The organism is Erwinia psidii, from assembly GCF_003846135.1.
Lineage (GTDB): Bacteria > Pseudomonadota > Gammaproteobacteria > Enterobacterales > Enterobacteriaceae > Erwinia > Erwinia psidii.
Genome location: NZ_RHHM01000012.1, coordinates 1 through 57,671, shown reverse-complemented (window position 1 = coordinate 57,671; position 57,671 = coordinate 1). Strand labels below are relative to the sequence as shown.

Genomic DNA, 57,671 nt, shown 5'->3' with positions numbered 1-57,671 from the left:
ACACATAAAAAACACCAAATATGTACATTTATTGAGCAATATCGCGTATAAATTCATTCCGTGCTTGACTGTATCATCAAATTAATGTTTTCTGTTGTGAAACGCTGTTCAACATCACAGATTTTAATGAATCTGGTAACATGTGATGTAAGATTTGCTAAGGTGGTGCTTAAGCGTTTTAACCAATACCTTGCCTGTGCCTTTATATTCCTATCAGAATAGCGCAGGTTACTCTTTTCCCTGGTGTTGGCGCAGTATTCGCGCACCCCGACTCCGGTCGGGGTCATTTTTTTTCCAGCGCAGTAACCCACTCCCGAAGTACATCAACATCATTTCGCCACTCCTGTTTCAGCTCATCTATCCATTCCTGTACATTGTCCCACCAGGCTGGTAGTTCAGGACTTTGAATCTGTTTCGCCAGTTGCTGCAAATGCACCAGCCCTACCGAACCAGCCGCGCCTTTAATTTTGTGTCCCTCTTCCACTATGCCTTTCTGATCGCGCGCCATCATGTTGGAATCCAGGACCGCCAGATATCCAGGCATCATCTGTTCAAACATTTCCAAACTCTGGTGGATCAGTTTTGCACCAACCAGCTCAATATAGCCTTGCAGCATATCGGTATCCAGCAGCCCACGTTTTTCTTCGTTCATTCTGTCATGCTGGACGTGATCATCATATTGCTGATGATCCCAGTACTTCTTAATAATCGCGGTGAGTGCCGGTACAGCAAGCGGTTTACTTAATACATCGTCCATTCCTGCATCAAGGTATTCCTGCTTATCCCTGAGCACATTTGCCGTCAGTGCGACCAGCGGCGGTATATGCTTACCGATGTGGCGTTGATGAATTTCTCTCGCCACATCCAGACCGGTCATATCCGGCAACTGAATATCCAGCAATACCAGATCAAATCCATCCGGCTCGAACATGGTCAGCGCGTCCTCTCCGGTCATCGCCACCTCAACACTGTTTCCCAATTTTTCCAGCACTGAACGAGCCACCACTACATTGAGTTCAATATCTTCCACCAGCAATACGTGCAGCGCCGGTAACGGCAGATCGTCCGTTGCTGGTTGTTCATCATCCGGTTGTGAAATCCGTGGAGCCATGACGGTGAGAGTAAAACAGGAGCCTGCGCCTGTCGCACTGCGTACCGTAATATCCCCGCCCATACTTTGTGCCAGACGCCGGGAAACGGCCAGGCCGATCCCCGTTCCCGTTGCAGGTTTACCGCCGTGCTGATCTTTCACCTGGTAATACATGGCAAAAATTTTGTCCTGCTCATCCTGCGGGATACCCATACCGGAATCTTCCACCTCAAACCGCAGGCACTCTTCCGTCTGATAGCTAACCCGAACCACAATGCTACCCTTACCGGTGAATTTCACCGCATTCCCAATGAGGTTCCACAGAATCTGCCGCAGGCGCGTTCCATCGGTAATAATGGTATGAGGCAAAGGCAACTCAGGTTGTAACATAAACTTTAAGCCTTTCGGCTGTACCAACAGGCCGGAGAGATTTTCCAGATCGGCCAGAAAACCGGTAAAGTCAACGGGCTGGTTATCCAGCTGCACTTTACGCCGCTCTATCTTGTCCATCTCAATAACGTCATTGAAGATGTTCCCAAGCGTAATAGCCGACACATGGATGGTTTTGAGGTATTTCAGCTGTTCAGGATCCAGTTCCGTATCCAAGAGGATGCGACTCAGGCCGACAATGCCATTAAGCGGCGTACGAAGCTCGTGGCTGATTGTTGAGATAAATGTGGTCTTTTCCCTGCTTGCATTTTCCAACGCGTCCTGGTAGCGCTTACGCTCCGTAATATCGCGCCCAAAACCCATCAGCCCACTTCGTTTACCTACCCGGTCATAATATGGCACCTTACGGATCTCAAAACAGGCTTTTCTGCCATCCGGGTATTGCAGCCACTGCTCATAGGTCAATGAGACATTATGCCGGAAAACTTTTTCATCCGTTTCAAGCACTTTAGTTGCACCTTCCTTGTCATAAACATCACGCGGTGTCAGACCAATCAGCTGCTTCTCACTTTTACCAGTCAACAATTCCATTGCGCGATTACAGCCGGAGAATTGCTGATCAATGTTGCGATAAAAAACAAGATCGGGGGAAGCATCAAGGAAAGAGCGCAAAAAGATGGACTGCTGTTCCAGCTCAATCTGAGCCTGCTCACGCCGGGCCATCTCTTCGGTGAGTTTATCAACCACCTGCAAACGTGCTTTTTCAGCCCGGATACGATCGGCAATTTCCTGGTTGAGCTGAGTGATGTTTTCTTTCATCTGCTGATTTAACGCCAGATCGCGATGTCGCATCTCCTCAAGTTTGTCTACCAGACGCGAAAGCCGCTGACGGGACTCTTCGAGCTGTTCCACCACAACAGAGAGAAAATAAACTGCCCAGGGGGTGATCAGCAGGCCAAAAAACACCGAACGAACCATATCAATGCTTTCAACATGGCCGTGCAATACCATTGTCACAGCCATCTGCACAACCATTGCCAGCACTACCAATGCAGAAGCCAGCAAAAGAGAAAAACGAACCAGGCCCAGTTTCACCATCAAATCGACATAATACTGAGCTAACAAACGAATTTGTTTCATAAAAAACTCCCTCCGGGGCGGTCTTTTCAATCATACCGTAAAAGCTTAAAAGACCAACGCGGCCAGTATTTACCTTACTTCGCACTCAATTAGTGCAGGCGGACCGACTGATAAATGAATAAATCGCAATTAACGCCACGGCGAACAGTGTGTTGCTACGACAGTGCTCATAAGCGGGCCGACGTATAGCGGCACAATCTGCTTAAATTCCAGAGAGGAAGAGGTTTTTAAAGGTGTGCGCAACCGTGATTGCCAACCATTGTCGTGTGAGCGTTCTTCAGGCGCATTAGCGGTAAAGCAGCAGTATGCTTTGCCTTCAGGCAAGGAAGCGCTATACAGGATGACACTCACAACGCCTTTTTTTCATTACGTAAACCAGTGAAAAATTGCCTTAGACTGTTTTCAGTTATTGCATAATGCATGGTTCTGGCTAGATACAGAAAAATGCTTTTCTGCCAGAGGATTTTCAAAGTAATAAGCGTGTTACCCCCCGACAACATGGCAACTAAAATGAATAAAAAATCATTATTTATGAATAATTAACCACACCAAGGCTAATTAATTTTACTAATGACGTGGACAGGTTTGATTCAAATAAGACAACGGGCGAAAAACAGTTTATTTAAACAAGCAAGGTAATAATAGCAGAATATTATGCCAACAATCACCCTGGCGCCAGCATGGTGCAGAGATTTGTCGCCTGCACTATAGTGTGACAGCTCACACTTTAATGCCATATGACGGTATGCCAACATCAAGAAAAAATGCAAAAAAAACCTTATTAATCATAAAAATAAATCATAAAAAGCGAAAAAAGCCTACAGTGTAAGGGCTATTTGACCTGAGTACGCTTTCCCGATAAGTTGGAAATCCGCTGGAAGCTTTCTGGACGGGTGTTCAACCCGTCATTCTTATGCAGTTATTGAGATTCCCTCTGTAGCAAGTTCATAACACTTGTGACACCGATGCTAAAGGACAGACAAGAGGGGCGACACAAGAGGTGAGCATTAAGCTCAAACCTGTCGCCACACCCTTACTGCGTCTGCCCTTTATCGGCACGGGGACTCACGCAGAGCCTGGGGAGGTTCATTGAGATGTTGTACGATAAATCCCTTGAAAAGGACAACTGTGGTTTCGGCTTAATCGCCCATATAGAAGGCGAACCTAGCCACAAGGTGGTGCGTACTGCTATTCACGCACTGGCCAGAATGCAGCATCGTGGCGCGATCCTTGCCGATGGCAAGACCGGTGACGGCTGTGGACTTTTATTGCAAAAACCCGATCGCTTTTTCCGTGTGGTTGCGCAGGAGCGCGGCTGGCGCCTCGCCAAGAACTACGCGGTGGGGATGTTATTCCTCAATCGGGATGACGAGCTGGCACAGGAAAGTCGTCGTATTGTCGAAGAAGAAGTTTTACGTGAAACCCTCTCCGTGGTTGGCTGGCGCGAAGTGCCAATCAATCAGGATGTGCTGGGCGAAATCGCGCTTTCCTCTATGCCACGTATCGAACAACTGTTTATCAATGCCCCTGCTGGCTGGCGTCCGCGCGATATGGAGCGCCGCCTGTATATGGCGCGTCGCCGCATTGAAAAACGCATCGAAGATAAAGAATTCTATGTGTGCAGTTTCTCCAACCAGGTCAACATCTATAAAGGTCTGTGTATGCCGGCGGATCTGCCGCGCTTCTACCTGGATCTGGCCGACCTGCGTCTCGAATCTGCCATCTGCCTGTTCCACCAGCGCTTTTCCACCAATACCGTGCCACGCTGGCCACTGGCCCAACCGTTCCGCTATATGGCGCACAACGGTGAAATCAACACTATCGCCGGTAACCGCCAGTGGGCAAAAGCGCGTGCCTACAAGTTTCGCACGCCGCTGATCCCCGATTTGCAGGATGCCGCCCCCTTTGTTAATGAAACCGGTTCTGACTCCAGTTCCATGGATAACATGCTGGAACTGTTCCTCAGTGGCGGCATGGATCTGATCCGCGCCATGCGCCTGCTGGTTCCGCCAGCGTGGCAAAATAACCCGGATATGGACCCTGAACTACGTGATTTCTTTGATTTCAACTCCATGCATATGGAACCGTGGGACGGCCCCGCAGGTATTGTCATGTCGGATGGTCGTTATGCCGCCTGTAACCTTGACCGTAATGGTTTGCGCCCTGCCCGTTATGTCATCACTAAAGACAAGTTGATCACCTGTGCCTCTGAAGTCGGTATCTGGGACTATCAGCCGGATGAGGTGATGGAAAAAGGCCGCGTAGGACCTGGCGAGCTGATGGTTATTGATACCCGTGCCGGTCGCATTCTGCACTCTGCCGAAACCGATAACGATCTGAAAAGCCGTCATCCTTATAAAGAGTGGATGGAAAAAAACGTCCGTCGCCTGGTGCCGTTCGAAAATCTGCCCGATGATCAGATGGGCAGCCGCGAAATGGATGATAATTTACTGGCGACCTTCCATAAGCAGTTTGGCTACAGTAGCGAAGAACTGGATTCTATTATTCGTGTACTGGGGGAAAATGGCCAGGAAGCGGTTGGCTCGATGGGTGATGATACGCCTTTTGCCGTGCTTTCCAGCCGACCACGGGTGATTTACGACTATTTCCGTCAGCAATTCGCTCAGGTCACTAACCCACCGATCGATCCGCTGCGTGAAGCACATGTCATGTCGCTGGCGACCAGCATTGGCCGGGAAATGAACGTCTTCTGTGAAGCAGAGGGCCAGGCACACCGTCTGAGCTTTAAATCTCCGATCCTGCTCTATTCCGACTTCAAGCAGCTGACCACTCAGGAAGAAGAGTTTTATCGTGCTGATACGCTTGACTGCACCTTCGATCCAGCCGAATCCTCGTTGAAAGAGACGATCCTGACGCTGTGCGATCGGGCTGAACAGCTGGTACGCAACGGCACCGTATTGCTGGTGCTCTCTGATCGTGCCATTAGTCCTACACGCCTGCCCGTTCCGGCCCCGATGATAGTCGGCGCAATCCAGACCCGGCTGGTGGATAAAAGTCTGCGCTGCGATGCCAATATTATTGTTGAAACCGCCAGCGCCCGCGATCCGCATCATTTCGCGGTGTTGTTAGGTTTTGGCGCAACGGCTATCTATCCCTATCTTGCCTACGAGTCACTGGCGAAGATGGCAGAGAGTGGAGTGATTAACAAAGATAACCGCAGCCTGATGCTGAACTATCGTAACGGCATCAATAAAGGTCTGTACAAAATTATGTCGAAGATGGGGATCTCAACCATCGCGTCATACCGCTGTTCCAAACTGTTTGAGGCGGTGGGATTACATCGTGATGTGTCCGATCTCTGCTTCCAGGGTGTGGTAAGCCGTATTGGCGGTGCCAACTATGCTGATTTCCAGCAGGATCTGGTCAATCTGTCCCGTCGTGCATGGCTACAGCGTAAACCGCTGGATCATGGCGGCCTGCTTAAATATGTGCACGGGGGCGAATATCACGCCTATAACCCGGATGTGGTTGGCACGCTGCAAAAAGCGGTAAACAGTGGTGAATACAGCGACTACCAACAGTATGCGAAGCTGGTGAACGAGCGACCGGTGGCGGCCCTGCGCGATTTGTTGGCGGTAACGCCATCTGGCAGCGCTATCAGCCTTGATGACGTGGAACCAGCCAGTGAGTTGTACAAACGTTTCGACACTGCGGCGATGTCGATCGGTGCGCTTAGCCCGGAAGCACATGAATCGCTGGCAGAAGCGATGAATAGCCTTGGCGGCTTCTCTAACTCAGGAGAAGGTGGCGAAGACCCCGCACGTTATGGCACCAATAAAGTCTCGCGCATCAAGCAGGTCGCCTCTGGCCGGTTTGGTGTAACACCCGCTTATCTGGTGAACGCAGACGTGATCCAGATTAAAGTCGCTCAGGGCGCGAAACCTGGCGAAGGTGGTCAGTTGCCGGGTGACAAGGTGACCCCTTATATTGCGAAACTACGCTATTCCGTACCCGGCGTGACGCTGATTTCTCCACCGCCACATCACGATATTTATTCAATTGAGGATCTGGCTCAGCTTATTTTCGACCTGAAACAGGTCAACCCGAAAGCGATGATTTCGGTGAAGCTGGTTTCAGAACCCGGCGTAGGCACTATTGCCACTGGCGTGGCAAAAGCCTATGCGGACCTGATTACCATCGCGGGCTATGATGGTGGCACAGGAGCCAGCCCACTCAGCTCAGTAAAATACGCGGGATGCCCGTGGGAGCTGGGTCTGGTGGAAACACAACAGGCGCTGGTGGCAAACGGTCTGCGTCACAAAATTCGTCTGCAGGTGGACGGCGGCCTGAAAACCGGACGTGATATTATTAAAGCCGCCATTCTGGGTGCTGAAAGCTTTGGTTTTGGTACCGGTCCAATGGTTGCTCTGGGCTGCAAATACCTTCGTATCTGCCACCTGAATAACTGTGCAACCGGTGTTGCCACTCAGGACGAGAAGTTACGCAAGAACCATTACCACGGCCTGCCTTACCGCGTGACCAATTACTTTGAGTTCATAGCCCGTGAAACGCGTGAGCTCATGGCCGAGCTGGGAGTAAAACGTCTGGTTGACCTGATTGGCCGTACCGATCTGCTGACTGAGCTGGACGGGTTCACCGCCAGACAGCAAAGCCTGGATCTCTCTGCCCTGTTGAAAACCGCGCTGCCGATGGCAGGCAAAACCGTATACTGTACCGAGAACAACCCTCCGTTTGATAATGCCGTGCTGAACAAGGCACTGCTCGACCAGGCGATGCCGTTTGTCGAAGCGAAACAAAGCAAGACGTTTTACTTCGATATCCGTAACACAGACCGTTCAGTCGGGGCAACACTGTCAGGCGCAATTGCGCTGCTGCATGGCGATCAGGGGCTGGCCTCCGATCCGATCAAAGCGCACTTTAATGGTACCGCAGGCCAGAGTTTTGGCGTGTGGAACGCCGGCGGCGTCGAGCTTACGTTAACGGGCGATGCCAACGACTATGTGGGTAAAGGTATGGCTGGCGGCATACTGGCAGTTCGCCCACCGATTGGTTCGGCTTTCCGCAGCCATGAAGCCACCATTATCGGCAACACCTGCCTGTATGGTGCGACGGGTGGCAAACTGTTTGCCGCCGGCCGTGCAGGCGAACGCTTTGCGGTGCGTAACTCAGGCGCTATCACCGTAGTGGAAGGCATTGGCGATAACGGCTGTGAGTATATGACCGGCGGCATTGTCTGTGTACTGGGTCGTACTGGTGTCAACTTTGGTGCCGGTATGACAGGCGGCTTTGCCTATGTGCTGGATGAGGACGGTGAGTTCCGTAAACGGGTAAATCCAGAGCTTGTTGAAGTGTTGAATGTTGATGAGCTGGCGATCCATGAAGAACATCTGCGTGGCCTTATCACCGAACATGTTCATCATACCGGTTCATCACGTGGTGAGGAGATACTGGCAAACTGGCCTGTCTGGTCGTCTAAATTCTCACTGGTTAAACCGAAGTCCAGTGATGTGAAGGCATTGTTGGGGCACCGTAGTCGTTCCGCAGCGGAGCTGCGGGTGCAGGCGCAGTAAGAGGTCACGATGAGTCAAAACGTTTATCAATTTATCGACTTGCAACGCGTCGATCCGCCGAAGAAGCCGCTCAAGATCCGCAAAATCGAATTTGTGGAAATTTATGAGCCATTCTCTGAAAGCCAGGCGCAGGCGCAGGCAGATCGCTGTCTGTCCTGTGGTAACCCCTATTGCGAGTGGAAGTGTCCGGTACATAACTACATCCCCGACTGGCTGAAACTGGCCAATGAAGGCAGGATCATTGAGGCCGCCGAGCTGTCGCATCAGACCAACAGTCTGCCTGAAGTCTGTGGGCGGGTATGCCCACAGGATCGCCTGTGTGAAGGTTCCTGCACACTAAATGCAGAGTTTGGCGCAGTCACCATTGGGAACATTGAGCGCTATATTAACGATAAAGCGCTGGAAATGGGCTGGAAACCGAACCTGGATGGCGTAAAGCAGACCGGCAAACGCGTGGCAATTATCGGTGCAGGTCCGGCCGGGCTTGCCTGTGCTGACGTATTGACGCGTAACGGCGTAAAAGCCGTGGTATATGATCGTCACCCTGAAATCGGTGGGCTGCTGACCTTTGGAATTCCTGCCTTCAAGCTTGAAAAAGAGGTCATGACTAAACGTCGTGAAATTTTTTCCGGCATGGGCATTGAATTCCATCTGAATACTGAAGTGGGCAAAGACATGCAGATGAGTGAACTGCTGGCTGACTTTGATGCAGTATTTCTGGGCGTTGGCACTTATCAGTCAATGCAGGGAGGACTGGAAAATGAGCAAGCAGAGGGTGTTTATGATGCCCTGCCATTCCTGATCGCCAATACTAAACACACTATGGGCTTTTCCCCTTCCACAGAAGAGCCCTACATTTCGATGAATGCCAAACGTGTGGTGGTGCTGGGGGGCGGTGACACGGCAATGGACTGCGTGCGCACTTCGGTGCGACAGGGGGCCACCCATGTAACCTGTGCCTATCGTCGTGATGAAGAGAATATGCCTGGCTCTCGACGCGAAGTGAAAAACGCCCGTGAAGAAGGGGTTGAGTTCCAGTTCAACGTGCAGCCGCTGGGGATCGAAATCAACGGTAATGGCCGCGTCTCTGGCGTGAAAATGGCCCGTACAGAAATGGGGCAGCCAGATGCGAATGGTCGACGTCGCGCTGAAATCATTGCCGGTTCTGAACATGTTGTGCCAGCAGATGCGGTGGTGATGGCTTTTGGTTTCCGCCCACACGCCATGACATGGCTTGAACAGCACAGCGTGGAGCTGGATCCACAGGGCCGTATTATCGCTCCCGAAGGCAGTGATAATCCTTTCCAGACCAGCAATCCCAAAATTTTCGCGGGGGGTGATGCCGTTCGCGGTTCGGATCTGGTTGTTACCGCAATTGCTGAAGGTCGTAAAGCAGCGGAAGGTATTATGGACTGGCTGGAAGTGTAGGGGCTAATCATTACTGACAAATAAAGAGGCTGCGGAAAATCCGCAGCCTCTTTATTTTTTGGGGCCGTTTTCAGGCTGATGCTAACGAACGGCGACTACTTCACAACACGTAGCGCCGGACGTCCACCGCGTGGTGGTGGCTCATCGTCTGAACCGCCATCATCAGCTTCACTGTCATCGGGACGATCGCCGTCAATTACTGACATGACTGATTCCGGTGATGCATTCTGTTGCGAAACGGAATTGTCTTCTGCTTCATACACTGTCTCAGGCTCAAACATTGTACCAGCCCCATTCTCTCTGGCATAAATGGCCATTACGGCAGCCAGAGGCACGGTAACCTGACGCGGTACGCCGCCAAAACGGGCATTGAAGGTCACTTCATCATTACCCAGTTGCAGATCGCCAACGGCGCGTGGAGCAATGTTGAGAACGATCTGGCCATCACGAGCGTACTCAAGTGGCACCATCACCCCGGGTAAATTAATATCCACCACGAGATGAGGGGTCAGCTGGTTGTCCAGCAGCCAGTCATAGAGCGCCCGGAGCAGATATGGGCGACGAGCGGTAAGTTGGGACATTTCCATCTTAATCAGCCCCGTGTATGCAGGCGCATTTCACGTTCCGCTTCCGTCAGAGAAGCAAGGAAGGAATCACGTTCAAAGACGCGTGTCATATAACCCTTAAGCTCTTTCGAACCAGCCCCTATCAGGTCAATACCTAGCTGCGGCAAACGCCAGAGCAAAGGGGCAAGATAGCAATCGACCAGACTGAACTCTTCGCTCATAAAGAATGGTGTGCGCGAAAACAGAGGGGCAATCGCCAGTAGCTCTTCCCGTAACTGTTTACGGGCAGCATCTGCTTCCTGAGCCGTGCCATTTTCCACTTTACGCATCAGGCTGTACCAGTCCTGCTCAACGCGGTGCATCATCAGACGGCTTTCTCCACGGGCGACCGGATAGACAGGCATTAGCGGAGGATGGGGAAAACGCTCATCTAGGTACTCCATGATAATTCGGGACTCATAGAGCGTCAGTTCTCGATCAACCAGCGTAGGCACAGTGCGATACGGATTGAGGTCGATCAGATCCTGAGGCAGGTTATCCATCTCTACCTGTTCGATCTCTACGCTGACTCCCTTTTCCGCCAGGACGATACGCACCTGATGGCTAAAAATGTCAGCCGGACCAGAAAACAGCGTCATTACCGAACGTTTGTTGGCAGCGACAGCCATGTAAACCTCCAAGTTTATCCAGAAAATTACTGAGCAAGCCCGCCATACGATGACGGGCTTGCTTAAAATGCCATCAAAAGAGATGAACCCATCCCCTCAGGAAATCTCACATCAATGCCCTGCGATATGGGCGTAAAGTGCCACATAGTCTACCAGATTTTAAACAACTTGTGGGGGCAGGAATAAGGATTTGAAGTGAAAAGGACGAAGCAACATGCGTTTTGCCGTTATTGCACCATGCAGAAAAGAAAAAACCCGGTGCTGATGCACCGGGTTTTTCGATAATTGACACTGCCGAAGCAGAATAAATTAACGTTTGGAGAACTGTGGACGACGGCGTGCTTTACGCAGACCCACTTTCTTACGTTCAACCTGACGAGCATCACGAGTAACGAAGCCAGCTTTACGCAGTTCGCCACGCAGAGATTCGTCGTACTCCATCAGCGCACGTGTGATACCATGACGGATCGCACCAGCCTGACCAGAGATGCCACCACCTTTAACGGTGACGTACAGATCGAACTTACCAACCATATCCAGCAGTTCCAGAGGCTGACGAACTACCATGCGGGCAGTTTCACGACCAAAGTACTGTTCCAGAGAACGCTGGTTAATAACGATGTTACCACTGCCCGGTTTGATAAATACGCGAGCGGTAGAGCTTTTGCGGCGACCAGTGCCGTAGTTTTGATTCTCAGCCATTGCCTGTAATCCCGATTAAATGTCAAGAACTTGCGGTTGCTGTGCCGCGTGGTTGTGCTCATTACCTGCGTAAACTTTCAGTTTACGGTACATGGCACGACCCAGCGGGCCTTTTGGCAGCATGCCTTTAACCGCGATTTCAATCACACGCTCAGGACGGCGAGCAATCATCTCTTCGAAGGTCGCTTGCTTAATACCACCGATGTGGCCAGTGTGATGGTAATAAATCTTATCGCTACGTTTGTTGCCCGTTACGGCAACTTTCTCTGCGTTCAGAACGATGATGTAATCACCGGTGTCAACATGCGGGGTGTATTCCGCTTTATGCTTACCACGCAGACGACGAGCAAGTTCAGTCGCTAAACGACCCAAAGTCTTGCCTGTCGCGTCAACAACATACCAGTCACGCTGAACGGTTTCTGGTTTAGCTGTAAAAGTTTTCATCTAAAAGCTTACCCAAATATAAGTTACACGTTGGTGAAAACCCAAACGCCTGAATAAACGGTTGAGGCTCACACGACCATTTTGACCAGTAAGCCACCCCCTCGGATAGCGTTACTGATACACAAAAGCTTTTGGGAAAAAACCTTTGCTGTAACGTGGGGTCGCAGGATTATAGAGAAGTTGCCCGCAAAGCGCGACCCTTTTTTACTAAAATACACACCCGAACGGGTTTTTCCCGTCTTACGGTAAATGTGGCAACTTCAGGTACTCCTCGCTTTGCATCTCCTGTAAACGAGAAACACAGCGCTGGTATTCAAACTTCAGTTTTGCACCCTGGTAAATCTCATACAGAGAGGTTTCAGCAGAAACCACCAGCTTGACATGCCGTTCATAAAACTCGTCGACCAGGGCCAGAAAACGTCGCGCCGGGTCTTCAGATTTGTAAATCATCACCGGCACATCATAAAGCAGCACGCTGTGGAAGCGTCGTGACAGTTCAATGTAGTCATGTTGGCTTCGGCCTTCTCCGCACAGCGTAACAAAATCCATCGCCACTACACCATTTGCCATCCCCAGCGTCGGCAACTGGCGATGGTTAATCTCCAGCACCGGTTTCTCAACGCGGACGTTGCCACTCAGCGCGGTGAACATGCGATCCATCTCCTGCGAGGTAGCCTGATCCAACGGCATCATCCACAGGTGAGCTGATGTTAAGGTACGCAGACGATAGTCAATCCCGGCATCGACGTTCATCACCTCACAGTGCTGCTTGATCAGGGCTATCGCTGGCAGAAAACGTGCGCGTTGTAAACCGTTACGATAGAGTTCATCTGGCGGAATATTTGAGGTGGCAACCAGGGTTATCCCTCTGGCAAACAGCGCCTCCATCAGTGTCCCCAACAGCATCGCATCCGTAATATCTGAAACATAAAATTCATCAAAACACAGAAGATCGGTTTCACTTTTGAAACGATCGGCCACAGTCTGTAAGGGATCGCTCTGACCCTGTAGTGCGGTCAATTCCTGATGAACGCGAAGCATAAAACGGTGAAAATGCAGCCGCTGCTTACGCTCTCCAGGAATAGACTGAAAAAACATATCCATCAGCCAGGTCTTTCCCCGCCCCACGCCACCCCACATATAGAGGCCGGGCACCGGCTTTTGTACCTGCTCTTTTCCCTTACCTATCAGCCTGTTTAGCTTACCAAACAGCCCTTTTCCTGATGGGGATGAGCCAGGTGCAGGGCTGATCAGGCTTTGATATATACCTTCCAGCCGGGTTATGGCTGCTCGTTGAACATCATCAGGTTGATATTCACCCTTTTCCAGCGCCTTGTGATAGAGCGCCAGAGGAGACATCGTTTGCATAATTTATTCACATTCCCTGAAATATTTGTAGCGTCAGGTGGTTAATTGTCGAAAAAAAGGCCGTTCCACACTAAGCGATACAGCCTCGGGATTCCACTTCCATCAGATTAGCGGTTATAGTGACTCATTGTGAACTGGCAATCGCCAGGTGACCCTACGGAACAATCAAGACAACACGGGAGTTATTATGACCTGGGAATACGCGCTTATCGGTTTGGTAGTTGGCGTGCTTATCGGCGCGGTAGCAATGCGTTTTGGTAACCGGAAACTGCGTGAACAGAGAAGCATGCAATACGAGCTGGAAAAGACCAAGGCTGAGTTGGCTGATTACCGTGAAGAACTGACCAATCACTTCGCCCAAAGTGCTGAACTGCTGGATAATATGGCACGTGATTACCGCCAGCTTTATCAGCATATGGCAAAAGGATCGAATGACCTGCTACCCAATCTGCCCGGTGAAAAAAATCCCTTTGCTTATCAGTTGACCGAGTCTGAAGCCGATAACGATCAGGCTCCGGTGCAGATGCCACGCGACTATCCCGATAGCGCATCTGGCCTGCTGCGTGGTGAGCGGAACTCACGCGAGAAATAAAATGAGGGATACCCGGTATCCTTTTTTTGCCTGCCGGTTCAGTTCGCAAAATATTGCCCGCAGGCATCAGTACGTTTTAACGTCGATTTACCCTTACATCCAGCGAGAGCGTCCTGGCAATGAAGAAAAAATCATTACTGTTAAGCGCATTAGCATTGAGTACTGCTCTGAATATGGCCAGTGCACCCGCCGTAATGGCCGTGCTTCCCGCGCAGATTCAGGGACAACCGATGCCAAGTCTGGCACCGATGCTGGAAAAAGTTTTGCCAGCCGTTGTCAGCGTGCACGTAGAGGGTACGCAAAGTCAGTCTCAGGCACAGGATATTCCTGAGCCTCTCAAGCGCTTCTTTGGGCAACAGGGCCAGGGCAGCGAGCAGACCCAACCGCACTCGTTTGAAGGTCTGGCCTCCGGCGTGATCATTGATGCCGACAAGGGTTATATCCTGACCAACAATCATGTTATTAGCGGTGCAGACAAAATCAGCGTCCAGCTGAGCGATGGCCGTGAATTTGATGCCAAACTGATAGGTCACGATCAGCAAACGGATATCGCCTTGATACAAATCAGCGGAGCCAAAGGCCTGACACAGGTCAAAATTGCCGACTCAGACCAGTTGAAAGTCGGCGATTTTGCGATAGCCATTGGCAATCCTTTCGGCCTGGGACAAACAGCCACCTCCGGCATTATTTCCGCACTGGGGCGCAGCGGCCTCAATCTTGAAGGACTGGAAAACTTCATTCAAACCGATGCGGCAATTAATCGGGGTAACTCCGGCGGCGCTTTGGTCAATCTGAACGGCGAGCTTATCGGCATTAATACCGCTATTCTGGCTTCTGCTGGTGGCAATATCGGGATTGGTTTTGCTATTCCTGGCAACATGGCAATGAATCTCGCGCAACAATTGATCGACTTTGGTGAAGTTAAGCGTGGCCAACTGGGCATTAAGGGAACTGAAATGACCGCCGAAATGGCGAAGGCCTTTAACGTGGACGCGCAGCGTGGTGCTTTTGTCAACGAAGTATTACCCGGTTCTGCGGCCTCCAGGGCAGGAGTCAAAGCGGGCGACATCATTACCCGTCTGGATGACAAACCGGTTGACAGCTTCGCCGCGCTCAGAGTGAAAATCGGTACAACGGCCCCCGGCAAAGAGGTCAGACTTGGCCTGCTGCGGGACGGTAAACCGCTGACGGTCACGGTCAGGCTGGATGTCAGCGCACAGACTGTCACCAGTGCAGAGGAGATTTCCCCGGCGCTTCAGGGAGCGACACTGAGCGATGGCGTGGCAAAAGAGGGGACCAAAGGGGTCAGTGTCGATGCGGTCGATAAGGCCACCCCTGCCGAACAGTCCGGGTTGCAAAAAGGGGATGTGATCATTGGCCTGAACCGCTCTCCTGTCGGAAACCTTGCGGAACTGCGTAAGCTGCTTGCAGCCAAACCTCCACTACTGGCGCTGAATATCATCCGCGGCGATCAAAACATCTATCTTCTTTTACGCTAAATCATTAAGCGGACACCTGCGTGTCCGCTTAACTCATGTTATCCTGCCAGAGTTCATTCATTCACCCTTTGACGCCATGTTCCCTAAACTATTACGTTCAGTGCTCCTTGGCCTTGTCGTGGCTGGCATTCTGCTGTGTGCAGTACCGACACTCAGGATCGGCAACGATTTTTTCTCGCACAAGGATGGCACCCCCGATCAAATGCCTGTCAGCTATAATCCGGCGGTGAGACGTGCCGCGCCTGCGGTAGTGAATGTCTATAACCGAAGCGCCAATGCTTCCGCCGATAATCTGGAGATCCGCACGCTTGGCTCTGGCGTAATCATGGACAGCCGGGGTTATATCCTCACCAACAGACATGTGATTAGCGATGCCGATCAGATCATCGTTGCGCTACAGGATGGGCGGATATTTGAGGCGATGTTGGTTGGTTCTGACAGCATGACTGACCTGGCCGTGCTGAAAATTACCGCCTCTGCTCTGCCCGTTATTCCGATTAATGCCAAACGCATCGCCCACATTGGCGATCTGGTGATGGCCATCGGCAACCCGTACAACATCGGTCAGACCGTAACTCAGGGGATCATCAGCGCGACCGGACGCGTGGGCCTGAGTCCATCCCGTTACCAGAATTTTCTTCAAACGGACGCTTCCATCAACAAAGGCAATTCCGGTGGGGCACTGATCAACTCTCTGGGTGAGCTGATGGGCATTAACACTCTCTCATTCGATAAAAGCAACGATGGTGAAACGCCAGAGGGCATCGGCTTTGCGATCCCCACCGCCCTGGCGGTAAAAATCATGGATAAGTTGATTCGTGACGGGCGCGTGATACGCGGTTTTATCGGTATAAGTGGCCGGGAGATCCCACAAATTCACCGCCAAAATACCAATCTGGACCGTATTCAGGGAATTGTTGTGACCAATGTCGCTCAGGGGGGACCGGCTGCCAAAGCTGGGCTACAGGTAAATGATGTGATCGTTAACGTTAATCATAAACCCGCGCTATCGGCACTCGAAACCATGGATCAGGTTGCGGAAATTCGACCTGGGACGGTTATCCAGCTGGATATTATGCGTAATGAACACAAAATGACGCTGCCAGTAACCGTGCTGGAATATCCAGCGAATTAATTCCAGGGAAATACGGGCCAGTAGAATCTGGCCCGACGCGTCCTTATTTAACGAATGCTTCACCCAACGCAATATCTTTCTTCAATGTGTCCAGCATACCAGCAAGGGCGTGCTGTTCATAAGCGCTAAGGTTACCCAGCGGTTTTCGCTCCACGATGCCGTTCTTGCCCAGCAGCAGGGGTTGTGAGAAGAAACGGGCATATTCACCATCACCTTCAACATAGGCACACTCTACAACGTTGCTTTCACCATTAAGCGCACGCACCAGCGAAAGGCCAAACTGTGCCGCTGCGTGGCCCATAGAAAGTGTTGCAGACCCACCACCGGCCTTCGCCTCCACCACTTCGGTTCCTGCGTTTTGGATACGTTTGGTGAGTTCATTAATTTCCTGCTCGCTAAAACTCACGCCACGAATCTGTGACAGTAACGGTAAAATGGTGACACCAGAGTGTCCTCCAACTACCGGGATATTCAGCTCAGCCGGATTTTTACCCTTCAGTTCAGCAACAAAAGTATTTGAACGGATAATATCCAGAGTGGTAATGCCAAAAAGCCGGTTTTTGTCGTAAACGCCCGCTTTTTTCAGTACCTCTGCGGCAATAGCCACCGTCGTGTTTACCGGGTTGGTAATAATACCAATCAGTGCCCTGGGGCAAACGCCAGCAACCTGTTCCATCAGATTTCGAACTATACCCGCATTGACATTAAATAAATCAGATCGGTCCATACCGGGTTTGCGTGCCACACCCGCAGAAATAAGTACCACATCTGCTTCCTGTAACGCAGGTGTGGCATCTTCGCCGCTAAATCCTTTAATGTTCACAGCGGTAGGAATATGACTCAAATCAACGGCAACGCCGGGAGTAACAGGAGCAATATCATACAGAGAGAGTTCTGAACCTGCCGGAAGCTGGGTTTTAAGCAGAAGTGCGAGAGCCTGGCCAATGCCGCCAGCCGCGCCGAGAACTGCAACTTTCATCTTAAACTCCTTATTATAGTAAATGTTAACTGCTGTTAATTCATATGGTTATATCGAATGGCGACCTGACTGGTCGTAGCAAAGAATTCATTTCGTGCTGCAAACCAATACAGATAACCAAATGCAAATTAAGGAGACCGGCTGCATTATGTCAGGAGGTAAGCGCGGTTCATAGCAGACGTATGGACAACCGTCTTAGATGTTGCATAAGGTCAGTAGCGCCCGTGACAACAATATCAATATTATAACATATTGTTCACTTTTCCGGCATTGCATTATTATGGTGCACAATTTGTTTTTTGCCCTGAATTTTGTCAGACTGCCGCTCCCGACGCTATGGATAGCAGCAACGCATTTCCTGTTTGCATAAAAATTCACTTAATTGCATAGTGATGCGATACCTCGCCGGGAGGGCTCCTTTTCTCATTGTATAGCGGACATATCATGCGCAACCCATCAAAACAAGAAGACCTGATCAAAGCCTTCAAGGCCCTGTTAAGAGAAGAGAAATTCAGCTCACAGGGGGAAATTGTTACTGCACTGATGGAACAGGGGTTTGACAGTATCAACCAGTCAAAGGTGTCCCGGATGTTGACAAAATTTGGCGCGGTACGCACACGAAATGCAAAAATGGAAATGGTGTACTGTCTACCTACCGAACTTGGCGTACCAACCACCACCAGTCCGCTAAAAAACCTGGTGCTTGATATTGATTACAACGACGCCTTGATTGTAATCCATACCAGTCCGGGGGCCGCTCAGCTGATCGCCAGAATGCTGGATTCCCTGGGTAAACCGGAAGGTATCCTGGGCACAATCGCGGGTGACGATACTATATTTATTACTCCGGCGCGCCACACTAACGTTCATAAGCTCCTTGACTCGGTACTGGTGTTATTTGAGCAGGAATTATGAGGTACACACGGTGTCGGCTGCGGTCCAATCATTTTTGTATCTTCTGTTAGTTTTCCCTGCTTATTTGCAGCGACTGTTTTAAGCCATTTATATTGATGACAATTCGGCCACATTCCAGAAGAAAATCAATGCCTGTGATAAAGATATCTTTATCTGTATTAAAATGATGTTGCACTGAATGTTAAAGTTGCCCGGCACCATCGGTTATCAGGACTGTATACAGGTATAATCAGATCTGTTGCCATCATGATATCCATGCGTTTTTCTTTATCATTATGGGCTATGAGACCGTCTTCAGGAATAAAGTAAATCGCACATCATGCCGGAATTACTGTTAACAGTTTTTTCCCGGCACCCGCTTTTAAATAGAGCAAATTTTAATTTCCTCTGCGGTGCAAAAGCCAGAGTAAATTGAGCGTTCACTTTCTCAGGGCTATTGTTTAGGAATAAGCAACAGCCTGCAACCTGTGATGCCTTCATGGATGGTTCTGGCCTCGATGGAAAAGAATTTACTGGCCCTGCACTGACGTCACTGAGAACATCAATATTACAATTTTTTCCTGAAAGGAAAAATATTAGCTTAACCGTAATCAGAAAATATTATTCGCCAAGGGCGTTAATTAACCTGAATGGCCTTTTATTCGACTAAGCTGGTATTTCATCGAGTTATTATCAACTCCTCAGATCCTTATGTTGTTTTCTTAACATAAGCTGCCTTTAAACACATTACTGAATAAATTATATAACGTAACATTCCAAGCGGAAATATTACTTTCATTTCACCAGCGGTCATACGCAGTTCACTGAATAACGAAAATTAAAAACCCAGGGTAACGACGCTTTTTTATTTTCAGTTATCAATGCATTCTCTGAACAAAAAATAAGTCAGATGTTAAGCACCTTAATCACCTGAACCGCCTGTACTCAACAGAAACAGCTACGGCCCACCGCCATCAGGTTTCCATCAGCTTTACCTCAATCACACAGGATAAGCCCACTTCCCGCCTCGCATAATGTCAGTGCCAAATGGCTCTGATTGTACAACCAGGCACTCTGACCCATTAAGAAACGCACAAATGGCCAAAGCGATACATTCTCATATTATACATATACTTAACATAGCAAGGCTAAAATCTACGCTTTTGTTATAACCAAAAGTCATTAAAAACACAGTTTTTGCTTATGTATATCGAGAAAAAATTATTAGCAGACTATTAATTTTAGCAGTTATCAGATCTATACTTATTTCGTGATTAAGCTCACATTTAACAAAAAGAGAAGAATGAATAACGAGGAAAAATCATGAAATTTAACACTGCCATCGCAACGCTGAGTGTTCTTTTTACCCTTTCTTCTGGTGCTTTTGCAGCTGATTCTGTAAATAGGGCCCAGGCGCAAAACATGCAATCTCTCGGTACGATCAGTGTCAGCGGCGTGAACGCCTCCCCTATGGATATCCGCGACCAACTTAATCAGAAAGCAGAATCACGCGGCGCAACTGCCTGGAGTGTGACAGAGGCTTATAACAATGGCAACTATCACGTCACCGCAGAGCTGTATAAATAATTTCATTCCCGTTAAACGACAATAATTTTAATACTGTACCGAGGGTCACCAAAGAATACGCCTTCTTTTCATACCCTCAGGTTAAACGACAATCCTATCTGGAGAACGACTATGAAAACTATCATCGCTGTACTGAGCCTCACTTCCATTCTTTCATTTGGTGCAAACGCCGCAAATCTCGTCACCAGCCAACAGGTTGAGAACGAAAATCTGCAATCTGTCGGAACCATCAGCGTGAGTGGCGTTTCGGGTGCACCAACGGATATTCGTCAGGAACTCTCGCAGAAAGCTGACCAACAGGGAGCAAAATCTTATCGGGTGATTGAGGCTTATATTAACGGCAACTATCATGCTACCGCTGAACTGTACAAATAAGACTGAGCTGCCAGAATGCCCCTTTATTAACAATGCTGTGTCAACACCATCTGTATTAAACGTTTTAGCCCCGTTCAGCGGGGCTTTTTGCCACGATCTATTTGCTCGCAGATGCTTTCCCTGCATCTCATGCGCCCCCGCCAACAGAATCAGTGCGACACATCATCATCACCGCTTCTGTCCATTTGCCGGATGAATAAATTCAATTTTTGAAAGTAAAGACAGCAAACCAACGATTATCACATTTCATAAACGAGCCGAATCCCTGGCGGGCCGCTTATTCAGTGTCAAATGTTCAGAACGGGCATTTATCTCAGCAATAACCCATACGCCGCGAGCTTGATTTGATCAACACTGCCGCTACAGCATGACCAGCGCCAAAATAACTCCCTTGGAAAAATGCATAGCTTTGAACATTTGACAGACCATTCGCAGTAAATACAGCTTGCAGGCCAGGTTCAATAATAACACCAGGCCAGTCCTTCAGATTTGAATAAGCGTATTTTGATATTTCCTCAACATGCCGGACAACCGTTGCACAGGTTCGGTAACATTCAGCGGCGCATCGTAATGGCGTAATTTTTCCTGATAGCTCTCCAGATCGGCCAACAATTGCCCAAAGTAGTCGCGTCGTTTTGCATCACTTCGTGTAGCAATCACACGATCGGCCGTTCGCCGCAATTGTTTGTGGAATGCAGAGAGATCGCTGTTAACCGGAATATCAGCGTCACGCAGGCGTTGATGACTAATAATCAGCATCAGGGCGATGCGGAATTTATCGACGTCTCCCGGAAACATATTTAACAGCATAAACAACTGGTGATAGAGGGCCGGTAGATGGTTTTCCCGACGTCTGGCCTGGTTGGTGGTCATGGCTGACACTGCAGAATACATAAAACGGTTCAGCAATATCCTGCCAGTACGGGCTTTACTGTTATCACGGATCAGTAAAATAACCAGCATAGCCAGAAAACAACCGATAGCCTGGCCAAGAGCACTGTCGAGAAACGTACTGATTTTAAACGTCATTGGATTATCGAGTGTAAGAATATTGATGGTGCCTACCAGCGCCCCCAGAGTACCGACCTGGCGTCGCTGGATCAGTATCCCACCAATAAACGCCATCACCCCCAACGCAATGCATAACAGCAACATGCTTTGTTGCGTGGCTGGCATAATCACCATGTAATACAGCGCTCCCAGGGGGATTGCCGCGATCATGCCGTACAGGAAATCCTTTGCCATCATCAGTGGATTGGGCATCCGCATGGCCAGCGCCGTGATCACTGCAATCATTACCATCGCACCGCTACCGGAAGTCCAGCCGCTCCACAACCAGAACAGTGACCCCGTAGCCGTCGCCGCAAAGGTACGCAGCCCGTTAACCAGAGCATGGCGGGATTCAGCAGAACGCATTTTCACTACCGGCTCCCCAACCAGCACCTCTTCTTCAATCCGGCTGATACTGCTGTTGGTATGAATACCTTTCAGCAGCAGTAAATAGCGGGTGGCAGCATACACCCAGTTACTGATGGTCACCGGCGTATTTTTACTGCCGCTGGTGGTGATCACCCGTCGCATCATCTTCATCCGTTTGTGGATATCTCCGATGTTTTCTACTGGCCTTTCAAAGAAAAGATGAAACTGCGGCGGTATATATTCCTGCCGGGTATTCTGGATCAGAAAGGTTTCACAAGCCTGCGTTATGAGGGCCAGTGACAGCGTGTTAATCGCCCGCATCCGCCGATCGATCTTCTGCCAGCGGCCAGATTCCATCATCAGATGAGTTCGCATCATATTCAGCGCTGCGGTGCGTCGCACCAGACCGGTCCAGGCCTTATCAACCTCTTCTTTGTCTCCGTGGGCCACGCAAATTTGCATCAGTTTGTACTGATCAACCAGCAATGTATCAATTTCACGATCGATGTCCTGTTTTACCGAACGCGGTGAAAACAGCAGATCGGCCAGAATGGCACATACAATGCCAATAATAATTTCACTACAGCGTTCAACAGCAAACTGGGGAGCCAATAACGCCGAGCCATTGGCATTGACACTGATCACGATGATAAGCGCAGTGTATCCTGCCAGCCCCAGCGCATAGGAATTTTCAACCTTAATCAGTGAAGAGAGCCAGACGCAGAATCCCGTCCAGATGCAACACAGCAACAGCATCAGAGCAGGTGCACGAATGGTGGCGATCATGATTGTCAGGGCAGCAACACAGCCAAGGAAGGTACCAATGATACGCAACATCCCGCGATGACGCAGCGCACCGGAGAACGGGTCTCCACCCGCCGCAAATGCGGTGCCTCCGGCGACAATACAGGCAGTCATTACCGCCCAGCGAGGTGTTTCAAGATTAAAATGAAAGCCAATAAACAACGCCAGTAGGATGGCAAAGGTAAGTTTGGCCGGAAATCGCAGACGATACCATTGCATAAAATTAACCGAACTCACGCAAGCGCTGCATCAGCCTCATCAGCGGTGGCTGTTGCTCAGGCTGACGGTCCCGTGCCCCCGTCACCACCACCGTCGCGGTGGTGCCCGCAGGGTAAAGGGTGCCAAACTGCTCATCCAGGCGGATACGAACCGGTACGCGTTGAGCCAGACGAACCCACTCAAGATTGGAGTCAATCGTCGCCATGCCTTTACTGTCGACGGTACTGCTGCTGTTGGTGACACCGGCCGCAATACTGTCAACAGAGCCATACAGCACCCGACTACTCCCCAGTGGCGTGATTTCCACCCGATAGCCAGCACGTACCCCCTCCAACTTGGTTTCTTCCATATAAGCCAGTACGTAAAAAGAGTGTTGCTGAACCAGTGCCACAGCGGTGGAGCCACGGGTAATAAATTCACCACGATAAACGTTAAGGTTGGTTACCCAGCCATCTGCGGGGGCTTTCACTTCGGTTCGATCCAAATCAAGTTTTGCGGTATCGCGGGTAGCAATAGCCTTTGCCAGTTGGTGTTCGCTGGTCTGATAATCATTATTTGCCTGGTCGATCGCCTCGCGGGACATGGCTGACACTCCCAGCTGATTGCGACGGGAGGCTTCACGCTGCTTTTCGTTCAACAGCGCCTGATAGTAGGCAACGTCTGCCTCGGCCTCGTTCAGCGCCTGCTGATAGCGTGGTTTATCGATCACAAACAGCACCTGGTCCTTTTTAACCAGCTGGTTGTCACGTACCCGTACGTCAGAAACCAGGCCGCTGACGTCAGGCGCAATCGCCACCACGTCAGCAGTAAATTTCGCATCACGGGTCCAGGGAGATTCGGTATAGAAGACCCATGCCTGAAAGATGACGATCACGGCAAGGAGGACCAGGATAAGCGTAATGGCAAATCGGGAAATTTTTGTCGTTAATGCTTTCACTATGACCTCAGACAAACAATCGGGAAACCAGATAAAACAGACAGCACCAGAGCGCGGTATTAAACAATGCAGGGTGCCAAACAAAGTCATAGATCCCGGTGGGCGTCAGCAACCGACGCACCAACCAGAACAGCATCAGTGACACTATGATTTCAAAAAATATGGGCGGAAAAGAGAGCCCAGATATGACAATAACAGGAAGCACACTCATTTATTATCCTTGTCAGTACATGACCGGGCACACTTTTCGCCACATCCAACGCATCTCCTGTAACAGAATGACCTCTGGTTCAGAAAGTGATAATGAAATGGCGGTTCAGCCGCTTAACCGACGCTTAATGAATAGTAGCGTAATATGCCCGACACTTTGCCCCATTGAGCAACAGAAGGATTACCCGACTGCAACATAGTAACTCGATTGACTATGTGTTATCTACTTAATGTAATCTAAATCACTTTCAAGCCGGGGTTAATAATGGAAAGACTGAAAGGAATGCCCGTGTCTGCACGCGTCATTGAGCCTGACTGGCTCCTTTACGGCAGCAGCAAATCAGTTGCAGATGAGCGTCTCTGCCATCAGCCAGATTGTCGCCAGGCTGGAAAACGAACTTCAGGTCAAATGACTGAATCGCAGCACAAGGAATATCGGGCTTACCGAGGCCGGAAAACTTTATTTTCAGGGTTGCCGTCGGATGTTGTCGGAGGCACAACAGGTTCATGAACAGCCCTGGGCTTTCAACAACACATCGGTCGGGGCGTTGCGGATCGGCAGTTTATCGACAATGGCGCAAAATGTGCTGGCAACCATGACGGCAGAAATGCTACGGGAGCACCCCGGGCTGACGGTCAATCTGGTCAGCGGCATCCCTGCACCCGACCTGATTACTGACGGACTGGATTTGGTTATTCACGTAGGTGCCCTGCAGGATTCAAGTCTGTTTTCGCGGCAGCTGGGCGCAATGCCGATGGTGGTCTGTGCTGCAAGGAGCTATCTCACGCAACACGGCACGTCGGAAAACCGGCTGATATCGGCAATTTTTCCTGACTTGAATACAGCGTGCGACCCGATAACAATTTTGAGCTGACTTCACCTGAGGAGACTTCCATCTGTTTTTCGCCACGGGGACGCTTCGCCACCAATGACTCGCAAATCCTGATCCGCTGGCTGGTGGCGGGAAGCGGTATCGCCCGTGTACCGCTAATGTGGGTGATTGATGAGATTAACGCCGGGAAAACCGAAATTTTATTTACCCACTATCACGCCAACCCTCATCCGGTCTGTGCGGTTTATACCCAGAAGGACAAACTGCCACTTAAGGTACAGGTATGTATTAACTATCTGACGAACTATTTCGATAAGGTCGCGGAGGTTTATCAGGAATTCAGGGCGGGATAAACGGGGCAAAGAATGCCCCGTTCAAATAACAAATCAGGCGGTACCACCTACGGTGATCCTGTCCAGCTTCAGGGTTGGCTGACCAACACCCACCGGCAGGCTCTGCCCCTCTTTCCCGCAAACGCCCACCCCTTTGTCCAGCGCCAGGTCATTGCCTACCATTGATATCTGCTGCATAGCTTCAATCCCTGAACCAATAAGCGTCGCGCCTTTTACCGGCTTCGTCACTTTACCCTTCTCAATCAGATAGGCTTCAGAGGTGGAAAAGACAAATTTACCAGAGGTGATATCAACCTGGCCGCCGCCAAAGTTTGGCGCGTACAGCCCGTACTCGACGCTTTCGATGATATCCTGCGGCGTGGATTTGCCCGCCAGCATGTAAGTATTCGTCATGCGCGGCATCGGCAGATGCGCATAGGACTCGCGGCGGCCATTGCCGGTGGGGTTAACGCCCATCAGCCTGGCATTGAGCTTATCCTGCATATAGCCTTTAAGAATACCGTTTTCAATCAATACGTTGTACTGCCCCGGCACGCCCTCATCATCCACAGCCAGTGAACCACGCAGCCCGGCAATGGTGCCATCATCAACCACGGTACACAGCTCGGAAGCCACCAGCTGCCCCAGCTGCCCGCTGAATACGGAGGTCCCCCGACGGTTAAAATCCCCTTCGAGACCATGGCCAACCGCCTCATGCAACAGGACGCCGGGCCAGCCTGCACCTAACACTACCGGCAGCGTGCCGGCAGGGGCAGCCACTGCGCTCAGGTTGACCAGGGCCATGCGAACGGCTTCCCGCGCCCAGGCCTCAGCACGGATCTCCCCGCCTTCGTCAGCCTGGAAGAACTCATAGCCAAAACGCCCGCCGCCGCCGCTGGAACCGCGCTCACGCTTACCGTCTTCCTCTACCTGTACGCTGACAGAAAGCCGGACCAGCGGACGCACGTCTGCCGCCAGCGTGCCATCGGTTGCCGCAACCAGTACCATCTCGTAGACACCGCTCAGGCTGGCACTGACTTCCTGCACCCGCCTGTCGGCAGCACGAGCAACGGTATCGACCCGGTGCAACAGCGCAATTTTTTCTTCACGCGACAGGCTTTGCAGTGGATCAACCGCCGGATACAACTGGCGATTGATTACGGCACCCAACGTATGCGATTTGCCGTTACCCTGTTCACGAACAATACTGCGGGCCGCGTTGGCACTTTGGCTCAGCGCCGCAAGCGTTATCTGGTCAGCATAAGCAAAACCCGTTTTCTCACCGCTGATGGCACGGACACCGACGCCCTGATCAATATTCCATGAACCGTCTTTAATAATCCGATCTTCCAGTACCCAGGCCTCATGGAAGCTGGACTGAAAATAGAGGTCGGCATAATCCAGCTTACGTTCAGAGAGCTGACCAAGAACGGAAAAAAGGTCGGCTTGATTAATATTGTTAGCAGTAAGTAACTGCTCACTTACCAGATTCAGACTCATGTATTCTCGCTCAGTTGGGAGGAACCAGCCACGACTGGCAACGTATCTCTATAGCCTGCGGTAATTCACCGGTTACGTCAAATTCACTTCGCGCTCTTTTCTCTGGGTTTACGCAGTACTTCATCAATCTTCGGTTTATCGATGGGACCGGAGATATGGTAACGCAACACGGAAATTTTATTCCACAGCGGCCCCAGTACCTTGCTGGCGGCAAACACTGCCGCGCCCACCACCGGGTTAACGGCAAAAGCAGCCGCTACCCCAACCGTGGCTGAAATTTCCGGCGCGACTACCGCTTCCATGTCGATTTCACGCCGTACCAGGTCGACCTTGCCCTGCATGGCAATATCAGCTTCAAGGCCATCCACCAGCAGGGAATCGGTATGCATGATCCCTTTATCAATCCATGCCGTACCGTTAATCGAGTCATACCAGAAGCCCTGGCTGAAGGTATCGGTGAAGTCAAGACGCAATTTACGTAGCAATGCGTCCACGCTCACCAGGCGAAGCAACTGCGCTGCACGCCCTGTATTGACATCGGCAATCTGACCCGCGCCAAAGTGGGACTTCAGTACGCCACTTAATGTCGCTTCAGAAGGCTGCCAGGGTTCGGATTGCCAGTGTAAATCGTAATGAATGTTAAAAGGAGAATCCCGCAACGGGGTGCTCATGCCAAACCAGTCCACCGCATCGTTAATCTTTTTCCCGCTGAGTACGCCTTTTAGTGCAGTACGCTGTTCTTCTGGGCGATTGACCCATTCTCCCGCGATGCTCAGACGAGCGCTGCCGGTATCAATCAGGCCATTACGTAACATCAGCGTATCGTTGTCATGCGTCAGACTCCCCTTTATCTGGCCAAACTTCTGCCCACGCAGCCAGCACTCGTCGCAGGTGAGATTAAGGGCTGGCCAGCTGCGGAAGTTAACCGCCACGGGATCGCCGGGCGAAGAGGAAACACCTTCACTGGTGGACCATTCCGGGTTGTAATAGAGATAGTTAAGGTGCGCCACCCAGGGGGTATGTGAGTTCATCATTAACTGACCCACAATCTCTTTCCCTTTCGCCTGAACCTGCATATCTCCACTGACCGTCTGCTTAAGCGTGGCATCAAGCTCATGCCATTGCTGACCACCGAGCGTCAGCTGAGGCGTGTGCAACGTGATATCACCCGGTAAATAAGCGCGCCCGTCAACACTTCCTCCACTGCTCCCGGCCCCCCCGGCGACCATCAGCGCAAACCATGCCTGACCATCCAGCGGCGGCAGATTGAGGATCATCCCGCCAGACTCTGGTAATGCCGGAGTCCGGGTTGCATCGTTTTCCCAAACCCCGCGTTCAACACGCGGTTGCTTGCCCAGCAACCATTGGCTGTTAAAACGGTGATTATCCGCAACCACGCCGCTCAGGTTAAACGTATGCAGATTACCTTCAGCACTGATTTTTACCGGCATCGCTGTCCCTTTTTGCTTGTCCAGCGGGGGCGGTAAGTGACTGCTTACATCCTTCAGGTCACCTGCCATCGTTACCTGATAATCCGCGCCTCCGCCATGTGGCAGAGTGACCTGCACATTGCTTCGCCAACCAACGCTGCCCGCCAGTTTTTTGCGCAGTACGGCAGGCACCACATTCATGTTGCCCGGCTGCCAGTCGCCCAGAAGATCAACACCTATCTGATAGTCCTTTTTACCTTCTTTAGTGTTAAACGTAACGTTGACCGGTTGCCCAAACCAGTTACCGGTCAACGGTCCACTTTGCAGGTTGCCATTATCATAGGTGAAACGTCCGGTAAGCTGTCTGATAGTGCTGTTCAACGGCCGGATAAGCAGCTGATTATCATTAAGGTTGACATCGCCTGTTGCTTTGACCTGTTTGCCATCCAGCGGAATATCAAGATGTAAGTGACCACTCACATCACCACTGACTCTGAGTTCATCAAGCGCCGCCCCCAGCGTGTCTTTCAGCGGCGTCTGGTTAAAATAGCTGCCCACGTCCGTGCCAGCACCGTGAATATCACCATCAATGATCAGCTTTTCCTGCAGATAATCCGGGATAACCGCCGAAATATTGCTGCCCTGAACATGACCGAGTTTTGTCCTGTCGGCCTTCATAAACAGCCCGTCATTAACAAAATCCAGATTAATATCAAGGTCCTGCAAATCGGGCCAGCCGGGCTGGAACTGGTAGGTTGCCTGCTTCAGTGGCACCCATACCTGGAAAAGGCCCTCATTATTTTTGAAGGGAAAAAGATGCGGATTGCCAGCAAAAATCAGCGAGGCATTCTGTACCTGCCCACCTTTAATGGCCCCGCTAAGATAGTTCACCAGCGCTGTTCCCATCAGCGGCTCAGGAAAATAGCGCCACGCATCACCCGCGTTGGTGACATTGATACCCGCCAGAATGTCCAGCCTTGATGAACTGTTCTCACCCTGTGCCCAGGTGAAGTCCCCTTTCGCCCACAATGAGCGTGCTTTGACCTCCAGATTGTGGCCATACAGCGTCAGACTGTGCTGGTCCTGCTGCCAGTTTACCGTGCCGCTGGCCTGTTGAATTTCCAGCGGAGCGCGGAACATCTTGCCATAGGGCAGACTGGCGTTATTCAACGCAAAGTTCAGCTGTCCATCAGCCACGCTGCCAAGGGCAGAACCGCTGAGGTGTTCCATGCCGGGTAACAGCTCCCAGTGCTGCCAACCAAGATTTTTCCAACGGACCTGAAAACGGCTTTTCTCCGGCTGCTGTACCGGTATATCTATCGCCAGGGATTGTAGCAGTCCATGCGGTTGCAAAGACCGCCAGTTATCAAGCAGCCCGGGCGTGAGGTTTGAAAACAGTGGCACCAGTGCATTCAGACGTTCAAGTTGCAGATTGGTGGTCCGAATGCGTACTTCCTGATTGTGATCCGGTCCGGGTAGCAGACTGTTTTCCGGCAGCCACAGAAGCGAAAACATCCCCTTCGGCCACGATTGTCCATCGGTAGATAACCTGGTGTGCGGAACGTCAACGCGCCAGCCTCCGTTAAAGCGTGAAATATGCGCGGTAACATCATGAACAGCGAGTTGATGGGACTGTTCGTCACCCTGCCATTCAGCGCCCCCTTTGGTCAGTGAGATAGCACCATCGTAGATTTCCCCCTCTTTCAGACTCAGCCAGCCAGCCAGACTGAAGTGGGCACTTTTTAGTGACGTATTATCCCGCATCCACTGGCCCAGCCAGGGTTTAACATCAACGTCATCAGCCCGCATCCACGCCTGACCAGTATCCAGATAACCACGGTTATCACTGAGATCAAGACGGATCTGCACCATGCCGTGCTGACCGGTAAAACTGGACAGACTCACCAGTCCTTCCGCCCGATGACGATTTTTTTCATTCAGCCAGGTAAGTTGCGGGATATCCAGTTTAGCGCGCTGACCTGAAGGTGTGACAAAACTGATTTGACTTTGGTGCAGATCAAAATGATCAAACTGCCGCAGGAAAAGATCGCTGAGCTGTCCAGGTTGGAGCTGTAATTTATTGTTGCTTGCGGTGGCGAGTGGCCTGTCGGTAACCAGATTCAGGCCATAAAAGGTCAGATTACGGAACTGCCAGCGGAAATGCAGTAACGATTGCCAGACATCAAGCGCCAGTGTCACCCGGCCAATTTTCAGCTCACCCTCGTCTTTCAGGTCAACCCGAATGGTTTTGATGTCCAGTACCGGGCCAAAATTTTCCCATTTGCCGTTCACTTCACTGAACTGCACCGGCATACCCGTGGCGAAAGAAACCTGCTGCTCAAGGGTTTGTCGCCAGCTGTTCATGTGCGGCATCACCAGACGCAGCCCACTGACCAGCAGCGCGGTGAGGACCACGACAGTTGCTGCGGTGAGTAGCAGGAACCTGGGCAATCGCCTCACATACTTCTCCTTGCCGTCCGCCATGCCAGCATCACATCATGACCACGTCAAACTGCTCCTGAGTGTAGAGCGGTTCGATTTGCACTTTTACCTGCTTGCTAACGAAGATCTCAACCTCCGCCAGCGCATGGGATTCATCCGTTTTCAGCGCTTCACCCACCGCGGGAGAAACATAGACCAGAAAGCGATCTGAGTCATAAGCATGATGCACCCGGACAATTTCACGCATAATCTCATAGCAGACCGTCTCCACTGTTTTCAGCGTTCCGCGTCCTTTACAGACCGGGCAGTCCTGGCACAGCACATGCTCAATACTTTCGCGCGTTCGCTTACGCGTCATCTCGACCAGCCCCAGCGGTGAGAAGCCATGGATCCCCGTTTTTACCCGATCTTTACTCAGTGCCTGCTCCAGCGAATGCAGAACACGCCGCTGATGGTCTTCATTATTCATATCAATAAAATCGATAATGATAATGCCGCCCAGATTACGCAGGCGCAACTGACGGGCAATCGCCTGTGTCGCCTCGATATTGGTATTGAAGATGGTTTCATCGAGATTACGGTGACCAACAAACGCCCCGGTATTGATATCAATAGTGGTCATCGCCTCGGTCTGATCAATGATCAGATAGCCACCGGATTTCAGTTCTACTTTGCGTTCCAGCGAGCGCTGAATTTCGTTTTCCACATCGAACAGATCAAAGATAGGCTGCTTACCAGTATAAAGCTCAAGTTTTGCCGTCATCTCAGGGATATATTCACTGGTAAACTCAACCAGGTGCTCATAAGTCAAACGCGAGTCGATGCGGATACGATCCAGTGCGGCCCCAGCGAAATCACGCAGAATACGCTGCGAAAGCGCCACTTCACCATACAGGCGACAGCGGGTCTGGTTACGTTTCTTACGTTCAATCACTTTGGTCCACAGCCGCTTGAGAAAAGCAGCATCTGAGGCCAGTTCAACTTCACCAACACCTTCGGCCGCAGTGCGGATAATGTAGCCTCCCAGATCGTCACAATATGACGCCACCACCGTCTTAAGACGATCACGCTCTTTTTCGCTTTCGATACGCTGAGATACACCAACATGAGATGCGCCCGGCATAAATACCAGATAGCGTGATGGCAGGGTGATATCGGTGGTCAGACGCGCCCCTTTAGTACCCAATGGATCTTTCACCACCTGTACCATCAGGTCCTGCCCCTGTCGAACCAGTTCGGAAATATTGCGGACGGAAAAATTTTTGCGCTCATCGCCAGCAACGCACTCGGTGTGAGGCACGATATCCGAAGCATGCAGGAAAGCGGCCTTTTCCAGACCAATATCCACAAAAGCGGCTTGCATTCCGGGCAAAACCCGACTTACCCGACCTTTATAAATATTGCCGACAATGCCTCTGCGGGCTTCACGTTCAATATGGATCTCCTGAAGGATACCGCCGTCGATCCAGGCAACGCGGGTTTCAGATGGAGTGATGTTAACCAGCAACTCAGCGGTCATGATGCATATCCCTCACGTCACGCAGCGACTGAAAATGCTCCAGCAACTCAACAGTTTCCACCAGCGGTAGTCCGACCACTGCGTGATAACTGCCGTTAATCTTTCTGACAAAGTTTCCGCCCTTTCCCTGGATGCCGTAAGCACCGGCCTTATCCATCGGTTCACCGCTGGCAACGTAACTGGCAATATCTTCGCTGGTGAGCGCGCGGAAGGTGACTTCGGTAGTCACCAGACAGTCCAGTTGTTGATGACGGTCCACTAACGCCACCGCTGTCATCACCACATGCGTCTGGCCTGACAGTTTAACCAACATTGCGCGTGCTGCCTGTTCATCAACCGGTTTTTCCAAAATATCGTTATTCAACACCACAATGGTATCCGCCCCTAATACCGGCAAATCATGCTCTGCTATCGCCAGACCAGCCTGTGCTTTTTCCCGCGCCAGGCGGCAAACATAGGCTTCGGCACTTTCGTCTGGAGACTTAACTTCTTCGATTGACGAACTCAGAGACGCAAAGTGCAGGCCAAGCTGCGTTAACAGTTCACGGCGGCGCGGAGATGCAGAAGCCAGATAGAGGGATATCATAATCGTCCTTATTGAACGGCGAACTGGCGACGAATTTTTCTCATCAACAGGAACAGCCAGGGCCACAAAATACCGTCCACAGCGCTGCCCCAGAAAATTTCAGGACGGAAGGAAATGTTGATGACCAGAAACTCAGCCCAGAAAACGATGACATCCATCGCCAGTGACAGCACCATCACCATCAGCGCCTGCTGCCAGAGCGCGAGATTGCGAAACAGCTGGAATTTGAACGCCACCAGGTAAGCCACAATGCTAAAAGCCAGCGCACGCACACCCAGCGTGGAACCGGAGATGAGATCCATTATAGAGCCCATCATAAAACCCGTGCCAACATTCACCCGGTGCGGCAATGCCAGCACCCAGTAAATCAGGATCAGTAGCAACCATGATGGCCTGAACATAATCAGTTGGTCCGGCCAGGGCATGATTTGCAGCACCAGTGCGACCAGAAATGACAGCCAGATAACCCATCGGCCATGGCTGCGATAGCTGGTCAAGGCTGGCTCCCATGGGAATCGGAGGCAGTTTGGTTAGTTTTTGAAACCGTGCCTGCTGCGGAGGGGGTCGTTACAGAAGACGTTGGCTGACTGGTGGGAGCTGGTGGCCCCATTAGCTCACTGGCCGATGGCAGAACCTGCGGCATCATCTGCATCAGACGCTCATTAGCCACACGGTGCACCTCGTTCGGTGCCAGCGGCATGGTACCGTTACGATCGGCCCCCCAAAGCAGAAGCAAATAACGCAGGCGTTGCAGGCCCGCGGTGGGGCGTGCCTGAATCACCGAATAAGCACGCTGCGTGTCCAGCCTGACGTTGGATACCACACCGACCGGGTAACCCTCAGGAAAACGCCCCCCCAGGCCAGAAGTCACCAGCACATCTCCGACGCGGATATCAGTGTTGCCCGGTAAATGCTCCAGCTGCAAATCTTCCGTACAGCCATTACCGGCGGCGATAACACGGATATCATTGCGTAACACCTGGATAGGCAAAGCATGGGAGGAGTCGCAGATCAGCATAACCCGACTGGTAATTTTACCCACCGCAACCACCTGACCCACTACCCCTTTATCGCTGATCACCGGCTGGCCTTCGTATACGCCGTTTATGCTGCCTTTATCGATAACCACCTGATCGGTATAGGGATCGGTGCCAGTAGAGATCACCTGGGTTACCATTTTTTGCTCGTCCTGACGCAAAGGCGAACCCAGCAATTCACGCAGACGGGCATTTTCCTGCCTGAATTGCCCTAATAACAGCAATTCGCTGTTTTTTAGCATCAACTCACGGTGTAACGCTTTGTTTTCCAGCTCAAGCTGTTGGCGCGACGCCAGGGTTTCAGAGAGGGTGTCCAGAGCCTGACGTGGCCCATTGGCCAAAAAATAGAACGGACTGACCGCCGTATCCATATAGGTGCGGATCTGGCTGAAAGCGCCCAGGCGACTATCTGCGATAATCACACCTATCGCCACTATCACCGCTAAAAACAAACGTAATTGCAGAGAGGGACCCCTGCTGAAGATCGGCTTCATAAATTCGGCGTATTCCTCGACATCTTAAAAAAGGAGCGTGCAGGGTTGGCACCACGCCCCTTCAGGGCAAATCATTCTTCGCTGAACAAATCGCCGCCGTGCATGTCGATCATTTCCAACGCTTTGCCACCACCACGCGCCACGCAGGTCAGCGGATCTTCTGCCACCACGACCGGAATGCCGGTTTCTTCCATCAACAGGCGATCGAGATTACGCAATAACGCTCCACCGCCGGTCAGCACCATACCGCGTTCGGAGATGTCGGATGCCAGCTCTGGCGGACACTGCTCCAGCGCGACCATCACCGCGCTAACAATACCCGTTAACGGCTCCTGCAATGCTTCAAGGATTTCGTTGGAGTTAAGCGTAAAGCCGCGAGGTACCCCTTCAGCCAGGTTACGACCGCGAACTTCGATTTCACGCACTTCATCACCGGGATAAGCAGAACCAATTTCATGTTTAATACGTTCTGCGGTGGCCTCTCCGATCAGGGAACCGTAATTACGGCGCACATAGTTAATAATCGCTTCATCAAAACGATCGCCACCAATGCGCACGGAAGAGGAATAAACCACGCCGTTCAGAGAGATAACCGCTACCTCAGTGGTTCCACCACCGATATCCACCACCATTGAGCCTGTGGCTTCAGAAACCGGCAGGCCCGCACCAATCGCCGCCGCCATAGGTTCTTCAATCAGAAAGACTTCACGTGCTCCCGCACCCTGCGCCGATTCACGGATTGCACGACGCTCAACCTGCGTGGCACCCACGGGTACACACACCAATACACGCGGGCTTGGACGCATAAAGCTGTTACTGTGAACCTGCTTAATAAAGTGCTGGAGCATTTTTTCGGTAACGAAAAAGTCGGCAATCACCCCGTCTTTCATCGGGCGGATCGCCGCAATATTACCCGGAGTACGACCCAGCATCTGTTTGGCGTCATGACCGACAGCCGCAACGCTTTTTGGGGAGCCGGCACGATCCTGACGAATAGCAACAACGGAGGGCTCATTAAGAACGATGCCCTGTCCTTTCACATAAATGAGGGTATTGGCAGTACCCAGGTCGATGGACAAGTCGTTGGAAAACATGCCACGAAATTTTTTAAACATACTGAAGGATAATCCTGCTAGCTGGGGGCGGAAAATAAAATCCGCTTACTTTACCAACCACACGAAGCAGCGACAAGGCGCAAAAACGCTCTACTTCGGTGAAAAATTATGCTATCTCTGCCTTAATCATTGGCCCCAAATAAGCTCTCAGAACACCTGCAATCAGGCTTCAGACTCCTACTTTGAGGCTAATATACGGACATAACATACATAAATTCTAACTAAAATCTAACATCACCCGGTATGACTGGTTGAACCGATTAACCATTGCCGACACCACGACCGCGCGGCTATTCTACGTGAAATCCGCATTAACGGCAGGCTAAACTCTGAATCTTTGCGAAAATTTTTTAACCTCGCTGTTAAGCAGTTCAGAAGGGGCAAAATAATCGCCCTGCCCACCCTGAATACCCAGCTCAGCCAGCGTATGCCACTCTGCCTGGCTTTTAACGCCCGCGGCAAAAACGCGTGTCGGGGTTCGTTTGCAACTCTCCACAAGGCTTTGCACAAAAAGTTGGTTCTCGGTACGTCGCTCAATGTTACGAACCAGCCCCGGATGCAGCTTGATCAGTTCCACATCAAACGGTTTGATGTAGCCGGTGCTTACCACCGTTAACCCCGCCTGACTTATAGCAATACGGCAGCCAAAACCTTTCAATAAACGAAAGGCATCATTGAGGCGGCTGATCTGTTGACATACATCAGCTTCTGCAAGTTCAAATAAAATGTAATTTCTTTGCGATTGCGTGTATTGCAGTAACATATCGCCTAGCCAGAATTGAAAGGAACGCCGTAATAACGCATCCACTGTGAGTGGAATGGCCAGCGTCTCTCCCGGAAAGATGGGTAACAGCGCCAGGATACGGCTTACCAGCTGACGATCGTAACCTTCCGCCATGCCCAGTTGCTGAACAAACGGCAGATATTCCGCCGATGAAAGCTCCTTGTCTCCGTCAAAGATCCTCGGCATCATTTCGCGGTGGTGCACGTTCCCTTCGCCAGTCACAGCGGGCTTTTGGTACAGGCGGACGCCTCCGCGCTGCAACGTGGACTCCAGTAAAGTTCGCCACTTCACGCTGCCGCGGCTACGATCCTGCTGCGGCACCTCGCCCACAGACCAGTTATTTCCGCCTGAAAGCGCGGCATGTCGCGTCGCCACCTCAACACTTTCCATTACCTGCTGTGTGCTCTGTCCACTGTGCCAACCACTGATACCAATGTGGATCATGTCTTCACGATCCAACATCCGCATCGGTGGCAACGCATCCACTGCATGGATAAGTTGTGAAGCGATACCATCGGCATCTTTCAAACTTCGATGTGGCAGCAGAACGGCAAAATCGCTGCGAAAATAACGCGCCAACAACGCCCCCGGGTAGCGCATCACAAATGTGGAGAGCAAATTGACCAGATCAAACAAATAATCTTTGGTCTGCCCCGGCCCCCAGTAATCACGCAGCGTATCGAGATCAGGTAAACGAATCATCATCACCATGCCATGTGACTCTGTACCTTCGGTATCTTCCAACATGGTGGAGAGCTGGTTATCGAAAAACATGCGGTTATTCAGCCCGGTTTTGGCATCCTTCGCGGCAAAAGATCGGATCAACGTATCGATGCGATTCCGCTGCTCACCAGCTTCATGAAGATCGCTCAAAAGCAGATCGATAGCGCTACTGGCTTTGGGCGGCCACTCGTGCACATTTCCGTGTCGAACGCTGCTCCTTTCCCCTTTCAGGACCATGCCAGCGCGATGTTCCAGAAACTCCATGCCCTGCAACTGGCGATAGAGCCAACGATGGGTAAAGAGCAGAATGAGGATCAAGCTGCTGACGACAAAAATGATAATGGTGAAAATTGAGGCGCCAACAAAAGAACAAAGCCAGGTTTTGGTGGTATCCACCCAAATGATGTTAAGCGTGAAGGCCGGATGGTTTTCCAGTCTGATTTCCGTCTGACGATATTTGTTTGGCTCATCTTCCAGTACCGCATCCTGATGGCGAGCCAACGCCAGGCGTTTCTGGCCGTTTTCAACAAAGATTACCTGGTGGATTTGCAACGGTCCCATCACCTGGGGCAACCAGGTAACCATCTGCTCCGGCGTTTCAGTCGTCAGGGTGCTATCAATCTCTTTCGCCATTGTCAGCAACCGATGCCCTGCACGTTCATCGCTGAGATAGAAAAAGCTTATTACGCAGCCCAGCAGCATCAGCAACATCGCTAATGCGCTCAGTAGCGTAATCATTGCAGAAAGTTTGGTGGTTAATCGCATCCCTGTGCTCTTTGACATCGGTTAAAAATAGATTCATTAACGACTGGAACAGGTTAATGACGTTCACCTGAGGGGAAAATAACACATCCCGGCATATTATTTATCAGATGATTTCAGAACAGTCATGAATATCGGGAGTATAGTGTGGTCAGATCCTGATTATACTCTGATGACCCACTTTTCAGGAGATTCTGATGCAAGCACTTGTTATTGAACAGGCAGAAGGCAAAACCCTTGCAAACGTGAAAATATTGGATCCCAATGCGCTACCGGCAGGCGATGTGCTGGTGGATATTGACTGGTCCGGTATCAACTATAAAGATGCGCTGGCTATCACCGGCCGGGGAAAAATAATCCGTCAGTTCCCAATGATCCCGGGAATTGATTTCGCCGGTAAAGTCCGTCATAGCGACGATCCCCGTTTTCATAGTGGCCAGGCGGTTTTACTGACGGGCTGGGGCGTGGGAGAAAATCATTGGGGCGGGCTGGCGGAGCAGGCAAGAGTGAAAGCTGACTGGTTGGTGCCATTGCCCAACGGGTTGGATGGCCGTAAGGCCATGATTCTCGGTACCGCAGGCCTGACCGCGATGCTGTGTGTCATGGCGCTGGAAGAAGGGGGCGTTACGCCGGAAACCGGTGAGGTTGTGGTAACCGGAGCCAGCGGTGGCGTGGGGAGCACGGCCGTCGCCTTGCTCAATGCATTGGGCTATCGGGTTGCCGCTGTCAGTGGACGTGCTTCCACCCACGATTATCTGCACAGGCTTGGCGCAACTGACATTCTGCCTCGCAGCGCTTTTGGCGAGTCACGTCCGCTGGAAACACAGCGCTGGGCAGGTGCCGTGGATACCGTTGGCGATACGGTGCTGGCAAACATACTGGCGCAGATGAACTATTCCGGTGTGGTGGCGGCCTGTGGTCTGGCTGGCGGGTTCGCTTTACCCACGACGGTCATGCCTTTTATCTTGCGCAATGTGCGGCTACAGGGTGTGGATTCTGTTAACACTCCGACATCACGTCGTATTGCCGCATGGCAAAGACTTGCCACTATTTTGCCGGAATCATTTTACCAACTGACGTCCCATGAAGCCTCGTTGTATGAAGCCGCTGAGCGTGCACTGAAGCTGATAAATAATGAAGTAATGGGCCGCATTCTGGTGAAAATACGTTAATTGCAGCGTCCTGTTCCACCAACATCACTTTTTGGCATTGCACACCAGCCTGGTGCGTGCTTTTTACTGATGCGCCGAGCTGTACATGCTCATCTCCCGGAGAAGCGTCTGATGAAACCCGTGAATAAACTGACCGAAAACGATGTCACGCCTGAAACTGTTTTCAATGTGCAGCGCCGTCAGATCCTGAAATTACTGGGGATTGGTACCGCTGCACTGTCGATCCCCACGGCGCAGGCCGATCTGTTGTCATGGTTTAAACCAGATGAGCGTCCAAAAGCCGTTCCCGGCAAAGCACTTGATTTTTCAAGCCCGGCACACTATCAGGCAAATTTACCGCTAACGCCGGAAGATAAAGTCAAAGGTTACAATAACTATTATGAATTCGGCCTGGATAAAGCCGATCCCGCCGCCAATGCCGGGACGCTGAAAACAACCGACTGGAAAATTGAAATTAATGGAGAAGTGGCAAAACCGTTGACGTTCAGCATGGAAGATATTTTTAAGCGCTTTCCCATGGAGCAACGCATCTACCGTATGCGCTGCGTTGAAGCCTGGTCGATGGTGGTACCGTGGATAGGCTTTGAGCTGGGTAAATTGCTGCAACTGGCCGAACCCACCAGCAATGCGCGTTACGTCGCCTTTCAGACGGTGTACGCACCGGATGAAATGCCAGGGCAGAAAGACAGTTTCACCGGCGGGGGAATAAATTATCCCTATGTTGAAGGATTGCGACTGGATGAGGCGATGCACCCGCTAACAATGCTGACCACCGGCGTTTATGGTAAAGCGTTACCGCCACAAAATGGTGCGCCTGTCCGCCTGACCGTACCGTGGAAATACGGCTTCAAAGGAATAAAATCCATTGTCAAAATCTCCCTGGTGAAAGCGATGCCGCCAACCACATGGAACCAGCTTGCCGCCGACGAATACGGATTTTATGCCAATGTTAACCCACATGTTGACCATCCCCGCTGGTCTCAGGCCACAGAGCGTTTTATCGGTTCCGGTGGCATTCTGGACGTGAAACGCCAGCCTACCTTGCTTTTTAATGGTTATGCAGAGCAGGTGGCGTCACTTTACCGGGGCATGGATCTGCGGGAGTATTTTTAATGGCTCGCCTGAGCGTAAAACAGATTTTCGGCCTGAAAATTATCCTGCATCTTGCGGGTTTTTTGCCATTGCTCTGGCTGATTTTGTCCATCAATCAGGGCGGGTTCAGCGCCGATCCTGCAAAAGACATTCAACATTTCACCGGCAGAATGGCGTTAAAGTTCCTGCTGGGTACGCTGCTGGTGACACCGCTGGCACGCTACGGAAAGCAGCCTCTGTTAATCCGAATTCGCCGGATGTTGGGCCTATGGTGCTTTGCCTGGGCCACATTCCACCTGGTGAGTTATGCCCTGTTGGAGCTGGGGATCAATAACCTTGCTCTGCTGGGTTCAGAAATGGTCACCCGCCCTTACCTGACGCTGGGTATTATCAGCTGGTTTATATTGTTATCACTGGCCCTGACGTCATTTCAGAAAGCGCAGAGCGCGTTGGGAAAACGCTGGCAAACCCTGCACAACACCCTTTATATTGTGCTGATCCTTGCGACCATTCATTATCTTTGGTCAGTGAAGGTTTTCTCTCCTCAGCCCTGGATTTACGCCGTCCTGGCGCTTATTTTGCTGGCATGTCGCTACAAAAAATTTCGCCAATGGTGGCACTAAAATGCACTGAAGCGAGCAGCTTGCGGTCGAAATGTGGCTTCAACGTCCGGTGATTGGCCGCTGCCAGGGATTATCTTCGCTGATAAGACCAGTATTTTGCTGTGAATTGCCACGAAATCGTTATAATGCCCGGCGTTGAACCTGCGGATAAGCCAAATTTCATTGTTAAAGGTGACAAATGGCTTTTCCCATTGTATTTTGTGCGACGATTCAATTATCGCAGGAGATAGCGGCAAGATGGCTGAAAAGTTTCACATACTGCTCTTGAACGGCCCCAATCTGAATCTTCTTGGTACCCGTGAACCAGATAAATATGGGAAAACGACGCTGGCAGAGATCGTTAGCGACGTAACATTGCAGGCTGACGCACTCAAGGTGAAGCTGAGCCATCTCCAGTCGAATGCGGAATATGCACTAATTGAACGCATTCATGAGGCGAAAGATAATGTCGATTACATCATCATTAATCCGGCGGCTTTCACTCATACCAGCGTAGCCCTTCGTGATGCCCTGCTTGCAGTCAGCATCCCATTTATTGAGGTGCATCTGTCAAACGTGCATTCCCGTGAGCCTTTTCGTCATCATTCTTATCTTTCTGATATTGCTGCGGGTGTCATCTGTGGCCTTGGTGCCGACGGTTATTCCTGGGCTTTACAGACAGCTGTAAAACGCCTGTCACAATCTAATTAAACAGAGTACGGAACCACAATCATGGATATTCGTAAGATTAAAAAACTGATCGAACTGGTTGAAGAATCAGGTATTGCTGAACTGGAAATTTCTGAAGGTGAAGAGTCTGTTCGCATCAGTCGCTCCCCGGCAAACACGGGTTACCCGATGATGCAGCAAGCCTATGCAGCACCGATGATGCAGCAGCAGCAGCCTGCACTGGCTACCGCCGTTGCGCCAGCAACCACGCCAGCAATGGAAGCACCTGCGGCTGCCGAGATCAGTGGTCATATCGTACGTTCACCAATGGTCGGTACCTTCTACCGCACGCCAAGCCCTGACGCGAAAGCGTTTGTTGAAGTGGGTCAGAAAGTTAATGCTGGCGACACCCTGTGCATCGTTGAAGCAATGAAAATGATGAATCAGATCGAAGCCGATAAATCGGGCGTTGTAAAAGCGATTCTGCTCGAAAGCGGTCAGCCTGTTCAATTTGACGATGCCCTGGTCGTCATCGAATAACGAGGCCTACCATGCTGGATAAAATTGTTATAGCTAACCGTGGTGAGATTGCGCTGCGTATTCTTCGTGCATGCAAAGAGCTGGGGATCAAGACTGTCGCCGTTCACTCCAGCGCAGACCGGGATTTAAAACACGTACTGCTGGCAGATGAAACCATTTGTATCGGCCCTGCTCAGTCAGTCAAAAGCTACCTCAATATCCCTGCGATTATCTCGTCAGCCGAGATAACCGGGGCTGTCGCCATTCACCCTGGCTACGGGTTCCTGTCCGAAAATGCGGATTTTGCCGAGCAGGTTGAGCGTTCAGGCTTTATATTTATCGGCCCCAAAGCAGAAACTATTCGCCTGATGGGCGACAAAGTTTCCGCTATCACCGCCATGAAAAAAAGCGGCGTGCCAACCGTTCCGGGTTCGGACGGTTCTCTGGGCGACGATATGGAAAAAAACCGGGACATTGCAAAGCGCATAGGTTATCCGGTAATTATTAAAGCTTCTGGCGGCGGCGGCGGTCGAGGTATGCGTGTGGTTCGGGGTGATAAAGACCTTGAGCAATCCATTAACATGACGAAAGCGGAGGCCAAAGCGGCTTTCAATAACGACATGGTTTATATGGAGAAGTACCTGGAAAATCCGCGCCATATCGAAATTCAGGTCCTGGCAGACGGCCAGGGCAACGCCATTTATCTGGCAGAACGCGACTGCTCGATGCAGCGTCGTCATCAGAAAGTGGTGGAAGAAGCGCCAGCGCCGGGTATTACGCCTGAGCAGCGCCGCTTTATCGGCGAGCGTTGCTCAAAAGCTTGCATCGAAATCGGCTATCGCGGAGCAGGTACATTTGAGTTTCTGTTTGAAAACGGCGAGTTCTACTTCATTGAAATGAACACCCGTATCCAGGTTGAACATCCGGTGACAGAGATGATAACCGGAGTGGATCTGATCAAAGAGCAATTGCGTATTGCCGCCGGTCAGCCGCTGTCGATCAACCAGGATGATGTGGTGATCCGTGGTCATGCGGTGGAATGCCGTATTAACGCTGAAGATCCCAACACATTCCTGCCAAGCCCCGGAAAAATCACCCGTTTCCATGCGCCTGGTGGTTTCGGCGTGCGCTGGGAATCGCATATCTATGCAGGTTACACCGTGCCTCCATACTATGACTCCATGATCGGCAAGCTGATCACCTACGGAGAGACACGTGAAGTGGCGATTGCACGCATGAAGAATGCACTGGCAGAACTGATCATCGACGGTATCAAGGTTAACGTTGAGCTTCAGATGAAGATCATGAACGATGAGAATTTCCAGCGTGGTGGTACCAATATCCACTATCTGGAGAAAAAACTCGGCCTTCAGGAAACCTGATCCGACGCTGTTGTTACCAGGAAGGCCGGTATAACCGGCCTTTTTCTTTGTCGGGAAGTGAGGTTAAGAGATGGATAAACGGTTCATACAGGCGAATCGTGAAGCTCGCTGGTCATTCTGGCTGGCAGTAGCTTATCTGGCGTGCTGGGCTTCGATGGCTGCCCTTGCAGGTAATGAAATCGGGCCGACTGGCCTACCGCGCTGGTTTGAAATGGCCTGTCTGCTGGTGCCGGCGCTGTTTATTTTTCTCTGTTGGTTGATGGTTAAACGGATTTTCTGCGATATCCCCCTGGAGGATGATAAATGAATGCTGAGATCATCCTGCCATTGGTTGCTTACCTGCTGCTCATCGCAGGCCTGTCTCTCTATGCCATGCGTAAACAACGCACGGGCAGTTTTCTGATGGAATATTTTCTGGGCAGTCGCTCAATGGGCGGCTTTGTACTTGCGATGACGCTCACCACCACCTATATCAGCGCCAGCTCATTTATTGGTGGACCGGGCGCCGCTTATAAATACGGCCTGGGCTGGGTGCTGCTGTCGCTGGTGCAGGTTCCTGCCGTATGGCTGTCACTGGGCATTCTGGGGAAAAAATTTGCCATCCTCGCCAGACAATATAATGCCGTGACGCTGAACGATATGCTGTTCGCTCGCTATCGTAGTTCCCTGCTGGTATGGATTGCCAGCGTCAGTTTGTTGGTGGCCTTTATTGGCGCAATGACCGTACAGTTTATTGGTGGCGCACGCCTGCTGGAGACGGCTGCTGGTATCCCCTACAGCACCGGTTTACTGATATTTGGTGCCAGCATCGCTTTCTATACCGCGTTTGGTGGCTTCCGTGCCAGCGTGCTCAACGATGCAATGCAGGGAATGATTATGCTGGCGGGCACCTTTCTGCTGCTTTTTGCGGTGATTCATGCCGCCGGGGGCCTGCACAGCGCGGTGAATACACTTCAGCACATTAACCCTCAGTTGATCTCCCCCGGTGGGCTGGATGACATCATCAGCCCGACATTTCTGGCTTCCTTTTCGATACTGGTTTGCTTCGGCGTTGTAGGTCTGCCTCACACTGCCGTGCGTTGTATTTCTTACAAAGACAGTAAGGCTGTCCATCGCGGGATCATTCTGGGGACGATCGTCGTTACCGTACTGATATTTGGCATGCATCTGGCTGGTGCACTGGGCAGAGCAGTGATGCCAGATCTGACGGTCCCTGACCTGGTGATCCCGACCCTGATGATCCATGTCCTGCCACCGGTCGCAGCCGGGATCTTTCTTGCCGCGCCAATGGCAGCGATTATGTCGACGGTCAATGCGAAATTACTGCAATCATCAGCAACGATCGTCAAAGATCTTTTTCTGCGCGCACGCCCACATTATGGCAATAAGGAACCTTTGCTGAAAAAAATCTCTGCGTGCACTACTTTGGTGCTGTGCCTGTTGCTGGTGCTGGCCGCATGGCATCCACCAGAGATGATCATCTGGCTGAATCTGCTGGCATTTGGCGGACTGGAGGTGGTGTTTTTGTGGCCACTGGTGCTGGGGCTGTACTGGGAGAAAGCCAATTCAGCGGGCGCCCTTTGCAGCATGATCGTCGGCGCCGCCTGTTATATTTTACTGGCATGGCTGGCGCTGCAACCACTGGGCTTTCATCCTGTCGTTCCGTCACTGTTATTGAGCCTGGTTGCTTTTGTGATTGGCAACCGTTTTGGCCGGACTGAGCAATCAGCACTGGCTTCCACTCAGACTGATTAAAGAGAGTCGCAATGCCCTGGATACAAATGAAAATCAACACTACTGGCGTTCAGGCTGAAGAACTTGGTGATGCGCTGATCGAACACGGGGCTGTTTCGATCACCTTTCAGGATACCCACGACAATCCGGTGTTTGAGCCTTTACCCGGTGAAACGCGACTGTGGGGCGATACGGATGTGATCGGGTTGTTCGATGCCGAGACTGATATGCCAGAGGTCATCGCCGGTCTGGAGCATCATGCGTTGCTCGGTCAGGGTTTTCACTACAAAATCGAGCAAATTGAAGATAAGGATTGGGAACGTGAGTGGATGGATAACTTCCATCCCATGCGCTTTGGTCAACGTCTTTGGATTTGCCCAAGCTGGCGGGATGTACCCGACCCACAGGCGGTCAATGTGATGCTTGATCCAGGCCTGGCGTTCGGCACCGGGACACATCCCACCACCGCATTGTGTCTGGCATGGCTGGATGGGCTGGATCTGACGGGTAAAACCGTTATCGATTTCGGCTGTGGCTCTGGCATTCTGGCGATTGCAGCACTGAAACTGGGTGCCGCTAAGGCTATCGGTATTGATATCGATCCGCAGGCTATTCAGGCCAGCCGTGACAATGCCGGACGCAATGGCGTCTCAGACCGCCTTTCTCTCTATCTTCCTCACCAGCAGCCCGATAACCTCAAAGCCGATGTGGTTGTCGCTAATATTTTGGCAGGCCCGCTGCGTGAACTGGCTCCGTTGATTAGTGTTTTGCCTGTGAATGGTGGACATCTGGGACTCTCTGGCGTACTTGCAAGCCAGGCCAGTAGCGTGTGTGAAGCCTATGCAGAAAAATTTGATCTGGATATGGTTGCTGAGAAAGAAGAGTGGTGCCGGATTACCGGGATTCGTCGGTAAGACGCTCTCATTAGCATCTTAATTACGCACATAAGCATCTTTGCCGGACCCAAAAATAGCATTACAATCAGTACGTCTTTAACGGCTTCACTAAACCGGCAGCGCGAAGGTGCCGGTATTACACAGAAATAAGGGATTATGAAGATTAAAACGTCTGTATTGCTGCTTTGCATAGCAGCGTCCCTCTCACCCGCCTTTTCAGCTTCCAACTGGTCATACGAAGGGCAGCAATCTCCCGAACACTGGGCAGAATTGAGCAAAGAATTTCATACCTGTCATGAAGGCAAATATCAGTCTCCTGTCAATATCACACATGTTGTTCACGGCCATCTGCCCGATCTTCATATTGATTTTCACACTGATACTGAAACTATCGTTAATAACGACCATACCATTATGGTAACCGTCAGAGATAACGACCACTTTTTGCTGGATGACAAAAAATTTATTCTTAAGCAGTTCCATTTTCATGCCCCCAGCGAGAACCACATCAACGGAAAAGCATGGCCGCTGGAAGCCCACTTTGTTCATGCTGATGACAACAATGAGCTGGCGGTGATTGCCGTCATGTTTAAAGAAGGAAAGGAGAACCCAGGACTCACTGACCTTATCGCCGCTTTTCCGTCGGAAAAGGATCATCCTGAAGTGTTCAAACAGGGAGTTGACCTCAGAAAACTGCTGCCTTCAGAAAAGCGTTATTACCGGTTAAGCGGTTCGCTGACCACTCCTCCCTGCACTGAAGGGGTTCGCTGGCTGGTGATGAAGCAACCTGTCACGCTGTCCGCTGAACAGCTGAAAGCCTTTAAGGAAGCGTTACAACACCCCAACAACCGCCCCATACAAGATCTGCATGGAAGAATGGTTGTTGATTAACCCTCTCGCAGGATTTGAGTAAAAACAGAAGCCGAAGTCTTTCCCTTGCCGGGTAACGAAGAAGTTATATCGTTTTCCTGGCAAAATTCCGCTATTTATGTCGTTAAATTGCTCATGGAAAAAGAAAAATATTTGTACACAAAAGCACCATGAACATTCAACTTATTGTTTATAATAAACATTCATTCGATACCTGAGGAAAATAATGGCTTTTACTGCTCTGTGACGATAAATCGTTCAAAGTTTGGCCTTTCATCTTGGCCAAAAAATGCGTAATATACGCCGCCTTGCGGACACACTATGGTCACTTTTTTTCATGCGCATAGGAAACCACCAGCTTCGTAATCGCCTTATTGCTGCACCAATGGCCGGAATAACCGACAGGCCTTTTCGGACTCTTTGTTATGCAATGGGGGCTGGTATGACCGTATCGGAGATGTTGTCGTCTAACCCTGAAGTCTGGGCGAGTGACAAATCACGATTGCGCATGGTTCACAGCGACGAGCCGGGTATCCGTACCGTGCAAATTGCCGGTTGTGACCCCAAAGAGATGGCAGAAGCTGCCCGCCTTAATGCCTTATCAGGTGCGCAGGTGATCGACATCAACATGGGATGTCCTGCCAAAAAAGTGAATCGTAAGATGGCGGGTTCCGCCCTGCTGCAATACCCCGATCTGGTGAAGTCTATTCTCTCTTCGGTGGTCAATGCAGTGGAAGTACCCGTCACGCTGAAAATTCGTACTGGCTGGGATGTAAACAACCGCAATTGTGTAGATATTGCCCAACTGGCTGAACGCTGTGGCATTCAGGCCCTGACCATTCACGGACGCACACGTTCCTGTTTGTTCAACGGTGAAGCTGAATACGACAGCATTCGGACAGTTAAGCAGAACGTTTCTATTCCCGTCATCGCGAATGGAGATATTACTGACCCGCATAAAGCCAGAGCGGTACTCGACTATACGGGGGCTGATGCCCTGATGATAGGACGTGCGGCTCAGGGAAGACCGTGGATCTTCCGGGAAATCCAGCACTATCTGGACACTGGGGAGCTGCTGGCACCAATGCCACTGGCTGAGGTAAAGCGCTTGCTCATCGGGCACTTACGGGAACTGCACGACTTTTATGGTCACAGCAAGGGATACCGTATTGCCCGAAAGCACGTCTCCTGGTATCTCCAGGAGCATGCCCCAAACGACCAGTTTCGGCGCACATTCAACGCCATTGAGGATGCCAGCGAACAGCTGGAGGCGTTGGAGGCATACTTCGAAAAACTTGCGTAATAGAAATAAAGAGCTGACAGAACTATGTTCGAACAACGCGTAAATTCTGACGTACTGACCGTTTCAACCGTTAACTCACAGGACCAGGTAACCCAAAAACCGCTGCGTGATTCGGTTAAACAGGCACTGAAGAACTATTTTGCTCAACTGAATGGTCAGGATGTGAATGATCTGTATGAGCTGGTTTTAGCTGAAGTGGAACAGCCCCTGTTGGACATGGTGATGCAATATACCCGTGGCAACCAGACGCGCGCGGCCCTGATGATGGGCATTAACCGCGGCACGCTGCGTAAGAAATTAAAAAAATACGGCATGAACTGATATAAAAGAAGTATCGTATTGTTTTTAAAGGCGTTAAACCTGATGGTTAAACGCCTTTTTTGTTATTGTTTATACAAATGTTTATACACGGTAAGATGAACAATGCTGTAAACATGAGAACAAATCTTGTTTTTGCTGTGCAGCTCGTAACCGTCCTCCCGCATGGCTCCGGCCAGCGCTACTGCAATATATTTTATCCTCAAATGCCGGTAAAGGCCGCCAGGCGCTGCTTATGGGCTTCTGACACATCAAAGCTGAAATCCTCATGCTCTGCCTGCCAGGTGCCATCAGTGCCGCGATGGCCAGGTCAATTTTGTCAGATGATTTCTTTTTATTCAGCTTGATATTGGCGTTCGCGTCACTCTCCATCACCACGTTACCCACTGCCCAGGCCAGCACCGGATCGCCGTTGTGCCGGATAACTCTTCTGTTAACGAACACCTCCAGCGACTTCGCCACCGGGCTGAATTTAAGACAGGTCTGCGGGAACGGCTTCACATCAAGCCCGGCGCCCTGTAGCTGGGTGCGTAAATACGTGGCGTTCCAGGTGTCAAAGCCCACCGGCTTTATGCTGAAGATTTCAGCATCGCGGAGAATGTCGTCCCGGATACGGTCATCATCAATACAGTCGCCCGGCGTGATACGTAACCAGCCAGCAGTGGCCCACTGGCGGTAGATGGCGCGGTTATTATTGGCGACATGACTTAACTGTGCTTCCGGCAGATAGTGACGGGTCAGAAAGCGGATTTCACGCTCAAACGGAAAGGCATAGCAGACGCTGGAAATATCGCTGGTTGAGCCCGGCGTAACACGCCATGCCCTGCAAATCTTCTTCACCGTAATCACTTTTGCAGGCCGACCAGGCACCGGCTCCCATCCACGGCGTCGCCCCCTGGCACCAGATGTTAAAGCGTTTGGTCAGCCGGAATGCCCCTTGCTTTCTGAATGGTGTCGGCCAGCGCGTCACCGTCAACGGAGATATCCAGGTTGGGATTGACCTTTATCCACAACGCCGGGGAGTCAATCTCGCTTTCGTCGTCCAGCTCGTAAATAAGGGCAAAAAGAGAATCACTGATTTCTGCATATTCCGACCCAAACCAGTCCGGGAAGGGGAGGACGTTAAACCTCTTTCTGCATCACACAGGCTGTAGTTGCTACGGCCTGATTAACGGCCAGTGGCGGCTCACGTCTGAGTGCCACACACCAGGATATAGATGAAAAACAGAAAGAAAACCCCCGTCAGAGACAGGGGTAAGCACGGGTAATCATGGGTACGAATAATTTACAAATTATTTATCCGGTTGCTCAGTCATAAAGCCAGCGGCCTGCTTTGGCTGATTCAGCAAACATTCTTACCGTGAGGGGCTTCTTTTCCTGATTCAGGGGTTTGCTGGTATACCACTTTCGGAAAAACCATGCCACTTTCCAGGGGTAATAGCTTTCAAAATTCATAGCCATCATATTGACGCAAAATTTTTCTGCAAAGTCATTTATTGCATATGCCATATCATCAGGCTCGACAAACTCCTGTAATATATCATTCATCTGAAAAGGGATTCTTTTCAGCGTCAATGTTGCCATTTCAGGTAGCTTATTACGAAAGAAGGATAAGACCTCATTATCAGTCACCATATCTTATCTTTCCCCCTGGCTATAGCATTATATTTTGTTGTCGCCCTGAAACTGATAACCGCAACATCACTGGCTACCAAAGCCCAACCCAGGACAGGTACACTTCTCCCAACAAAAGCACCCAGGTTATTTACCATCATCGGCTTCAGCTTACGGATGCTTGCATTTGTGAATGTTGGCAATCTGAAAGGTAACTCTATATTCAGGTAATGACGTGCAGTAACAGAGGCCACTGATGTGCCTCTTGTGGCTGTGATCGGCTTACCTCGTGTATTAAGCACCGGTTGTCCCGACAAAACAGCCGCAATGCCAGTGAGATTGGTAATACACCCTAAGAGGTCGTTTACTTCATCAATGAGTATCCAGAAAAATAACTCTCCCGCTGAAAGATTAGAAATACCTTTGTAAAAGTAGGTGTTGTTAAGCTCTTCAACCGTATCCATACGCGCCTTCTGTTATTAATCCAGCCTTTAACTTAAACCAATGCGGCCAGTTTGAAAACAATACCGGGTTGCTGGCTGGGCATTTCGTGCCGGTAGTGCTGAAGATGTTTAATCAGCGCGTCAAGCTGTTCACGGTTAGTTGCCAGAATCTCACCTGAAAAAGTGCTTCTCACAAACTCATGGTGATCCATCCAGAGAAAAGCCTCTTCGTTCAGCAATTGCTGGTAGCGCGCTAAGTCCATAGTTGGAATATCGGTGATACCGTAATAATCATAATGGCCATTAATGGCATTTTCCGTTCTCCGGTTGATCGCTCAGTTGGTACAGGTCAACGCCGCTTTTCATCAACGTTTCCTCCGCCCCTTCAGTCAGGCAGTCGTACCAGATATAATCACCGTCAGTATCTTTAACTTTTTGCAATACAGCAGTCCGGGAAGCACGCATCCCCCATACCGCATTTGCGGTATTCCGCTTTCAGCTTATACATTAAGTCAATCAGGTCGCCAGATATAACGCCAGCGGTAACAGGCATTACAGGCTGATTTAGAAGAGAGCCAGCCCGGCATATACAGGTCGCTGGAGTTCAAAATTTCCTGGATGGTATGCAGGCATAAACCGGAAAATAATTGATACGGACCCGGCGTGTCTTTTTTACCGCCTCCCTGCCCTTATTTGCCGTGATTCACCACCGTGCGGTCAACGTATACCCGCTTTTGTATGCATTGCTTTGGTTGTTTTCACAATGGCGATTTTGCGCATAACGGATTTACCACAAAAGAAAAGCACCGCCCTGCTATACCGCCGCAGCGGTCAAATAGTGACTGACGTACATTATATTCATATTTACAAAATAAAGTGTTGAACCAGAACGGCTCCGTCTGCATAGTGGCGGCCAACGTCATTTTTAACACCCCATAGCAGGTAAAAGTGTTCTGATTGTGTAAATACGCCATGCCAACACCAACTTCCTGTTATTTGTGTTGTCCTATCATCTGTATCGCGGCGAGCTCCGCTCTTTATGCGTTACATTCCACCCGCACGCTACAGAGAGAAATATGAAGTCTTCGCCACGTTTTACCCGCAGCTTCCTGCATCCACAATATTGGACAACCTGGATTGGCCTGATTTTATTGTTTTTACTCGTTCAACTCCCTTTTCCCTACCTGCAAAAGCTGGGAAGCTGGATGGGTCGAACCTCAATGCATTTTCTAAAGAGACGTATTCGTATTACCCGACGTAATCTTGAACTTTGTTTTCCAGAGATGCCAGCCAGTCAACTGGAGCAGCGTATTGTACGTAACTTTGAATCGCTGGGCATGGGACTACTGGAAACGGGAATGGCGTGGTTCTGGTCAGATCGTCGGGTAAAACGATGGTTTACCGTTAATGGGCTGCACAATCTTACAGCGGTGCAGCAACAGGGGCGCGGTGCGTTAATCATCGGTGTACATTTTATGTCGTTGGAGTTAGGTGGCAGAGCGATGGGATTGTGCCAGCCAATGATGGCGATGTATCGTCCCCATAATAATAAGCTGATGGAGTGGGTACAGACTAAAGGCCGGATGCGTTCCAACAAAGCCATGATTAATCGTCGTGACCTACGTGGCATGGTGCAGGCATTGAAACAGGGTGAAGCAGTATGGTTTGCCCCCGATCAGGATTACGGCCCAAAAGGCAGCGTGTTTGCCCCACTTTTTGCCGTCCCTCAGGCCGCAACAACCAGCGGTACATGGATGATTGCCCGGATGGCGAAGCCAGCAATGATTACCGTGGTGCTGATTCGTAATGAAAACGGCAGTGGCTATGAGCTGGTGATCCAGCCGGAGCTGAAGGATTACCCCATCGGTGATGAACAGCAAGCAGCCGCTTATATGAACAAGGTCATTGAACGCGAAATTATGCGTGCTCCCAATCAATATATGTGGTTACACCGCCGGTTTAAAACCCGCCCGGATGGCGCTAACTCGTTATATTGATTATGCCTCCCTTCTTTTGAACCGGCTCGTGGCGTGACGAGCCGGAGCACTTCCCTTTTTACACTTCAAATAATATCACCGCGTGTCAGCTGCTGTTGCTTCCGTACAGTAAAACCACTGCACCATTTTTGATCATTAAACGTTAATTCGCCCCATTATGGGGCATTAAGTAAAGTAAACCTTCAGAATAATTCTAAATATTAGTAACCCTGTCTAACAAATTCAGGGTCCTGCAACTTTGGCATTAGCTTTGCAATATGGTGGTTGGCTAACGCCACAGACACCAAAAGTGCACCACAGCGTGCGCTAAACATAATAAAACGAATTTGCCACACAGGATGCTTTATGAAAAAAATGATGCTCTCCACTTTGGTTGCCGCTGCATCGCTGTTTGCAGTTGCGAATCAGGCACATGCTGGCACCACTCTGGATGCCATTAAAAAGAAAGGCTTTGTGCAATGCGGTATCAGTGATGGTCTGCCAGGCTTCTCCTTTGCTGATGCCAGTGGCAAATTCAGCGGTATTGATGTCGATGTTTGCCGCGCGGCAGCCGCTGCTGTTTTTGGTGACGCATCAAAAGTGAAATACACCCCGCTGACCGCAAAAGAACGTTTCACCGCATTACAGTCTGGCGAAATAGACATTCTTTCACGTAATACTACCTGGACATCCTCACGTGATGCAGGCATGGGCTTTATCTTCGCAGGGGTGAACTATTATGACGGCATTGGCTTCCTGACGCATAAAAAAGCCGGTCTGAAAAGTGCAAAAGAGCTGGACGGTGCAACCGTCTGCATACAGGCCGGTACAGATACCGAGCTGAACGTGGCAGACTACTTTAAAGCCAACAATATGCAGTACACGCCGGTAACTTTTGACCGTTCCGACGAATCAGCGAAAGCACTGGATACCGGGCGTTGCGATACATTGGCCTCTGACCAGTCACAACTGTATGCGCTGCGTATCAAGCTGGGCAAACCAGATGAATTTATCGTGTTGCCGGAAGTTATTTCAAAAGAGCCTCTTGGTCCGGTAGTGCGTCGCGGTGATGATGACTGGTATACCATTGTGAAATGGTCACTGTTTGCCATGCTGAATGCGGAAGAGATGGGTATCACGTCTAAAAACGTTGATCAGCTGGCTGCCAAACCGTCTAACCCTGATATGGCACACCTGCTTGGCTCTGAAGGTGACTTCGGCAAAGACCTGAAGCTGGACAATAAATGGGCCTACAACATTGTTAAGCAAGTTGGTAACTATCAGGAAGTCTTTGATCGCAATGTCGGTAAAGATAGCCAGCTGAAAATTGCCCGTGGTCAGAATGCGCTTTGGAATAAGGGCGGCATCCAGTACGCGCCACCAGTACGTTAATTCCCCCCTTTAACAGGGCACCGGCACGCCGGTGCCTTCGTCAGAATTTTCGTTACTGAGGTTTCAACATGTCTCATCGCACAACCGTGAAAAGGGATTTTTCATTTAGCAATCCTGCGGTGCGCGCCTGGTTTTACCAGATCATTGCAATTGTCGCTGTCGCTGGCGTAGCGGGGTATCTGATCCACAATACCCTTATTAACCTGGCGAGCCGTGGCATTACTTCCGGTTTTGGTTTCCTTGAACGTAGCGCTGGCTTTGGTATTGTTCAGCACCTGATTGATTACAGCGAAGGGGATACTTACGCTCGTGTTTTTCTGGTTGGACTGACAAATACGCTGCTGGTTTCAGCTCTTTGTATCGTTTTTGCTTCCTTCCTTGGCTTTTTTATTGGCCTTGCTCGTCTGTCAGACAACTGGCTTTTGCGAAAAATTTCTAATATCTATATCGAAACCTTCCGCAATATTCCGCCTTTACTGCAGATCTTTTTCTGGTATTTTGCCGTGTTGCGTAATCTCCCTGGCCCACGCCAGGCAGTAAGCGCTTTTGATTTAGCTTTTGTCAGTAACCGGGGGCTTTACATTCCCTGGCCAGAGTACGCTCAGGGTACCTTGCCATTCATCATTGCGCTGTTATTGGCTGTTGCCGGGACGGTTGCCCTGTTCCGTTATAACCGCTTATATCAGCTTAAGACTGGTCAGCTCAGGCGGACATGGCCAGCGTCGGTCGCCATGCTGATTTTATTCCCGGTCATTTCCTGGCTGATTGCCGGGGCAGCGGTGCACTGGGACATTCCAACGCTTCGCGGCTTTAACTTCCGCGGCGGGTTTGCTCTAATCCCGGAACTGGCGGCGTTGACTCTGGCGCTGTCGATCTATACTTCTTCGTTTATCGCTGAGGTAATTCGTTCCGGTATTCAATCAGTTCCCCACGGACAGCATGAGGCAGCGCGCTCGCTGGGATTGCCAAATCCGGTGACACTGCGTCAGGTTATCATTCCGCAGGCAATGCGGGTGATCATCCCGCCACTAACCAGCCAGTATCTGAATATCGTGAAAAACTCTTCGCTGGCCGCAGCGATTGGTTATCCCGATATGGTTTCGCTGTTCGCCGGAACGGTACTGAACCAGACAGGTCAGGCCATTGAGACCATCGCGATCACCATGGGCGTCTATCTGGTTATCAGCCTGCTGATTTCGCTGTTAATGAATATCTATAACCGCAAAATCCGCCTGATTGAGCGCTAAGAGAACGGGATAATTATGACTTTAGCTACTCACGATACTGCTCCGGGGCCGACAAATTCACTGTCACGCACTATCCGTTGGGCACGAAAAAATCTGTTCTCAAGCTGGGGTAACACACTGCTGACGTTGTTCTGTCTGTGGGTTATCTGGGCCGTTATTCCTCCGGCGCTGAACTGGCTGTTCTTTCAGGCAAACTGGTTTGGTTCAACGCGCGCCGACTGCACCAAAGAAGGGGCGTGCTGGGTCTTTATTCACGCCCGTTTTGGTCAGTTTATGTACGGGCTGTATCCTCATGAACTTCGCTGGCGAATCAACCTCGCACTGGTGATTGGCCTGCTGTCCATCGTGCCAATGTTCCTGAAAAGCCTGCCGCGTCGTAGTATCTATATTGCCGTCTGGGCAATTGCTTACCCCGTTGTGGTTTGGTTCCTGCTTTATGGTGGTTTCTTCGGCCTTGAACGTGTGGAGACCCGCCAGTGGGGTGGACTGACCCTGACTCTTATTATTGCTTCCGTAGGAATAGCCGGTGCTTTGCCGCTGGGTATTTTATTGGCGCTGGGCCGACGTTCTACCATGCCAGTAGTACGCTCATTATCGGTCATTTTTATTGAGTTCTGGCGCGGCGTTCCTTTGATTACCGTACTGTTCATGTCCTCAGTGATGCTGCCATTGTTTATGTCTGAAGGCAGTAGCATTGATAAACTTATCCGTGCGTTGGTCGGCGTTATTCTCTTCCAGTCTGCCTATGTAGCAGAAGTGGTACGAGGTGGTTTGCAAGCATTGCCTAAAGGTCAGTATGAAGCAGCGGAATCGCTGGCGCTGGGTTACTGGAAAACGCAAGGGCTGGTCATTCTGCCACAGGCGTTAAAACTGGTTATTCCTGGGTTGGTTAACACCATCATCGCTCTGTTTAAAGATACCAGTCTGGTGATCATTATCGGACTGTTCGATCTGTTCAGTAGCGTGCAACAGGCTACGGTTGACCCTGCCTGGCTTGGTATGTCTACCGAAGGCTATGTTTTTGCCGCACTGGTTTACTGGATTTTTTGTTTTAGCATGTCGCGCTACAGTCAGTATCTGGAAAAGCGCTTTCACACCGGGCGTACACCGCACTAAGGCTTAAAATGACACAATCACTGATTAAACAATCTGACGACGCGATGATGATTACGCTCGAAAACGTGAATAAATGGTATGGGCAGTTTCACGTATTAAAAGACATTAATCTTCAAGTGAAACCGCGTGAACGTATCGTTTTGTGTGGTCCTTCAGGATCAGGCAAATCAACGACCATTCGTTGTATTAACCACCTTGAAGAACACCAACAGGGGCGCATTGTCGTGGACGGTATCCATCTCAATGATGACCTGCGCAATATTGAACGTGTGCGGACCGAAGTCGGTATGGTATTTCAGCACTTCAACCTGTTTCCACACCTGACTGTGTTGCAAAACTGTACTCTTGCGCCAATCTGGGTACGCAAAACACCGAGGAAGGAAGCAGAAGAGTTGGCCATGCATTATTTACAGCGAGTACGTATAGCTGAGCATGCGCATAAGTTTCCGGGGCAACTTTCAGGGGGACAGCAGCAGCGTGTGGCTATCGCCCGTTCACTGTGTATGAAACCCAAGATCATGCTGTTTGATGAACCCACTTCAGCACTCGATCCTGAAATGGTAAAAGAAGTACTGGACACCATGATTGGTCTGGCAGAAGACGGGATGACCATGCTATGTGTGACGCATGAGATGGGTTTTGCCCGTACGGTGGCCGATCGGGTGATCTTTATGGATCGAGGGGAGATCGTTGAACAGGCTCCTCCACAGGAATTTTTCTCAAATCCGACATCAGAACGCACTCGCACATTTCTTTCTCAGGTTATTCATTAACACTCCAGGCCCGCTTCCCACTCCCTGACAGCAGGCAAGATGCTTATTACTGCCCTGTAAGCATACGCTTACAGGGCATTTTTTTGAGGAAGGTAGTGTGAACAATACTGCCCTTATTGTATTGGTGCCGATCGGCACTTTTTACAACTTCACTGCCAAAACCCAACCGGCAAAGCGCATATGCAACGCAAATAACCGTATGGGCGGTAAAGATAAGGGGTTAATCGTCTGGCGGGAAAAACCGCTCTGGCAGCACGTTCTGTCCCGGCTGGCGCCGCAGACAGGAAAGGTCTGTATTAATGCTAACCGTAACATGGCAATTTACAGGCAAAGCGGATTACCGGTGATCGGTGATTCTTTTCCTGGCTTTGCTGGTCCATTAGCTGGCATGCTCGCCGCTCTGGAGCATATTGACACTGACTGGGCGGCTTTCTCTTCCTGCGACACGCCAGCTCTGCCGTCCGACCTGGTTTCACGGCTGTGGCAGGCAAAACAAACGGCACCGGCTGTCTGGTCTCGTTCAGCAGAACGTGATCATCCGGTCATGGCCCTTCTCCATGTCAGCGTGGCCGAAACGCTGGCAGGCTTTCTGGCTAAGGGAGGGAGGAAAGTGATGTCATTTTTTGAGGAGGTCGGGGGCCACAGCGTGTCTTTCGATGACGTCCCGGAAGCGTTCACAAATATTAACTGCCCCGGCGATCTGCTTTCCTGAAACACCGCAATAATATTGCTTCTGACAGTGCCGACATTCAGTGACACCGGTGTTGTGCTCCGTCCGCGCTTCACAGTGCCACGCACACAGCAGCGGTTCTGGTGTTTTCTGTCAGCACCCGGTGCAGCGAAAGCGTGGTATGACGCTCGCGCATCAGCAATAGTTGTGCCTGATGATTATTTTTTGCTGCTCAGGGTGCACACATACGGCCCGGGACCGCTGGACGGGAAAAGACAAGGCGCAACATTTTATATCCCCGGCTTTTTATATTCTCCGCTTTTATTTC

General features: G+C 50.7%; 47 protein-coding genes and 3 pseudogenes. 27 read left to right on the top strand and 23 right to left on the bottom strand.

All coding sequences use genetic code 11. The features are described from left to right. Window positions 1-283: 283 nt before the first annotated feature. Complete coding sequence (gene arcB, locus EB241_RS14965; RefSeq protein WP_124233922.1) at window positions 284-2,620, bottom strand: aerobic respiration two-component sensor histidine kinase ArcB; 2,337 nt, start codon at window positions 2,618-2,620, stop codon at window positions 284-286. Window positions 2,621-3,714: 1,094 nt separating this feature from the next. On the opposite strand from arcB, the gene gltB reads away from it, so the two are divergent. Then, on the top strand, window positions 3,715-8,172 hold the full coding sequence (gene gltB, locus EB241_RS14960; protein WP_124233921.1) for a glutamate synthase large subunit: 4,458 nt from the start codon (window positions 3,715-3,717) through the stop codon (window positions 8,170-8,172). Between the two features lie 9 nt (window positions 8,173-8,181). Beyond that, the gene (locus EB241_RS14955; protein ID WP_124233920.1) at window positions 8,182-9,600 is read left to right on the top strand and encodes a glutamate synthase small subunit; all 1,419 of its coding nucleotides are present in this window, start codon (window positions 8,182-8,184) and stop codon (window positions 9,598-9,600) included. A gap of 95 nt (window positions 9,601-9,695) precedes the next feature. Here the strand turns inward: EB241_RS14955 and sspB are convergent, their stop codons facing one another. The 5 genes from sspB to zapE all read right to left on the bottom strand — a co-directional run bounded on the left by sspB (window position 9,696) and on the right by zapE (window position 13,348). Then, on the bottom strand, window positions 9,696-10,187 hold the full coding sequence (sspB, locus tag EB241_RS14950) for a ClpXP protease specificity-enhancing factor (RefSeq protein WP_124233919.1): 492 nt from the start codon (window positions 10,185-10,187) through the stop codon (window positions 9,696-9,698). A gap of 5 nt (window positions 10,188-10,192) precedes the next feature. Continuing rightward, the gene (gene sspA / locus EB241_RS14945; protein ID WP_124233918.1) at window positions 10,193-10,834 is read right to left on the bottom strand and encodes a stringent starvation protein SspA; all 642 of its coding nucleotides are present in this window, start codon (window positions 10,832-10,834) and stop codon (window positions 10,193-10,195) included. 309 nt (window positions 10,835-11,143) lie between these two features. Next, entirely contained in the window at window positions 11,144-11,536 is a 393-nt protein-coding gene (gene rpsI / locus EB241_RS14940) for a 30S ribosomal protein S9 (protein WP_016190582.1), read from the bottom strand. A 15-nt stretch (window positions 11,537-11,551) separates the two neighbouring features. After that, window positions 11,552-11,980, bottom strand: coding sequence for a 50S ribosomal protein L13 (gene rplM / locus EB241_RS14935; RefSeq protein WP_006121722.1), 429 nt, complete (start codon window positions 11,978-11,980; stop codon window positions 11,552-11,554). Window positions 11,981-12,220: 240 nt separating this feature from the next. Next, window positions 12,221-13,348: a cell division protein ZapE gene (zapE, locus tag EB241_RS14930; protein WP_124233917.1), complete on the bottom strand. Its 1,128-nt coding sequence runs from the start codon at window positions 13,346-13,348 to the stop codon at window positions 12,221-12,223. A 187-nt stretch (window positions 13,349-13,535) separates the two neighbouring features. On the opposite strand from zapE, the gene zapG reads away from it, so the two are divergent. The 3 genes from zapG to degS all read left to right on the top strand — a co-directional run bounded on the left by zapG (window position 13,536) and on the right by degS (window position 16,574). Next, window positions 13,536-13,940, top strand: a complete 405-nt coding sequence (gene zapG / locus EB241_RS14925) for a Z-ring associated protein ZapG (protein WP_124233916.1) — start codon at window positions 13,536-13,538, stop codon at window positions 13,938-13,940. 119 nt (window positions 13,941-14,059) lie between these two features. After that, entirely contained in the window at window positions 14,060-15,439 is a 1,380-nt protein-coding gene (gene degQ / locus EB241_RS14920) for a serine endoprotease DegQ (RefSeq protein WP_124233915.1), read from the top strand. Window positions 15,440-15,515: 76 nt separating this feature from the next. Beyond that, entirely contained in the window at window positions 15,516-16,574 is a 1,059-nt protein-coding gene (gene degS / locus EB241_RS14915; RefSeq protein ID WP_124233914.1) for an outer membrane-stress sensor serine endopeptidase DegS, read from the top strand. 43 nt (window positions 16,575-16,617) lie between these two features. Here the strand turns inward: degS and mdh are convergent, their stop codons facing one another. Continuing rightward, window positions 16,618-17,553: a malate dehydrogenase gene (mdh, locus tag EB241_RS14910; protein WP_124233913.1), complete on the bottom strand. Its 936-nt coding sequence runs from the start codon at window positions 17,551-17,553 to the stop codon at window positions 16,618-16,620. A gap of 444 nt (window positions 17,554-17,997) precedes the next feature. Here mdh and argR point away from each other — a divergent pair, with 444 nt between their 5' ends. The 3 genes from argR (at window position 17,998) to yhcN (EB241_RS14895) (ending at window position 20,409) form a co-directional block, all read left to right on the top strand. Next, window positions 17,998-18,468, top strand: coding sequence for a transcriptional regulator ArgR (gene argR / locus EB241_RS14905; protein ID WP_124233912.1), 471 nt, complete (start codon window positions 17,998-18,000; stop codon window positions 18,466-18,468). 1,302 nt (window positions 18,469-19,770) lie between these two features. Then, entirely contained in the window at window positions 19,771-20,034 is a 264-nt protein-coding gene (gene yhcN / locus EB241_RS14900; protein ID WP_124233911.1) for a peroxide/acid stress response protein YhcN, read from the top strand. Window positions 20,035-20,145: 111 nt separating this feature from the next. Next, entirely contained in the window at window positions 20,146-20,409 is a 264-nt protein-coding gene (gene yhcN / locus EB241_RS14895; RefSeq protein WP_124233910.1) for a peroxide/acid stress response protein YhcN, read from the top strand. Between the two features lie 483 nt (window positions 20,410-20,892). Here the strand turns inward: yhcN (EB241_RS14895) and aaeB are convergent, their stop codons facing one another. From aaeB to aaeX, 3 genes are read right to left on the bottom strand one after another with little or no spacing between them, the layout of a single operon-like run. Then, window positions 20,893-22,851: a p-hydroxybenzoic acid efflux pump subunit AaeB gene (aaeB, locus tag EB241_RS14890; protein WP_124233999.1), complete on the bottom strand. Its 1,959-nt coding sequence runs from the start codon at window positions 22,849-22,851 to the stop codon at window positions 20,893-20,895. Window positions 22,852-22,855: 4 nt separating this feature from the next. After that, window positions 22,856-23,788 (bottom strand): p-hydroxybenzoic acid efflux pump subunit AaeA, encoded by a 933-nt coding sequence (gene aaeA / locus EB241_RS14885; protein WP_124233909.1) that lies wholly within the window; start codon window positions 23,786-23,788, stop codon window positions 22,856-22,858. Between the two features lie 7 nt (window positions 23,789-23,795). Further along, window positions 23,796-23,999, bottom strand: coding sequence for a p-hydroxybenzoic acid efflux pump operon protein AaeX (aaeX, locus tag EB241_RS14880; RefSeq protein ID WP_124233908.1), 204 nt, complete (start codon window positions 23,997-23,999; stop codon window positions 23,796-23,798). A 264-nt stretch (window positions 24,000-24,263) separates the two neighbouring features. Here aaeX and aaeR point away from each other — a divergent pair. Further along, window positions 24,264-25,184, top strand: a pseudogene (gene aaeR, locus EB241_RS14875) (HTH-type transcriptional activator AaeR). A 33-nt stretch (window positions 25,185-25,217) separates the two neighbouring features. On the opposite strand, the gene tldD reads toward aaeR, so the two are convergent. The 8 genes from tldD to csrD form a co-directional block, all read right to left on the bottom strand. After that, window positions 25,218-26,663, bottom strand: a complete 1,446-nt coding sequence (tldD, locus tag EB241_RS14870; RefSeq protein ID WP_124233907.1) for a metalloprotease TldD — start codon at window positions 26,661-26,663, stop codon at window positions 25,218-25,220. Window positions 26,664-26,746: 83 nt separating this feature from the next. Beyond that, on the bottom strand, window positions 26,747-30,553 hold the full coding sequence (yhdP, locus tag EB241_RS14865; protein WP_124233906.1) for an AsmA2 domain-containing protein YhdP: 3,807 nt from the start codon (window positions 30,551-30,553) through the stop codon (window positions 26,747-26,749). A gap of 31 nt (window positions 30,554-30,584) precedes the next feature. Next, complete coding sequence (rng, locus tag EB241_RS14860; protein WP_124233905.1) at window positions 30,585-32,054, bottom strand: ribonuclease G; 1,470 nt, start codon at window positions 32,052-32,054, stop codon at window positions 30,585-30,587. Next, window positions 32,044-32,640 (bottom strand): Maf family protein, encoded by a 597-nt coding sequence (locus EB241_RS14855; protein WP_124233904.1) that lies wholly within the window; start codon window positions 32,638-32,640, stop codon window positions 32,044-32,046. The genes rng and EB241_RS14855 overlap by 11 nt, the downstream gene beginning before the upstream one ends. An 8-nt stretch (window positions 32,641-32,648) precedes the next feature. Then, a complete protein-coding gene (mreD, locus tag EB241_RS14850) occupies window positions 32,649-33,137 on the bottom strand; it encodes a rod shape-determining protein MreD (protein ID WP_124233903.1) in 489 nt (162 codons plus the stop codon). Beyond that, window positions 33,134-34,171, bottom strand: a complete 1,038-nt coding sequence (gene mreC, locus EB241_RS14845; RefSeq protein WP_124233902.1) for a rod shape-determining protein MreC — start codon at window positions 34,169-34,171, stop codon at window positions 33,134-33,136. The genes mreD and mreC overlap by 4 nt, the downstream gene beginning before the upstream one ends. 71 nt (window positions 34,172-34,242) lie before the next feature. Further along, on the bottom strand, window positions 34,243-35,286 hold the full coding sequence (mreB, locus tag EB241_RS14840; RefSeq protein WP_003855260.1) for a rod shape-determining protein MreB: 1,044 nt from the start codon (window positions 35,284-35,286) through the stop codon (window positions 34,243-34,245). Between the two features lie 322 nt (window positions 35,287-35,608). Then, a complete protein-coding gene (gene csrD / locus EB241_RS14835; protein ID WP_124233901.1) occupies window positions 35,609-37,558 on the bottom strand; it encodes an RNase E specificity factor CsrD in 1,950 nt (649 codons plus the stop codon). A 194-nt stretch (window positions 37,559-37,752) separates the two neighbouring features. On the opposite strand from csrD, the gene acuI reads away from it, so the two are divergent. The 12 genes from acuI to fis all read left to right on the top strand — a co-directional run bounded on the left by acuI (window position 37,753) and on the right by fis (window position 48,115). Further along, window positions 37,753-38,727 carry an acrylyl-CoA reductase (NADPH) gene (gene acuI / locus EB241_RS14830; RefSeq protein WP_124233900.1) on the top strand — a complete coding sequence of 325 codons (975 nt, stop codon included), beginning with the start codon at window positions 37,753-37,755 and terminating at the stop codon, window positions 38,725-38,727. A 111-nt stretch (window positions 38,728-38,838) separates the two neighbouring features. After that, window positions 38,839-39,840: a protein-methionine-sulfoxide reductase catalytic subunit MsrP gene (gene msrP / locus EB241_RS14825; RefSeq protein WP_124233899.1), complete on the top strand. Its 1,002-nt coding sequence runs from the start codon at window positions 38,839-38,841 to the stop codon at window positions 39,838-39,840. Continuing rightward, window positions 39,840-40,442, top strand: coding sequence for a protein-methionine-sulfoxide reductase heme-binding subunit MsrQ (gene msrQ / locus EB241_RS14820; RefSeq protein WP_124233898.1), 603 nt, complete (start codon window positions 39,840-39,842; stop codon window positions 40,440-40,442). The genes msrP and msrQ overlap by 1 nt, the downstream gene beginning before the upstream one ends. A gap of 237 nt (window positions 40,443-40,679) precedes the next feature. Further along, window positions 40,680-41,132 carry a type II 3-dehydroquinate dehydratase gene (aroQ, locus tag EB241_RS14815; protein WP_124233897.1) on the top strand — a complete coding sequence of 151 codons (453 nt, stop codon included), beginning with the start codon at window positions 40,680-40,682 and terminating at the stop codon, window positions 41,130-41,132. 21 nt (window positions 41,133-41,153) lie between these two features. Next, entirely contained in the window at window positions 41,154-41,630 is a 477-nt protein-coding gene (gene accB / locus EB241_RS14810; protein WP_124233896.1) for an acetyl-CoA carboxylase biotin carboxyl carrier protein, read from the top strand. A gap of 11 nt (window positions 41,631-41,641) precedes the next feature. Continuing rightward, entirely contained in the window at window positions 41,642-42,991 is a 1,350-nt protein-coding gene (gene accC, locus EB241_RS14805) for an acetyl-CoA carboxylase biotin carboxylase subunit (RefSeq protein WP_124233895.1), read from the top strand. Window positions 42,992-43,061: 70 nt separating this feature from the next. Then, window positions 43,062-43,298 carry a YhdT family protein gene (locus EB241_RS14800; protein WP_124233894.1) on the top strand — a complete coding sequence of 79 codons (237 nt, stop codon included), beginning with the start codon at window positions 43,062-43,064 and terminating at the stop codon, window positions 43,296-43,298. Further along, window positions 43,295-44,746, top strand: coding sequence for a sodium/pantothenate symporter (gene panF, locus EB241_RS14795; RefSeq protein WP_124233893.1), 1,452 nt, complete (start codon window positions 43,295-43,297; stop codon window positions 44,744-44,746). Before EB241_RS14800 ends, panF begins: the two co-directional genes overlap by 4 nt. 11 nt (window positions 44,747-44,757) lie before the next feature. Continuing rightward, window positions 44,758-45,639 carry a 50S ribosomal protein L11 methyltransferase gene (prmA, locus tag EB241_RS14790; RefSeq protein ID WP_124233892.1) on the top strand — a complete coding sequence of 294 codons (882 nt, stop codon included), beginning with the start codon at window positions 44,758-44,760 and terminating at the stop codon, window positions 45,637-45,639. 138 nt (window positions 45,640-45,777) lie between these two features. Further along, complete coding sequence (locus EB241_RS14785; RefSeq protein WP_124233891.1) at window positions 45,778-46,512, top strand: carbonic anhydrase; 735 nt, start codon at window positions 45,778-45,780, stop codon at window positions 46,510-46,512. Window positions 46,513-46,828: 316 nt separating this feature from the next. Then, window positions 46,829-47,794, top strand: a complete 966-nt coding sequence (gene dusB / locus EB241_RS14780) for a tRNA dihydrouridine synthase DusB (protein ID WP_124233890.1) — start codon at window positions 46,829-46,831, stop codon at window positions 47,792-47,794. 24 nt (window positions 47,795-47,818) lie between these two features. Next, the gene (gene fis / locus EB241_RS14775) at window positions 47,819-48,115 is read left to right on the top strand and encodes a DNA-binding transcriptional regulator Fis (protein WP_000462905.1); all 297 of its coding nucleotides are present in this window, start codon (window positions 47,819-47,821) and stop codon (window positions 48,113-48,115) included. Window positions 48,116-48,314: 199 nt separating this feature from the next. Here the strand turns inward: fis and EB241_RS14770 are convergent. The 5 genes and pseudogenes from EB241_RS14770 to EB241_RS14750 all read right to left on the bottom strand — a co-directional run. Then, a pseudogene (locus tag EB241_RS14770) lies at window positions 48,315-49,194 on the bottom strand (terminase TerL endonuclease subunit); the annotation flags it as partial. A 226-nt stretch (window positions 49,195-49,420) separates the two neighbouring features. Further along, the gene (locus EB241_RS14765) at window positions 49,421-49,747 is read right to left on the bottom strand and encodes a DUF1493 family protein (protein WP_124233889.1); all 327 of its coding nucleotides are present in this window, start codon (window positions 49,745-49,747) and stop codon (window positions 49,421-49,423) included. Next, window positions 49,741-50,190: an STM2901 family protein gene (locus EB241_RS14760; RefSeq protein WP_124233888.1), complete on the bottom strand. Its 450-nt coding sequence runs from the start codon at window positions 50,188-50,190 to the stop codon at window positions 49,741-49,743. Before EB241_RS14760 ends, EB241_RS14765 begins: the two co-directional genes overlap by 7 nt. Window positions 50,191-50,222: 32 nt before the next feature. Continuing rightward, window positions 50,223-50,432, bottom strand: coding sequence for a hypothetical protein (locus tag EB241_RS14755; protein WP_233592620.1), 210 nt, complete (start codon window positions 50,430-50,432; stop codon window positions 50,223-50,225). 40 nt (window positions 50,433-50,472) lie between these two features. Then, window positions 50,473-50,646: pseudogene (locus EB241_RS14750) on the bottom strand (hypothetical protein); the annotation flags it as partial. A 599-nt stretch (window positions 50,647-51,245) separates the two neighbouring features. Between EB241_RS14750 and lpxP the strand changes: the two are divergent. The 6 genes from lpxP (at window position 51,246) to mobA (ending at window position 57,385) form a co-directional block, all read left to right on the top strand. Then, entirely contained in the window at window positions 51,246-52,166 is a 921-nt protein-coding gene (gene lpxP, locus EB241_RS14745; RefSeq protein WP_124233885.1) for a kdo(2)-lipid IV(A) palmitoleoyltransferase, read from the top strand. A gap of 345 nt (window positions 52,167-52,511) precedes the next feature. Then, complete coding sequence (locus EB241_RS14740; RefSeq protein ID WP_124233884.1) at window positions 52,512-53,537, top strand: amino acid ABC transporter substrate-binding protein; 1,026 nt, start codon at window positions 52,512-52,514, stop codon at window positions 53,535-53,537. 68 nt (window positions 53,538-53,605) lie between these two features. After that, a complete protein-coding gene (locus EB241_RS14735) occupies window positions 53,606-54,784 on the top strand; it encodes an amino acid ABC transporter permease (RefSeq protein ID WP_124233883.1) in 1,179 nt (392 codons plus the stop codon). Between the two features lie 15 nt (window positions 54,785-54,799). Beyond that, on the top strand, window positions 54,800-55,900 hold the full coding sequence (locus tag EB241_RS14730) for an amino acid ABC transporter permease (RefSeq protein WP_124233882.1): 1,101 nt from the start codon (window positions 54,800-54,802) through the stop codon (window positions 55,898-55,900). An 8-nt stretch (window positions 55,901-55,908) separates the two neighbouring features. Further along, window positions 55,909-56,673, top strand: a complete 765-nt coding sequence (locus tag EB241_RS14725; RefSeq protein ID WP_124233881.1) for an amino acid ABC transporter ATP-binding protein — start codon at window positions 55,909-55,911, stop codon at window positions 56,671-56,673. Window positions 56,674-56,872: 199 nt separating this feature from the next. Continuing rightward, window positions 56,873-57,385: a molybdenum cofactor guanylyltransferase MobA gene (gene mobA / locus EB241_RS14720; protein WP_124233998.1), complete on the top strand. Its 513-nt coding sequence runs from the start codon at window positions 56,873-56,875 to the stop codon at window positions 57,383-57,385. Window positions 57,386-57,671: the final 286 nt, after the last annotated feature.

Excerpts from the sequence above, each read along its gene's own strand:
- arcB (WP_124233922.1), bottom strand. The coding sequence starts at position 2,620 with ATGAAACAAATTCGTTTGTTAGCTCAGTATTATGTCGATTTGATGGTG.
- gltB (WP_124233921.1), top strand. The coding sequence starts at position 3,715 with ATGTTGTACGATAAATCCCTTGAAAAGGACAACTGTGGTTTCGGCTTA.
- EB241_RS14955 (WP_124233920.1), top strand. The coding sequence starts at position 8,182 with ATGAGTCAAAACGTTTATCAATTTATCGACTTGCAACGCGTCGATCCG.
- sspB (WP_124233919.1), bottom strand. The coding sequence starts at position 10,187 with ATGGAAATGTCCCAACTTACCGCTCGTCGCCCATATCTGCTCCGGGCG.
- sspA (WP_124233918.1), bottom strand. The coding sequence starts at position 10,834 with ATGGCTGTCGCTGCCAACAAACGTTCGGTAATGACGCTGTTTTCTGGT.
- rpsI (WP_016190582.1), bottom strand. The coding sequence starts at position 11,536 with ATGGCTGAGAATCAAAACTACGGCACTGGTCGCCGCAAAAGCTCTACC.
- rplM (WP_006121722.1), bottom strand. The coding sequence starts at position 11,980 with ATGAAAACTTTTACAGCTAAACCAGAAACCGTTCAGCGTGACTGGTAT.
- zapE (WP_124233917.1), bottom strand. The coding sequence starts at position 13,348 with ATGCAAACGATGTCTCCTCTGGCGCTCTATCACAAGGCGCTGGAAAAG.
- zapG (WP_124233916.1), top strand. The coding sequence starts at position 13,536 with ATGACCTGGGAATACGCGCTTATCGGTTTGGTAGTTGGCGTGCTTATC.
- degQ (WP_124233915.1), top strand. The coding sequence starts at position 14,060 with ATGAAGAAAAAATCATTACTGTTAAGCGCATTAGCATTGAGTACTGCT.
- degS (WP_124233914.1), top strand. The coding sequence starts at position 15,516 with ATGTTCCCTAAACTATTACGTTCAGTGCTCCTTGGCCTTGTCGTGGCT.
- mdh (WP_124233913.1), bottom strand. The coding sequence starts at position 17,553 with ATGAAAGTTGCAGTTCTCGGCGCGGCTGGCGGCATTGGCCAGGCTCTC.
- argR (WP_124233912.1), top strand. The coding sequence starts at position 17,998 with ATGCGCAACCCATCAAAACAAGAAGACCTGATCAAAGCCTTCAAGGCC.
- yhcN (WP_124233911.1), top strand. The coding sequence starts at position 19,771 with ATGAAATTTAACACTGCCATCGCAACGCTGAGTGTTCTTTTTACCCTT.
- yhcN (WP_124233910.1), top strand. The coding sequence starts at position 20,146 with ATGAAAACTATCATCGCTGTACTGAGCCTCACTTCCATTCTTTCATTT.
- aaeB (WP_124233999.1), bottom strand. The coding sequence starts at position 22,851 with ATGCAATGGTATCGTCTGCGATTTCCGGCCAAACTTACCTTTGCCATC.
- aaeX (WP_124233908.1), bottom strand. The coding sequence starts at position 23,999 with ATGAGTGTGCTTCCTGTTATTGTCATATCTGGGCTCTCTTTTCCGCCC.
- tldD (WP_124233907.1), bottom strand. The coding sequence starts at position 26,663 with ATGAGTCTGAATCTGGTAAGTGAGCAGTTACTTACTGCTAACAATATT.
- rng (WP_124233905.1), bottom strand. The coding sequence starts at position 32,054 with ATGACCGCTGAGTTGCTGGTTAACATCACTCCATCTGAAACCCGCGTT.
- EB241_RS14855 (WP_124233904.1), bottom strand. The coding sequence starts at position 32,640 with ATGATATCCCTCTATCTGGCTTCTGCATCTCCGCGCCGCCGTGAACTG.
- mreC (WP_124233902.1), bottom strand. The coding sequence starts at position 34,171 with ATGAAGCCGATCTTCAGCAGGGGTCCCTCTCTGCAATTACGTTTGTTT.
- mreB (WP_003855260.1), bottom strand. The coding sequence starts at position 35,286 with ATGTTTAAAAAATTTCGTGGCATGTTTTCCAACGACTTGTCCATCGAC.
- csrD (WP_124233901.1), bottom strand. The coding sequence starts at position 37,558 with ATGCGATTAACCACCAAACTTTCTGCAATGATTACGCTACTGAGCGCA.
- acuI (WP_124233900.1), top strand. The coding sequence starts at position 37,753 with ATGCAAGCACTTGTTATTGAACAGGCAGAAGGCAAAACCCTTGCAAAC.
- msrP (WP_124233899.1), top strand. The coding sequence starts at position 38,839 with ATGAAACCCGTGAATAAACTGACCGAAAACGATGTCACGCCTGAAACT.
- msrQ (WP_124233898.1), top strand. The coding sequence starts at position 39,840 with ATGGCTCGCCTGAGCGTAAAACAGATTTTCGGCCTGAAAATTATCCTG.
- aroQ (WP_124233897.1), top strand. The coding sequence starts at position 40,680 with ATGGCTGAAAAGTTTCACATACTGCTCTTGAACGGCCCCAATCTGAAT.
- accB (WP_124233896.1), top strand. The coding sequence starts at position 41,154 with ATGGATATTCGTAAGATTAAAAAACTGATCGAACTGGTTGAAGAATCA.
- accC (WP_124233895.1), top strand. The coding sequence starts at position 41,642 with ATGCTGGATAAAATTGTTATAGCTAACCGTGGTGAGATTGCGCTGCGT.
- EB241_RS14800 (WP_124233894.1), top strand. The coding sequence starts at position 43,062 with ATGGATAAACGGTTCATACAGGCGAATCGTGAAGCTCGCTGGTCATTC.
- panF (WP_124233893.1), top strand. The coding sequence starts at position 43,295 with ATGAATGCTGAGATCATCCTGCCATTGGTTGCTTACCTGCTGCTCATC.
- prmA (WP_124233892.1), top strand. The coding sequence starts at position 44,758 with ATGCCCTGGATACAAATGAAAATCAACACTACTGGCGTTCAGGCTGAA.
- EB241_RS14785 (WP_124233891.1), top strand. The coding sequence starts at position 45,778 with ATGAAGATTAAAACGTCTGTATTGCTGCTTTGCATAGCAGCGTCCCTC.
- dusB (WP_124233890.1), top strand. The coding sequence starts at position 46,829 with ATGCGCATAGGAAACCACCAGCTTCGTAATCGCCTTATTGCTGCACCA.
- fis (WP_000462905.1), top strand. The coding sequence starts at position 47,819 with ATGTTCGAACAACGCGTAAATTCTGACGTACTGACCGTTTCAACCGTT.
- EB241_RS14765 (WP_124233889.1), bottom strand. The coding sequence starts at position 49,747 with ATGGTGACTGATAATGAGGTCTTATCCTTCTTTCGTAATAAGCTACCT.
- EB241_RS14760 (WP_124233888.1), bottom strand. The coding sequence starts at position 50,190 with ATGGATACGGTTGAAGAGCTTAACAACACCTACTTTTACAAAGGTATT.
- EB241_RS14755 (WP_233592620.1), bottom strand. The coding sequence starts at position 50,432 with ATGGACTTAGCGCGCTACCAGCAATTGCTGAACGAAGAGGCTTTTCTC.
- lpxP (WP_124233885.1), top strand. The coding sequence starts at position 51,246 with ATGAAGTCTTCGCCACGTTTTACCCGCAGCTTCCTGCATCCACAATAT.
- EB241_RS14740 (WP_124233884.1), top strand. The coding sequence starts at position 52,512 with ATGAAAAAAATGATGCTCTCCACTTTGGTTGCCGCTGCATCGCTGTTT.
- EB241_RS14735 (WP_124233883.1), top strand. The coding sequence starts at position 53,606 with ATGTCTCATCGCACAACCGTGAAAAGGGATTTTTCATTTAGCAATCCT.
- EB241_RS14730 (WP_124233882.1), top strand. The coding sequence starts at position 54,800 with ATGACTTTAGCTACTCACGATACTGCTCCGGGGCCGACAAATTCACTG.
- EB241_RS14725 (WP_124233881.1), top strand. The coding sequence starts at position 55,909 with ATGACACAATCACTGATTAAACAATCTGACGACGCGATGATGATTACG.
- mobA (WP_124233998.1), top strand. The coding sequence starts at position 56,873 with ATGGGCGGTAAAGATAAGGGGTTAATCGTCTGGCGGGAAAAACCGCTC.